This window comes from Microbulbifer discodermiae (genome assembly GCF_040742695.1).
In the GTDB taxonomy this organism is placed as follows: domain Bacteria; phylum Pseudomonadota; class Gammaproteobacteria; order Pseudomonadales; family Cellvibrionaceae; genus Microbulbifer.
Genome location: NZ_JBFLAB010000012.1, coordinates 42,501 through 92,021 on the forward strand (window position 1 = coordinate 42,501; position 49,521 = coordinate 92,021).

Genomic DNA, 49,521 nt, shown 5'->3' on the forward strand with positions numbered 1-49,521 from the left:
AGTGTAGGAGCAGGCGTCATAGCCGCGCTTCTTCAGCGCCATACTCAGGAGCGCGATGGTGACCTGCTCGCCGGTGGAGACGAGCACATCCAGCTCTCTGGGATCGGGTTTTTCCTGGATCTGACTGGCGAGATCAATCAGCCGGTTGGTCTCCCCACTCATGGCGGAGAGCACAATGACCATCTCGTGGCCCTGAGCGCGAAATGCGGCAACCTTGTCGGCGACCACTTCGATACGCTCGATAGAACCCACCGAGGTACCGCCGTATTTCTGCACGAACAAGCTCATAGATTTCTGTGTATCCCGTTACGCCCGCCTGCTGATGCGCGGGTCAAATCTCACCCAAGCCGCGCACTAAATCACTATTGCCGCCCCAAATCAACTCAAAAATTGCTGACCACAGGGGTTTTTTCCATTTTACTTGCGCAGGTGATCCCCTACCCAGGCCGGAAGCCCGGACAACATCCCCGCCAGCGCCGCCACGTCGGTACCGCCGCCCTGCGCCATATCCGCGCGACCGCCGCCCTTGCCACCCAGCTGTGCGGCGGCATAACGCATAAGCTCGCCGGCGGCGATACGATCTGTAAGGTCTTTGGTGACCGCAGCCACCAGCGCCACTTTATGCTCACCCGGTGCGGCCAGCAGCACCACGCCGCTGCCCAGCTTGTTCTTCATCTGATCGGCGATATCCCGCAGGGATTTGGAGTCGGCACCGTCAATAGCGGCGGCCAGCAGCTTGATACCGGCCACCTCCACTACCTGACTGGACAGGTCGGCACCGGCACCACCGGCCAAACTGGTCTTGAGGCGGGACATCTCTTTTTCCAGTTTGCGGTTGTTCGCCAACAGCTGCTCGACTTTCTCCACCAGGGTGTCGGGGTGGGCCTTGAGCAGCGCGGAGATATGTTCGAGGCGCTGCTGTGCCTGGTCGAAGAGGGAAAGTGCGTGGGCACCGGTGAGGGCTTCGATACGCCGCTGCCCCGAGGCGATACCACTCTCACTGACGATTCGCAGCAGACCTATATCACCGGTGCGCCGCACATGGGTACCTCCGCACAGCTCGACGGAAAACGGGGCCCCGTCCTCACGCTGCCCCATGGACAATACCCGAACCCGATCGCCGTACTTTTCGCCAAACAGGGCCATGGCACCCATGGCGCGGGCGGTTTCGATATCCGTTTCCTCCGTGCACACCGGTACATTAGCGCGAATCTGCGTATTTACCAGAGCCTCTATAGCGTGCAGCTGCTTGGTGGTGACCGCCTCCGGGTGCGAAAAGTCGAAGCGTAACCGCTCCGAGTCCACCAGAGACCCCTTTTGGGTCACATGTTCGCCCAGCACTTTGCGCAGCGCCGCGTGCAGCAGATGGGTCGCGGAGTGGTTCAATGCGGTGGCCTGACGCACTTCGGCCGCCACCTGGGCACCGACCCGGTCACCAGTCTGAATCGCCCCCTGCAGTACCTTACCGGTATGCAGGTGGTGGCCACCCTGAAGGGTACAGTCACGCACTTCAAAGCGCCCGGTGGCCGAACTCAGGTAACCGCTGTCGCCTACCTGGCCGCCGGATTCGGCATAAAAAGGAGTGCGATCCAGAATGACAGCGCCCTCTTCGCCCTCCGACAACCGCTCTACCCGCTCGCCGTCTTTGACAATGGCGACCACCCTGCCCTCTGCCTGGGTGGCGTCATAGCCGAGAAATTCAGTGCTGCCCTCCAGGTCCAGCACTTCGGTATAGTCCTGCTTGAACTTGCCGGCCGCACGGGCGCGCTGACGCTGGGCTTCCATGGCGGCTTCGTAGCCGTCCATATCCAGGGACAGACCCCGCTCGCGGGCAATATCCTGGGTCAGGTCGGTGGGGAAACCATAGGTGTCATGCAGGGTGAATACCAGGGCGCCGGGTATCTCGCTGCCTTCGAGGGAGCCCAGGGCGTCCTCCAGCAGGGCCAACCCCTTATCCAGTGTCTTGGCGAACTGCTCTTCCTCTTTGCGCAACGCCCGCTCGATAAACTGCTGCTTCTCGCGCAGCTCCGGGTAGGCGTCACCCATCTGCTCAGCCAGGGCATCCACCAGCCGGTAAAAAAAGATGTCCTTGTGGCCCAGCTTGTGGCCGTGGCGCACGGCGCGGCGGATGATACGGCGCAGCACAAAGCCGCGGCCTTCGTTGGAGGGCATTACGCCATCGGCGATCAGGAAGGCGCAGGAGCGGATGTGATCGGCGATCACCCGCAGAGACTTCTCCTGCAGATCGTCGCAGCCGACTATCCGGCCGGCGGCGCGCAGCAGTGCCTGAAACAGGTCTATGTCGTAGTTGGAGTGCACCCCCTGCATCACGGCCGCGATACGCTCCAGCCCCATGCCGGTATCCACGGAGGGCCTGGGCAGTGGGTGCAACTCGCCATCGGCGGTGCGCTCGTACTGCATGAAGACCAGATTCCAGATCTCGATATAACGGTCGAGATCGTCGTCGTCGGAACCGGGCGGACCGCCGGGCACTGACTCACCATGGTCGTAAAAGATTTCGGAGCTGGGGCCGCAGGGACCTGTGTCACCCATCTGCCAGAAGTTGTCCTCGTCGAGCCGCGAAAAGCGCTCAGGACTGACTCCCACTTCCTTCAGCCAGATGTCCGCAGCCTCATCATCACTGATATGCACGGTCACCCAAAGGCGCTCTTGGGGCAGGTTCAGGACCTTGGTGAGGAAGTCCCAGGCAAAACGAATCGCATCGCGCTTGAAGTAGTCACCAAAGCTGAAATTGCCCAGCATCTCAAAGAAAGTATGGTGGCGGGCCGTGTATCCCACATTCTCCAGGTCATTGTGCTTGCCCCCGGCGCGCACGCAGCGCTGGGAGGTGGCCGCGCGGCTGTAGGGGCGCGCCTCCTGACCCAGAAAGGTGTCCTTGAACTGCACCATACCCGCATTGGTGAACAGCAGGGTCGGATCATTGGCGGGAATCAGGGAGCTGGAAGGCACCAAGGTATGGCCCTGTTCGGCAAAGTAATTCAGAAAGGCGTCGCGAATCTGTGCGCTTTTCATCCGGCATATTTCCAGTTGGTTAGTCAAAATTCGATTGTTCGGTGAGGCGGACACAAAGGCGGTTCAGGGCGCTCGCGCCAGATCCCGCTCGCACATTTCGCGCTGTGCCAACAGGTGGAGATGCAGGTGAAAGACCGTCTGCCCGGCACTGCGGCCGTTATTCACGATCAGGCGGAATCCGTCCAGTTCAAACCGGCGACCCAACTCACCCGCGACCCACATCAGGTGCCCCAGCAGCGGCCGGTCGGCCAGATCCGCTTCGGACAGATTGACCAGGGGTTTTCGCGGAATGATGAGCAGGTGGGTGGGCGCCTGCGGCGCCCTGTCGCGGATGACGATACAAAGGTCGTCCTCGTAGACCCTTTCCGCCGGCACATCACCGGCGATGATACTGCTGAATACACTGGGGGCGGACATGGCAGCTACTTCTTCTTGTCCAGTTTTTCCTCGGCGCTCAGCTGACGCGCCTCAGATTCCAGCATAACGGGAATGCCATCGCGAATCGGATAGGCCAGACCGCTGGCCGTGCAAATCAACTCCTGGGCATCCTCGCGATACTCCAGCGGTGCCTTGCTGACGGGACAGACCAGCAAGCTCAGTAATTTCTTATCCATGCCTCACCCAAACATCGCCTGCCGGCGGCCAAAATGACCGCGTATACTACTACGACTGCGGTGTTTTTTCACTGGCTGCGGGGCCCCGCAGGGCCCGATTCACACACTGGCCAGGGCCTCCGCCTGGGGTTGCAGGGCGGCGAGGTGCTGTCGCAGCAACTCGACGGCATCCGGCTCGCCGCAGGCCTCGTTAAATAACTCATGGTAGGCGCCCGGGAAGACATGGCACCACTTTTGCGCACTGCCGATACGCTCGAATAGGCCCTGGGTAAAGAGCGAGTCCACCAACCGGTCCGACATGGGCAACAGCAACAGACAGGGCACACGAATCTGCCCCAGGCGGGCAATCACAAGATCCCGCTGACGCAGAAAATCTGTGAACCAGCGCAGAGATACCCGGTTGTGTACCAGCTCGTCCTTTCGATAGGCCTCAGCCACCGCCTCGTCCCTGCTGAGCCAACGCGGGTCCACCCGGTTCGGCAGAGTCAACCGGGGCAGCGGTCGCGCCAGCACACTGATCAGGGCCCGCACCAGGTTTCCGGGCTCCTGCAGCCCCCTGAAGGCGGGCGCAGACAGTATCAGACTGTCCACGGATTTGAAGCGCTGGACACAGTCGCAGGCGATGACTCCACCCATGCTGTGGCCCAACAGGTGAATCGGCGTAGCGGGGTTGTCGCGCCTGGCCAGCAGCACAAACTCCTGCAGCTGATCGCCGTAGTGGGCGAACTCATCCACATGTCCGCGCTTGCCGGAGGACTGCCCGTGACCGTAGTGATCCAGGGCATACACACTGTAGCCCGCCCGGTTGAGATCCAGCGCCAGGCGCCGGTAGCGGCCGCTGTGCTCCCCCAGGCCATGGGCAATGACGACAACACCATGGGCGCCCTCCACCCACCAGCGGCGATAGTGAAGCCGCTCGTCTCCACACAGAAATAGCATGTAACACCCCATCTGCCTGTCATTATTGTTAGGGTTCAGGGAACCTCTGATTCATTCGGCACAACCCCAGATATTGCCCCGCTTTAACCAAAGGTCCTCAAATTACGATAGCGGTTTACGCCTGTTCCAGAGTTTGTTGGTACTCCCCCAACACAGCCAGGTGGTTGAGGCGCGCCCGCTTTAGCAGGGCTCTTTGCGCCGCGGCTGCGTGCTGGCGTTTTCCTCCCCAGGCCTTGAGGGCGGGCTCCTGTAGCGCCCGGCCGTAGGAAAAGCTCAACTGCCAGGGTGCCTGCCGCAAACTGTTGAGTGCATTCAGATTGGCCGTCGCCTCCTCCGGCCCCTGGCCCCCGGAAAGAAAATTGATGCTGGGCACCGCCGCGGGCACCGTTCGGCGCAAGCTGCGCAGCGTGTACTCGGCCACCTGCTGCGGCGGTGCACGGGGGCTGTCCCCACCAGGTGTCACCATGCTCGGTTTGAGCAACAGCAACTCCAGTACAACGCCGTGACGACCCAACGCAGCAAAAACCTCGCGCCAGACCGCTTCGTTCACTTCGGCGCTGCGCTCTATGCTGTGGTCCCCGTCCATCAGTACCTCCGGTTCCACTATGGGCACCACGCCACAGGCCTGACACACGGCGGCGTAGCGGGCCAGCATTTCCGCGTTGGCGGTGAGCCCCAGCCGCGTGGGGTTGCAGGGGCCAATAGGGTAGACTTCGCGCCATTTGGCGAATCGCGCCCCCTGCTCCTTGTAGCCGGCCAAACGCTCCGCCAAGCCGTCCAGCCCGTAGGTGATCATGTCCCCCAGGGCGCCGGGCAATGGCCCCTTGCCCTTATCCACCTTGATACCGGGGACTATGCCCCGAACGGCAGCCAGCTGCGGCAGCGGGACACCAGCGTCGTCCCTCTGGCCGAGGGTCTCCTCGAACAGGATGACGCCGCTGACGTAATTTTCCAGCCCCTCGGTGGACAACAGCAGGGAGCGGTAGAAGCGCCGCAGTTCCTCCGTCGACTCGACGCCGATGGAATCAAACCGCTTCGCAATGGTGCCACTGCTCTCATCCGCGGCCAGCACCCCCCGGCTACCATCCACGAGGTCCGCGACTGTCTCCTGCAATTCAGTCCCTGTACTCACCTGACCACCTCCATTAAATATGACTGGATAATCGGTGTTCCCTTCAAAAATTTCGGCAGGCGGCGACCGCTCTGCGCCAGCCACCCATCAGCTCGTCCCGCTGCGCTGACGACATCCCCGGTTCAAAATCCCGCTCAATCTCCAGTGGTCCCTGCGGCAGGGCACCCGCCGGCCATATGCCGGCGCCGATGCCCGCCAGCAGGGCGGCGCCCACAGCGGTGGTTTCTATCTGCTGCGGCCGTGCCACTCGCACCCGGGAGATGTCAGCCTGGAACTGCATCAGGAAATTGTTGGCACTGGCGCCACCGTCGACCCGTAGACAACTGATTTTCACCCCCAGGGCGTCAGCCATCAACTGTGCCAGTTCGTCGCTCTGGTAGGCGATGGACTCCAGTGTGGCGCGCACCAGTTCGGCCCTGCCGGAACCGCGGCTGAGGCCACAGATCATGCCCCGGGCGGACGGGTCCCAGTGGGGGGCGCCCAGCCCGCTGAATGCCGGCACCAGATAAACGCCCTTGGTATCGGCAACCCCTTCCGCAATGGCCTCGGTATCCGCCGCCTGCTGAATCAGGCCCAACCCATCCCGCAACCACTGCACCGCGGACCCAGCATTGAACACTGCGCCTTCCAGAGCATAGGCGGGGGCGCCGGCAGGGTCGCAGGCAATGGTAGTCAGGAGCCCGCGCGGCGCCCGGGGCCTTTCCGCACCCCCGTAGGCGAGCATAAAACAGCCGGTGCCGTAGGTATTCTTGATACTGCCGGGCGAAGTACAGCCCTGGCCGAAGAGCGCCGCCTGCTGGTCGCCGGCAACGCCGCAGATGGGGATCTCCGCACCGAAAAAAACTTCCGCCTCCGTGTGTCCAAACAGTCCTGCCGAGGGCCGGATTTCCGGCAATATGGCGTCGGGACAGCCGAACAGCGCCAGCAAATCCGTATCCCAGCCACGGGCTTCGATATCGTACAGGAGGGTGCGGCTGGCGTTGGTGTGATCGGTGACATGGGCCCGGCCTCCGCTCAGCTTCCAAATCAGCCAGCTGTCGATGGTGCCAAAGCACAGCTCTCCGGCTTCGGCCCGCGCGAGCAGTTCCGGTTGAGCGCGAAAAATCCACTGCAATTTGCTGGCAGAGAAATAAGCGTCGAGCAACAGTCCGGTTTTTTGCCGCAGGTAATCCGACTTGCCCGCCCGCTGCAACTCTGTGCAGATTTCCGCTGAGCGGCGGCACTGCCAGACGATCGCCGGGCAAACCGCCCGGCCGGACTGGCGGTCCCAGAGGACCGTGGTCTCGCGCTGGTTGGTGATGCCGATGGCGGAAACCCCGGTGGCGCCGGCGCCGGCGCACTCCAGTGCTTCAGTGCAGACACGCAGGACCAGGTTCCAGATTTCGCTGGCGTCGTGCTCAACCCAGCCGGGGCGCGGATAGTGTTGGGGGAGCTCGGCATAGGCGCGGCCCAATAGCCCGCCCCGGGTATCGAAGACAAAGGCGGTGGTTCCGGTGGTGCCCTGATCTATGGAGAGAATCACGGCGACTCCTTACTCTTATCTTTGTATCCGGAGTATACCGCCTCGGCGCTAAACTTCCGCCGCCAACGCCCATTGAATGGCGTCGCCCGGAAAACCCCGGTAAGCGAGATAGCGCTGCCGGCGCGAGCACTCTTTCAGCTGCCGCTCCCGGGGTAGAGCGGGGCTGACCGGAACGGGAAATTTGCGCTGTAGAACCTCCACCGCCCGGGCATACCAGTCCACCTCCAGCTGCTCCAGCGCTGTGGCGATGCAATCATCCGCTACGCCCCGCTGCTGCAGTTCGCGGCGAATACGCAGCGGTCCCTGGCCGCGCTGAAGGCGGGAGCGGGCCAGCACCTGGGCAAAGCGCTGGTCGGATTGATAATTGAGTTCTTCGAGCCGCTGAAACAGTAGCTCGAAGTCGGCGACGGGAAAACGATTGGCGAGCTTCTGGCAAAGTTCCTGGCGGGAATGCTCCCGGCGCGACAACAGCTCCAGCGCCGCCTGGAACAGGGCCCGCTCCGGGGAGCTAAGGGAAGACACCTGTTAAAACACTTGTTGCGAGATCTTAACCTTCCGGAGCCTCTACGGCATCCTCGACCGCGGGCACCTGGTCGCCCAGCAATTGCAAACGCAACTGGCCCTCGATCTCATCGCGGAGACTCTGGTTTTCCCGCAGGAATTTGACCGCATTGGCCTTGCCCTGGCCTATCTTGTCCCCTTTATAGCTGTACCAGGCACCGGCCTTGTCCACCAGACCCAGCTTGACCCCGTAGTCGACGATCTCGCCCAGCAGGTTGATGCCCTCTCCATACATGATCTGGAATTCGGTCTGCTTGAAGGGCGGCGCCACCTTGTTCTTGACCACTTTCACACGGGTCTCGTTGCCCACCACTTCGTCGCCCTCCTTGACCGCACCGATGCGGCGAATATCCAGGCGCACGGAGGCGTAGAATTTGAGTGCGTTGCCCCCGGTGGTGGTCTCCGGGGAGCCGAACATCACACCGATCTTCATGCGAATCTGGTTGATGAAGATACAGAGTGTGTTGGTGTTCTTGATATTGCCGGTGAGCTTGCGCAATGCCTGGGACATCAGGCGGGCCTGCAGGCCGACGTGGGAATCGCCCATCTCCCCCTCGATTTCCGCCCGCGGGGTCAGCGCCGCCACCGAGTCGACGATCAACACGTCGACGGCGCCGGAACGCACCAGCATGTCGGCCACTTCCAGGGCCTGCTCGCCGGTATCCGGCTGGGACACGATCAACTCGTCGACATTGACACCGAGTTTTTCGGCATAAATGGGATCCAGGGCATGCTCCGCATCCACGAAAGCACAGGTGCCGCCATTGCGCTGCGCCTCGGCGATCACCTGCAGGGTCAGGGTGGTTTTACCGGAGGATTCCGGGCCGTAGATTTCCACTATGCGCCCGCGCGGCAGACCGCCGATACCCAGGGCCACATCCAGGCCCAGGGAGCCGGTGGAGATGGCCGGGATACGCTCGCGCTCCCTGTCCCCCATCCGCATGACCGTACCTTTGCCGAACTGGCGTTCTATCTGCGTCAGCGCCGCCTTCAGTGCCTTGTCTTTGTTGGAGTCCATGTCCCTTTCCATCCGCTTGATCGTTGTTGGTTGCAGGGAAGCTTAACCAAGGATTACTGTATAAGCAACCAGTAATCAGGATTCCTCCGCGGCGGCCTCCGGAGCGGCTCCCTGCCGTCGTACCAGTGCCAACATCATGGCCAGCGCCTCGGCCACGGTCAGTTCCTGGATCCGGGATCTGTCGCCGTGGAAATGGAAACAGCGGGCGTCGATAGAGACAGGTTCCTGGCCCTGGGAAGAGGCCAGGGCTATCCAGACAGTCCCCACCGGTTTGTCCTCAGTGCCGCCATCGGGGCCGGCGATGCCGCTCACCGCCACTGCGATATTGGCGTCCATCAGTGCCAGCACACCGCTGGCCATCTGCCGGGCGACCTCTTCACTCACCGCTCCCAGCTGTTCCAGGTCCCGCTGGGACACCGACAGCAGATTCTGCTTGATCCGGTTGGCGTAACTGACCACAGAACCATCAAACCACTGGGAGGCTCCCGCCACCGAGGTGATCGCGGCCGCGATGGCGCCACCGGTACAGGATTCGGCGGCGGTGACGCGCCATTGCAGCCTGTCCAGTTCCTCCCCGAGGGCCAGGGCCCGCTCCGCTATCTGCTCCGCCAGCTCAGTATCCAGATTCATCGCCTCCACCTATCCATTGCTCCATGCCAGGTCACCGCCTTGTGCCGCCACCATAAAAAGCTATGGCCCTTTGGCGGTCCCATAGGGCCACCGCCACTGTGGGAAAAAGTCTCCCGATTCGGTACAACCCGGGGAAAATTACCAACTCAGGGAGGATGGCAGTCGCGGGGAGGAAAGCAATTTGGTAAAACGCTGCCAGCGCTGTTCGTCGGTGCTCGCCTCCCGCTGGACGTAATCCCCCACCAGCTGCTTGCCCCAGTTGTAATTAATGACATAGGCGCCGTAGGTGTCGACAAAACGCTGGCGCTGCCGGGCCTTTGCGGGGCTCATCAGGGTGACTTGCTGGAACAGCTCCACCGCCCTGTCGCCATCGATCTCGCCATTGATATATTGGCGGGCGATCTCATTTTCGGCAAACCTGAGTTTTTCCAGCAGCCCCAGCACACGGGCATAGCTGTCCGCATCGGCCGGGTTCAACCCGGCCAGAGGGTAAAGCACTTCTTTTTCAAATCGGGTCTTTTCCCCACCGGGAAACGCCAGTTCGATTCCGTAATTGGCGCTGCCCTCGGCGATCAGCGACTGGGGGCTGAACAGGGGGTACACGCTGAATTCAACCCAGCCGCGCTTGTCCACCAACTCCCGCTCCAGCAGTGCATTGTAGGTGTGATGGCCCGGATAACCCTCGTGACAACCGAGATCAATAGCCCTGTCTATGGTCACCGGCAATTCGGTGTTGATCTGGATCAGACTTTGCGCGCCACCCTGATACCAGTTGTAACCGCTCCAGGGTTTATCGGTTACATAGCTGAGTACGAAATGTTCATCGCGGGGGAGAGACAAATATTTTTTGGTGCGCTCGCGACAGGCTTCGATCGCGGCCCGGAACACCGCCGGCATTTTCTCCGGCGGAATCACGAACCGCTGCCGGAACGCCTCGAGTCGCGCCTGCAATGGCCCGGTACCCGGCAATAATTGATCCAGCTCCGACAGCACCGGCTCGAAGTGGGAATACGGCTGTTTGGGTGGCTGGGTATCGTACAGGGCCGCAGCTTCGCGATCGAAATCCCGCTGACCGCCACCGTCCGCCAGGCTGCGCGCATAGGCCATGACAGCGCGCAGCTGCGTCTTCAGATAGTGCTGCCGGAGCCGTTCCAGACTGTCGTCTGCCGCTTCGCTCTCCGGCAACTGCGCCCACAGTTGCTCCGCCCGCCGGGACAGTTGTTGCGGCGTTGCAGAGCTCGCCGCCGCGGCGTCCTTCCAATCAGCGGGGCCGTAATAGGCATCCACATAGTGGGGATCGTGATTGCCCAGCTCCAGCACCAGGCGCACATAGTCTTCCGCCAGCTGGTCCATATGGATGCCGAAATCCCCGCCACCGACAGCTTCACCCTCTATCTCAGGCACTTTTTCAGCCACTGGGTCCACAGAAGGGACTGGCTCCTTCTGGCCACAGGCAGCAACCGCCAGCAGTAAGGAGACGGTGACCAACACTCTGGTCACACAGCGAAAAAGGTTCATGATTCACCCCCTGGTTATAGGTTCCAAGCAGCCGAAAAATGATGGCTGCAAAAATTCCACACCCGCCGCGCATCGCTGGCCGCCGGAAGCCCGGGCGGGGATAGCGGCTCAGTATTCGCCCGGGCGCTGCTGATCCACTTCCTCTTCCGGGTAGGATTCATCGCCCTCGTCCTCGCAAACCGGCGCCTGGCGCAGGATCAGGAAGCCACCGATACCGGCAATCAGGGACGCCAAGAGCACCCCTGCTTTGGCTTGGACGAGTAGCTCCTCGTTGTCGAAAAAAGCCAACTCGGTAATAAATATCGACATGGTAAACCCTATGCCACCCAGCAGCGCCACACCGACAATATGGTGAAAGCTGGCGCCGCTGGGCAACCTGCCCAGCCCGAGACGCCAGCCCACCCAGGTGGCTCCCACTATGCCCACCAGCTTACCGACCACAAGGCCCGCGATCACCCCCAGGGTCACCGGATTCAGTACCGCCTTGGAGCTGGTAAAGCTGTCGATGGGAATGCCGGCGTTGGCCAGGGCAAAAATGGGCATCACGATAAATGCCACCGGGATATGCAGGCGGGTCTCCATGCGCTGCAGTGGCGACTGGGCAAGATTGACGCCGTTACCCAGTGCCATCACCCTGGCCCGCAGCGCATCGTTGGCAATGATCTTGTCACCCGGGCGGAAGCTGCGGTCAAAACTGCGGATGATGTCTTTGACAAAGGTGCTGAAGGCAACGGGATCGTATTTGGGTTTGGCCGGCAGTGCCATGGCCGTAACCACCCCGGCCAGGGTCGGGTGGATGCCGGTCACATAGAGTTCATACCAGAGCAGGACCCCCACGAAAATATATGCCGGCGAGCGGCATACACCGGCTATCTTGAGCAGCCACAGGATGCCCACCAGCAGGCCAGACGCCACCAGCGCCACTGTGTTGACCGTGTCCGTATACCAGATGGCTATAACCAGGATCGCGCCCAGGTCATCGACAATGGCCAGCGCAACCAAAAAAGTCACCACCGAGCGCGGCACCCGGTTGCCCAGCAGCGCAATGCAGCCCACCGCAAAAGCGATATCGGTGGCCATGGGGATGCCCCAGCCCCGCGCCGCTTCGGTGCCGCCGTTCAGGGCGGCGTAGATGAGTGCCGGGACCAGCATACCGCCGATGGCTGCGAAAACCGGCAGCACCGCCTGCTTGAGTTCCGACAGTTCGCCCACCAGGAATTCCCGTTTCAGTTCCAGGCCCACAAGGAAAAAGAAGATGGCCATGAGGCCGTCATTGATCCAGTGGTGCAACGACAGGGAAAAACGCCAGTCACCGGCCTGGAGCGCTATGGGGCTGTGCAGCAGATGTTTATAGGCATCCTGGAGTGGGGAGTTGGCGATAAACAGCGCGATCATGGCGCAGGTAATCAGCAGCAGGCCACTGCTGCTCTGGCGGTGAATAAACTCTTCAAACGGGGTGACCAGACGGCCAAAGGCATTTTCCAATGGCGCCTCAAACACCTTGCCTTTGCGAATCCTGAACTTACCGAGAACTCTTTTGGCCATCCACTACTCACCTCCTGTTTAAGAATAGAGCTTCTAAGGTAAGGGGCCAGAGGTTAGCATGGCAGTTACTTCAACGACCATGTATTCCCAACCCGATAGACACCAATGAAACGCCTCGATGTTTTGCTGGTACAGCGCCAGCTGGCAAATTCACGCACCCATGCGCGCAAACTGATTGACGCGGGGAGAGTGATGGTGGGTACCGGCGACAACTGGAGCCAGGCCCGGAAAGCCAGCCAGTGCATCGGCGAGAGCGAGGAACTCAGGGTCGAGCCACTGCCTGAGGACAGCTATGTCTCCCGCGCCGGTGTGAAACTGGCGGCCCTGCTCGACCAGACTGGACTGGACCCCTGTGGCTGGAAGGTGCTGGATATCGGCTGCTCCACCGGCGGTTTCAGCGACTGCCTGCTCCAGAGGGGCGCGGCGCTGGTGGTGGGAGTCGACGTGGGTCACGGCCAGCTGGCTCCAAAGCTGCAGCGGGACCCGCGCATGCACCTGTTCGAGGGCGTCAACGCACGCCACCTGAATGCAGAACAGCTGGCGCCTTTCGGCGATGAAGGCTTCGACGCCATCGTCATGGACGTATCCTTCATCTCCCAGACCCTGATCCTGCCGAGGCTGCCGGCGCTGTTGGAGACTGGTGGCCAGTTACTGACACTGATCAAGCCGCAGTTCGAGGTAAACCCCAGGGACATCGGCAAGGGCGGCCTGGTTCGGGACCAGGGCCTCTACCCACAGGTACGCGACCGGATTTGCGCTCTCTGCACATCACTGGGACTGAGTGTCCAGGACTATATCGACAGCCCCATAACCGGTGGCGACGGCAACCGGGAGTTTTTGCTGTGGGCGGTTTACGGTGCCGGTCAGCAGACGGGGCAGGGGTAAGAGGCGTTAAGGAATCTCGGTCACTACCTCGCTGGTGACTGAATTGGCGATAAAACAACGCCGGTGTGCAAGCCGGTGCAACTTCTCCAGCTCATCCCGCGACGGCTGTCTGTCACCGGCAAAGGTCAGCTGTGGCCGCAGCGTCACACGGGTTATGGCCATACCGCCGCCGGCAACCTTTTCCATCACTCCCTGCGCCTCATCCCGGTATTCGTCTACCACCAACCCCCGCCCGGCGGCAATGGAGAGAAAAAACAACATGTGACAACTGGAGATCGCGGCGATGAACGCCTCTTCCGGATCGACGTTTTCCGCCACGGAATAAGGCAGCGGGACTATGTGCGGCGACGACGACGCAGGCACTTCAAGGCCGCCGTCAAAACGCCATGTGTGACCACGACTGTAATTGCCGTCGACGAAGGCCTCGCCGTCGCGCCGCCACAATACAGTGGACAAATACTCGGTCATAGTAACCCCGCAATTGGTCGTTTCCGCCCACCCGGGTGAACCCGGGCCGGTCGGAAACGACGGAGTGCAGGTGGAGGCGGCTTGGCCGCTACTCCGCCTCTAACTGCCGGTCGGTGCGCGCCGCCATGATAAAGTCGTTCTTGTGCAGTCCTTTGGCCTCGTGGCTCCACCAGGTAACGGTGACCTTGCCCCACTCGGTCAACAGCGCCGGGTGATGCCCCACCTCCTCGGCGATGGCGCCGACACGGTTGGTGAAGGCCAGGGCCTGTTTGAAATTGCGAAACTTGAAGACCCGCTCCAACTGCATGATCCCGTCGCGGCTGACCGGCGTCCAGTCGGGAATTTCGCGCATCAACTGGGCGAGTTCTTCATCGCTCACCAGTGGTGCGTCCGCGCGGCAGGCTTCACATTGTTGCTCGGCAAGTTCGGTCATGGCTGAATCCTCGAGAAAGTGACTTATTTATCCGGCAATCCGACGGGTGATCCCTGACCCAGTGGATTGTCGCCCTTGGAAACCTGCGCTATCACGCGGAATCGCTCGCCTTTCAAGGGCCTGCGCCGGCCTCCGCCCCGGCGGCGGCACATTCTTGCACCCCACTAGATGGTCCCCGGGCGATTTGGGCCCCAACTCTACCCGCCGCGATGCGGTGAAACAAGCGCGGCCCACAAAAAGGGATTTTATGTGGCCAGTGCCGTTTTTTATGCAACGCAGCACCAAAAATCCCCCCTGACCTAGGGCCTGTTGACACTAACTGAGATAGTCCCGCTGCCACTGGTTTTGTGGCCTGCAAGGCGGGAATTGCGCTGTGTGGTGGGTCCACATGAGCAATTTCTAACGCCGCAGGGCGCGAAACCAGTGGCAGCCCTCCGGGTTGTGCCGGAAAAGGCACCACTCTTCGTTGCTTGTCGTTCATTTGGAACAACCAAACCTCTCTCCTCTTGCCTCGATTGGCACCTTTTCTGTCACAACAGGGCCAACTCAGTTAGTGTCAACAGGCCCTAAATAACCCGGTCGAACCTGCACATGATCCGCAACGCTGTTTCTGCTAGCTTTACTGGCCAGAGGCCCGGTACAAATGAGGAATGAGATGAAACAGGTAATCCCCCTGCTGCTGGTCGCACTGGCGCTGACTGCTTGCGAGCGCGACCCGGTGGCCAAGCCCAATGGTGAAATGGCGGAAAACGTCAACGGCACTGAAAGCAGTACCGCCAAACTGGAGACAGCGGAGGCCAATCGCGAGTTTCAAGAGCTGGCGGACCAGATGGTGGAGGAGCTGTGGCAGCTGTTTCCCTCCTGGGGAATTAGTGCCGGCTACTACGAGGTGGCGGATCAGATGGAAGTGCCCGACCGGGACTTTCGCGAGCGTGTGGTGACTTTCTCGAATAGCTACCTACGCAAGTTCAGGAACATCGACAGGTCGCAGCTCGACGCCGCCCACAGAAGTGACCTGGCTCTGATCGAAAATTTTCTCGACCGCATGGAGTGGGAGGTCGCGCAGTTCAAACCCCACGAATGGAATCCGGCAGAGTACAACGTCTCCCACCCTTTCGCTCTGATTATCAACACCGAATACGCGCCCCTGGACGAACGACTGCGCACCTTCAGCAAACGCATGGAAAAAGTCCCGGCTTATTACCAGGCGGCGCAGCAATCGCTGCGCAAGCCGGCGGCGCCCCAGCTGCTGCTGGCGATTCAGCAGAATGAAGGCGCCCTCAGTGTGTTCGGCGAGGAACTGGAACAGCAACTCGCGGACAGCGGCCTCAGCGCCGAGGAAAAACAACTCTTCACGCAGCGCCTGGCTGCAACCCGGGACGCCATCCAGGGCTACGTCGACTTCCTGAAAGGCATGCAGGGGGATCTCGACGACTCCGGAGACTACAAGGATTTTCGCATCGGCGAGGACCTGTACGAACAGAAGTTTGCATACGATATCCAGATCGGCATGACGGGCAAGGAACTTTATCAGCGCGCCCTGCAAGAGAAGGACCGGCTGCACGCCAAGATGGCGGAGCTGGCCAGCGAATTGTGGCCAAGGTATTTTCCCGACCAGCCGCGCCCCGAAGACCCCTTGAAAATGACCGCTGAGGTGTTGGATAAGTTGTCGGAAAATCACGCCACCAAGGCCACTTTCAAAGCCGAGGTGGAAAAACAGATCCCGGAGCTGATCGCCTTCGTCAACGAAAAAGACCTGCTCACCCTGGACCCGGACAAACCGCTGGTTGTACGCACCACCCCGCCCTATATGCGCGGCTTTTCCGTGGCCTCAATCAATGCGCCGGGGCCCTACGATAAAACTGCCAACACCTACTACAATGTGATGCCGATCGAGGATTTTTCCGACGAGCAGGCGGAGAGTTTTCTGCGCGAGTACAACAGCTACCTGATGCAGATTCTCAATATTCACGAGGCGATACCCGGCCATTACACACAGCTGGTGTACGCCAACAAATCCCCCAGCCTGATCAAGAGCATCCTGGGCAACGGTGCCATGGTGGAGGGCTGGGCGGTGTACACGGAACGGATGATGCTGGAAGCCGGCTACGGCAATTTTTCACCGGAACTCTGGTTGATGTACTACAAGTGGAACCTGCGCACGGTGATCAATACAATTCTCGACTATGAGATTCAGGTGAAAGGCATCGACGAGCAGCAGGCCATGGACCTGATGGTGCGCCAGGGCTTCCAGCAGAAAGCCGAGGCCATGGGCAAATGGCGCCGCGCAACCCTCAGCCAGGTACAGCTGACCAGTTATTTCGCCGGTTACTCCGACATTCTCGCACTGCGTGACGAAATGAAGAAAAAACTGGGGGACGACTTCGACCTGAAAGAATTCCACGAGGAGTTTCTCAGCTACGGCAATGCCCCCGTGCCCGTCATCCGCGAGTTGATGCTGGCGAAGCTGGAGGAAAAACAGTCTGACGAGTAACCCGGCAATTTATTTAGTTGCCGAATAAAAAATAGGTTACTGAAAAGCCTTCCCTGGCTTTTCCCAGCCGGGGGCTGCGGCACATGTCCGCAAACCCCGGCACTATTGCAATCGGGGACAAACCACAAAAAAAGCCGGACTTGTTGTTACAAGCCCGGCTTTTTACTATCGAGACTCAACGGCTCAAACAGCGCTCTCCTCGATCTTCGCCTTCCAGATCAGCGGCCCCGTGTCGTGAACCGACTCACCCCGGCTGTCTACCGCCACAGTGACGGGCATATCCTCCACCTCGAACTCGTAGATAGCCTCCATACCCAGCTCCGGGAAGGCGACTACCCGAGCGCTCTTGATGGCCTGTGCCACCAGGTAAGCGGCGCCGCCCACAGCCATCAGGTACACCGCCTGGTGATCACGGATTGCCTCGATAGCGGCCGGGCCGCGCTCGGCCTTGCCGATCATACCCAGCAGGCCGGTCTTCTCCAGCATGGTGCGAGTGAACTTGTCCATACGCGTGGCCGTGGTAGGGCCGGCCGGACCCACCACCTCGTCGCGTACCGGGTCCACCGGCCCGACGTAATAAATAAAGCGGCCGGCCAGATCCACCGGCAGTTTTTCCCCTTTGGCAAGGATATCGACCATCTTCTTGTGGGCGGCGTCGCGACCGGTCAGCATCTTGCCGTTCAGCAGCAATGTCTCTCCCGGCTGCCAGCTGAGCACATCGGCGCGGGTGACCTGATCCAGATCGACCCGGCGGGTGCCGCCGCCGGCCTCGCGGGTGACCTGCGGCCAGTCCGCCAGTGAGGGCGGCACCTGTTGTGCCGGCCCGGAGCCATCCAGGACAAAGTGGGTGTGACGGGTGGCGGCACAATTGGGAATGATCGCCACCGCCTTGTTGGCGGCGTGGGTGGGGAAATCCCTGACTTTTACATCCAGAACCGTGGTCAGCCCTCCCAGGCCCTGGGCGCCGATCCCCAGCCTGTTGACCTTGTCGTAGAGTTCCAGGCGCAGTTCTTCGGCGCGGCTGGTGGCGCCGCGCTGCTGCAGTTCCTGGATATCGATGGGGTCCAGGAGGGACTCTTTGGCCAGCAGCATGGCCTTCTCCGCGGTTCCGCCGATACCGATGCCCAGCATACCCGGCGGGCACCAGCCGGCCCCCATTTGCGGCACCATTTTCAGTACCCAGTCCACCACCGAGTCGGAGGGATTCAGCATGGCAAATTTGCTCTTGGCCTCGCTGCCGCCGCCCTTCGCCGCCACATAGACCTCCAGGCTGTCCCCGGGCACGATTTCATAGTGGACCACCGCCGGGGTATTGTCCCCGGTGTTCCTGCGGGCCCCGTCCGGATCCTCCAGAATGGAGGCGCGCAGCAGATTGTCGGCGTTTTTATAGGCCCGGCGCACCCCTTCGTTGACCATGTCTGTGACGCTCATGTCCGCATCCCAGCGGACCTTCATGCCCACCTTCAGTTTTACAGTCACAATCCCCGTATCCTGGCAGATGGGCCTGTGACCCTGGGCGCACATGCGCGAGTTGATCAGTATCTGCGCCATGGCATCCCTGGCCGCCGGATTGGCCTCCCGTTCGTAGGCCTGGTTGAGGGCCTGGATAAAGTCCCGGGGATGGTAGTAGGAAATGAACTGCAGCGCGTCGGCGATGCTGTCGATCAGGTCATCCTGGCGGATAGTGGTCATGGCCGGCTCCGGTTAACGTCTCGAGGCCGGCGATTCTACACGATTTGGCTGCGCCTGCAGGCGCAGCCCCGGCCGTCAGCCGCCGTGACCCAGCGGAAGAAACAGCCGGGAGGGGAGGATTGTGGAGCCGGCGCTCACAGGGAGGAAGCGGTTGAGCCACTGGACTGCAGGTTGCGGATAGCGTCGCGCAACTGCACCAGTTCCTTGTTGACGGAGCGCCGATAGGTATCGATGGATTCAACCGCCTCTTCATTGGCGCCCACCCGGGCGGTCAGATCGCTGCGCACCGATGCCAGCTGGCGCTCCAGCTTGGTCAGCGTATCTTTGGTATCCCGCGCGCTGGCGGTACTGGAGCTGCGCAGCTCGTTGAGGGCGGACTCCACCGCGGCGATCTTGTTGACGCTTGCGGTCAGGCCGTTCAGTTTGCCCGCCAGGGCCGCCGCTTCTTTCCTGGCTGCAGCGGCGTCACTTTTGTTGGCGGCGATGGCTTTGCGGTTGGTGTCGTAGGACACACCCCAGAGCTTGCGGATCTCGGAGCTGTTTTCCTTCACTTTGGCATTAAGTACCTCCACCGAAGCGGTGGATTCCTCGTCCGACAGTTCAAACCGCTTTTCCAGCTCGGCTATGCGCTTGTCCGCATCCACCAGCTCCAGCCGGGTCAACTGCCACTGCTTGTACAGAAACGCCGCCGCGCCAACGCCCGCCAGGGCCAGAATCAGGGCCACGACACCAACAACGGAAACACCGCCACCACTGCCCTCATCCACCCTGTCCGCCTCTGCGGCCATGCGACCGCGGCCAATGGGTTTGTCATCCAGTTGCGGCTCTATGGGGGTTCCGCCGCCCAGCGTCGGCTCTCTGCGTTGCATTGTCGTAACTACCCGATATTTGGATGGGCCGGGTCCGCGGCATAGGCCGCAGGCACAAGGCCGGTTAACAGTCGAAATCAGCGGCATTTATACCAGAAACTGACGAAAAAGTAAGCGGTTTTCATCGGGGCCCGCCGGCGCGCCCGCGGTTGCGGGGGCCCCCTCTCCCGTTCTGTATTCGACCTGGAAGCGGCTTACAGGCTCCGCTAAGACAGTACTGAATTAGGGCCTGTTGACACTAATTCAGAGGTTCCTTAATTCTATCTGCCGACAGGTGTAAACTGTGCGGATTCACCAACCGAGACTTAACGAAGGACGACACCATGGCGCATGCGCTCCCTGAACTCCCCTACCCAATGAATGCCCTGGAACCCCACATCTCCCAGGAAACCCTGGAATATCACTACGGCAAGCACCACAAAACCTACGTCGACAAGCTGAACGGCCTGCTGGAAGGCACCGCCGATGCGGACAAATCCCTGGAAGAAGTCATCAAGTCCTCTTCCGGTGGTGTGTTCAACAACGCCGCACAGGTATGGAACCACACCTTCTACTGGAACTGCCTGAGCCCCAACGGCGGTGGCGAAGCCACTGGTGCGGTGGCCCAGGCTATCGACGCCGCATTCGGTTCCTTTGATAACTTCAAGCAGGAATTCACCACCAGCGCCGTCAACAATTTTGGCTCCGGCTGGACCTGGCTGGTGAAGAAGTCCGATGGCACCGTGGCCATTGTCAACACGTCCAACGCGGCCACCCCCCTGACCGAGGCGGGTCATACACCCCTGCTCACCTGCGACGTTTGGGAACATGCCTACTACATCGACTACCGCAACCTGCGACCAAAATACATGGAAGCGTTTTGGCAACTGGTGAACTGGGATTTCGTCAACCAGAATTTCGCCGCCTAATCACAGGTGCACGAAGCGAGCTCAGGGCCCGCTTCGTGCATCGGCCGCAGGGTAACAACCTCAGCCCGAGGCAAAGCCAAAATAACAACGAGCAGACAATCGGAAACACACATGAACCTGAACAAGACCCTGATTGCCACCGCCATCAGTGCGCTGGTTATAGCGGGCTGCGGAAAGAGCGAAGCCCCCGCGACCGAAGAGCAAGCGGCCAACTCCCATAGCGCCGCACAAAGCGACGAGAACACCGAGGCTAAATCGTCACCACAGGAGGGCGACGCCGCGTCCATCGCCAAAGCCAACGAAATGTTCGAGGCTTTTTTTCAGGAACGCCTGAAGCGCAGCCCGGAGTTCAAGACTTTCCTGGGCATGAAGGAAGACTACGACAAGTGGGATGACCGCTCGCCGGAATTCGCCGCCGAGACCCACAAAATCAACCAGCGCCAGTTAAAAGAGCTGCAGGCCATCGACCCCAGCAAACTCGACGACTCCACCCGTCTGAGCCTGGAGCTGGCCAAGCGCAACCTGGAGCAGGATATAGAGGGTTACAAGTGGCGCCTCTACAACTACCCGGTCAATCAGATGTTCGGTGCCCACTCCAGTGTGCCCTCGCTGCTGATCAACCAGCACAGCATCGCCGATACCAAGCAGGCCGAAGACTACATAGCGCGCCTCAACGCCCTGCCGGCACAATTCGATCAGCTCATCGCCAATCTACAGGAGCGCGCCGACGCGGGCATCATCGCCCCCAAGTTCGTGTTCCCCTATGTCATCAGCGACAGCCGCAATCTGCTCAAGGGCGCCCCCTTTGAGGGCGGTGACGACAGCACCCTGCTGGCGGATTTCAAGGGTAAAGTGAACAAACTGGATATCCCCGACGAGGAAAAGACCGCCCTGATCGACAAGGCGGAAACGGCGCTCACCCAGAGCCTTAAGCCGGCCTACGACAACCTGATCACCTACCTGCAAAAACTGGAGCAGCAGGCCAACACCGACGACGGCGCCTGGAAATTTCCCCAGGGCGACGACTTCTATGCATTTGCCCTGCAGCGCACCACCACCTCTGACCTTGACGCCGACGAAATTCACGAAATCGGTCTCGAGGAAGTGGAGCGTATTCACGGTGAAATGCGCGAGATCATGGAGAAGGTCGGTTTCGAGGGCAGCCTGCAGGAATTCTTTGAATTCATGCGCACCGACGACCAGTTCTACTATCCCAATACCGAAGAGGGCAAGCAGCGCTACCTGCGGGAGGCCACCCAGCTGATCGACACCATGAAGGGCCGCCTGGACGAACTCTTCATCACCAAACCCAAAGCCGATCTGACGGTCAAGGCGGTGGAGCCCTTCCGGGAGAAATCCGCCGGCAAGGCCTTTTATCAGCGCCCCGCACCGGACGGTTCCCGCCCCGGCATCTACTACGCCAACCTGTACGATATGAAGAATATGCCGACCTACCAGATGGAGGCGCTGGCCTACCACGAGGGCATCCCCGGCCACCATATGCAGCTTTCCATCGCGCAGGAGCTGGAGGGTGTGCCCAAGTTCCGCAAGTTCGGCGGCTATACCGCCTACACCGAGGGCTGGGGCCTCTACTCGGAACTGGCGCCGAAAGAGATGGGCTTCTATTCAGACCCCTACTCCGACTTCGGCCGCCTGGCGATGGAGTTGTGGCGCGCCGGACGCCTGGTAGTGGACACGGGAATTCACGACAAACAGTGGACCCGGGAGGAGGCCATCGACTGGTTGGCGGAAAACACCCCCAACCCTCAGGGAGATGTGGTAAAGGCCATAGAGCGCTATATCGTCATGCCATCCCAGGCAACTGCCTACAAAATCGGCATGCTGAAGATTGTGGAACTGCGTGAAAAAGCCAAAGAAGCCCTGGGCGACCAGTTTGATATCCGCGCTTTCCACGACACCATTCTGGCCAACGGCCCTGTGCCACTGGATGTGCTGGAGCAGCTGGTGGACGAGTGGATCGTCCAGGTCAAATCCCAGCAGTAAATCCGCCCGAGCGTGGCGCATCTTTGTCGCACATTAACCCGGCAACTTATTGAGTTGCCGGGTTAATAATGACCCAGCCGCGCAAGCACCCCCACAGCCGTCACTCATTCATGTCCCACCGGGGAAACAAAGCTTACCGGCTTCAACGCCAGCAGTGAACAGCTGACCTTCTGCAAAATATTTTCCGCCGTATTTCCCATGATAAAACCGGGGATACCAGTGCGCGCCACAGTGCCCATCACCAGGAGATCGAAGTGCCGCTCATCCACCAACAGCGGAATGAAACGGTCGGGTCGCGCGATGGTGTGGTGGATCTCCAGATCACCGCCGATGCCTGACGCCTTGATCAGCACATCCAGTTTGGCCCTGTGCCGGGACCCCGCGGCTTCCACCGCCTTGTCCAGTTCCTCATCGGAAATACCGATGGGGAATCTGTGACGGAGATAGGCGTCGACATCATAGTCCCAACAGGAAACGATGTGCAGGGTGCCACTGCCATCGTCCGCGAGCGCCCGGGACAGGCGCAACAGGCGAATGGCAAGGTCGTAGGCGTCGCTGTTTTCGCACTCGGGATCGATGGCCACCAGCACCCGGGCCTCTCTGTCGGCGTGTTTGCTGGGCCGGCTCAGCCATACGGGGCAGGGGCACTTGCGCAACAGCTCCATGTCCATGGCCATGAAGCCTTTGAGCCGCTCCTTTCCCTCCACACTTTTCACCACCATATCAAAACCATCACCCAGGACCTGCTGGATGATCCGCTCGGCCGGTGTGCTGCCGCAATTTACCTCAATCTCCACCGACAGCTGATTGGCATCCAATCCAAGTTTTTCGCAGGCGGTAGCGAGCGATTGCTGTACTGCGGACACCAGGCCCTTTTCGTAAACCTGGCCGTATTCGCGCAAATCCTTCGGCAGGCGGGGACAAACTGCAAATACCTTCAACGTGGCAGAACAGGCCCGCGCGACACTCAGTGCCTGTTGCAAACCGTCGCTCTCATCTTCGAGGCCGTGACTGACAAACAAAATATGGCGGAAATTGTGCATAACTAGGGCCTGGCACCGGATAAAAAGACCTATAAAGTCTTATACGGAAAGTGGGTCTCCAGCATCACAGTTTAGCTGCTGCAAGCAGACCAACACGGCGGGGTGGATCCCGGAGCGGAGGCACCGCAGCGACAAGCAACCGGCAGTGGCCAATGACTTCGACATCGGAATTACACGCGCATCTGATGGGAATCGACACCCACGAGGAGCCGATCGCCTATCTGAGCAGCGACTGCGATATCTGCCGTGCCGAGGGCTTCGCCGCCAATACCCGACTGCGCATCCAGGCCGGAGAGAGGAGCCTGATCGCCACCCTCAACACTGTCAGCCCGGCGATACTGGCTGCGGACAAAATCGGCTTTTCCGACAGTGCCTGGGCCTACCTGGGCCTGCGCCGGGGGCAGAGGCTACAGGTGAGCCACGCGCCACTGGTCCCCTCGCTGAGCGCCCTGCACAAAAAAATCTATGGCCACCGACTCGACCCGGAAGAGATCAACGGCATTATTCGCGACATCAAACACCGGCTCTACTCGGACATAGAGATCTCCAGTTTTCTCACCGCCAACGCGGCCGGCAAACCGTCCGTGGCGGAAATCACTGCGCTTACCCACGCCATGGTGAACTGCGGCAACCGACTGCACTGGCCGGAAGGACGCAAAATCTACGACAAACACTGTATCGGCGGCCTGCCGGGCAACCGCACCACCCCCATTGTCGTCGCCATTGCCAGCGCCGCCGGCCTCACCATCCCAAAAACCTCCTCCCGCGCAATTACCTCGCCGGCCGGTACTGCGGACACCATGGAGGTGCTCACCCAAGTGGACCTCACCCTGGAGCAGTTGCGCGCCGTCGTCACAGAGACCGGCGCCTGCCTCGCCGCCGGCGGCGAAGTTGGGCTCAGTCCCACAGATGACCTGCTGATTCGCATCGAGCGCGCCCTCAGCCTGGACAGCCCCGGACAACTGGTGGCCTCAGTGCTGTCGAAGAAAGTCGCCGCCGGGTCGACCCACGTCCTTATCGATATGCCCGTGGGACCGACAGCCAAGTTGCGCAATCAACTGGAGGCGGAGCAACTGGCGACACTGTTTTACCGGGTCGCCGAACCGCTGCAAATCAAGCTGTGCTGCGTCCTGACCGACGGCAGCCAGGCCATCGGTTACGGGGTGGGGCCGGTGCAGGAGGCGCGGGATATTCTCGCGGTACTGCGCAACGAGCCGGATGCGCCGGAGGACCTGCGCGAACGCAGCCTCTACCTGAGCGCGCAGCTGCTGTCCATGACGGGCGAAGCGCCCTACGAACAGGCGCGGGATCAGGCCCGGGAAATACTGGCTTCGGGTCTGGCATGGCAACAGTTTCAGAGTATCTGCGCCGCCCAGGGAGGATTGAAAGAATTTGCCGAGGGCGCCTACCAGTCCGAACTACGGGCACAGTGCCAGGGGCCGTTAATCTCCATGGACAACCGCCGCCTGGCACGGCTGGCCAAGCTGGCCGGCGCCCCCTCATCACCGGAGGCAGGTCTGCACCTGCGGGTCAAAACCGGAAACCTGGTGGCGCCCGGCCAGCCGCTGGCAACCCTGTATGCGGCAACCCCGGGCGAACTCGCCTATGCGCGGGAATACTTCCACCACAACTCGGATATATTCGCCATCGGCCGGCCGCCGTGACCTGGATGGTGTTCCTATGTGGGGTTCCTATGTGGGGTTCCGATATAGGTCGCGAAGGCTACCCGGGGCAGCGGGCCGCAGGGCAACAGGCCTGCTGTAACAACCGCCGGCATGCCACAGGCCGTTTGCGATCAGATGTTCAACACCTGTTTGACAAAGGGAATGGTGATCTTGCGCTTGGCCATCAGGGAAGCCCTGTCCAGCTTTTCCAGGCAGGCAAACAGGGCGCGGCTGTCGCGCGGCGCGCGGTGGAGAATATACTGCGCCACTTCCTCAGGGAGATCGAAACCCCGTCGGCGGCTGCGCTCACACAGAGCAGCCAGCTTGTCCCCATCGTCCAGCGCGCGCAACTGAAAAACCAGGCCCCACTGCAACCGCGAACGCAGATCCGCCAGTTGGAGTTCCAGGCCGCGGGGCGGTTTGCGCGACCCCAGCAACAGCTGGGCTCCGGCATCCCGGACCCGGTTGTAGAGATGAAAAATGGCCGTCTGCCAGTGGGGGTGGGCCTCCAGCAGGTGCACGTCATCGAAGCACACCAGTTCCAGCTGTTCGAGTCCCTCCAGAATAATTGCAGGGTCCAGGGAAAGCAGTTCGGCCAGCGGTAGATATTGAAAACTGCGCCGGAGGGATTCCGCCTGCTGGCAGACCGATTGCAGCAGATGACTGACGCCACTTCCCTCTTCGCCCCACAAATAAAGCACCTGCTCCGGGAACTCGCCACCGGCGAACTGACGCAGCGCCGTGACTATCTGGCGGTTTTCATCCGCCGGTGACAGATAAAAATTGTCAAAAGTGGCGTCATCCCGCAGAGATACTCCCAGGGTCAGCTGCTGTGGCACGCAGCCTTTCATAGCAATCTCATCGCCAGCGGTAGTGCAGCGGATTTTCGCTACTGCCCAGGGGAGCCCGGTAACCGACCAGGTCTATGGGATCCGCCTCATCCTCGGCGGTCAATCTGTGATTCAACGCCAGTGCGTCGCGCAGGCTCCTCATACTGACCGAAACGGTCAGGGCAAAACGCAGGCGATCACCGTCAACGGCAATCAATTCGGCGCTACTGGCCTGGGCGAGCCCCTGTAAATAGGCACTGGCGGCCGTGTACTTGGCAAAACTGTCCACACCGGACAACTCTAGTACCACATCACTCTTGTGACCGGCGCCTCCGGTCTGTACCGCATAACGCTCCGCCAGCAGGTCGGCGGCACCGCCGATCCCCTGTCGCGCCGCCTCCTCCAGGGAGGCGCCCTGGGTGTCATAGGCATAGCTTCGGCCGCCGTGAATCAGCAACCAGTCCCCCTGCCAGCGCTGCTCCGAAACCTCCAGCAGGCGCCCCATCAGGGTCGCATCGGATCCGTAGCGCAGGCTGGCGCTCTGCGCCGTCCGCTCATCCTGTGCCCACAGGTTGCCGACCGGCAGATTGCGCCGATCACTCTGGTCCATAGCGGGAAACTCCACCGGAAGCCCGCGCTCCACCGCCGCCGCCTCCAGTGCCGCATACAGCTCCGGCGCATCCTGTTCACCCAGGGCACTGCGGCCCTGGCGAATGGTGTCCACCGCCAGCCACACCAGGGTGTCCGGGCGGTTGTTGGGCCAGGTAGGCAGTTGCAGTTCGCGCACCTGGGTGGAGATTGCGCTGGGATCAAAGGACAGATGCACATAGAGCTGATTGTCTTCCACTTCGTAGCGATAGCTCTGCACATACTGTTGCGCACGCGCCAGCAGAGGTTGCAACTGGCTGCTGGCGCCCACTTTCGCCTCACCGGTCACCCGCACGAAAACCCGCGCCAGCCCGCGCGCGCTGGCTTCAGCCCGGTCCGAGGCACCCCTGCTGGGCACCGCCTCCACCACCTGATACAGGTCGGCAATCACCCCTGCCTGTGCAGGCAGCACAGGCAACAGCAGTACCCAGGCCAAAATACCCACCGCCGGCCTGCACCTGAGCAGCTTTTTCATGAGTTGTCTCTCCGCAACATCTCGTCCGCGTCAGCCCGGACCGGAATGGATCACGCAGCGCCAGGGGCGCGGGCCGGAACCAGAAGCGGTCTATTGTATCAGTGTCGGTTTTTTCTCCCAGTCCCGAGTTCGCACATTCGCTGGGTTTTCCACTAGAATACGCGCCTTTCCCGTGCCCACTGCAGGATCAACCATGAGCGATTCCAAGCCTCAGCCCCTCAGTTACAAGGACGCCGGTGTCGATATCGACGCGGGCAATGCCCTGGTGGAACGCATCAAGGATGTCACCAAGCGCACCAACCGCCCGGAGGTACTGGGCGGTCTGGGCGGTTTCGGCGCACTGTGCGAACTGCCCAGCGGTTACCGGGAGCCGGTCCTGGTGTCCGGCACCGATGGTGTGGGAACAAAACTGCGCCTGGCGATGGACCTGGATATCCACGACAGTATCGGCATTGACCTGGTGGCCATGTGTGTCAATGACCTGGTGGTTGCCGGCGCGGAACCCCTGTTCTTTCTCGATTACTATGCTACCGGCAAGCTCAACGTGGATGTGGCGGCACAGGTGGTGACCGGTATCGGCCGCGGGTGCGAGATGGCCGGTTGCGCCCTGGTGGGCGGGGAAACCGCCGAGATGCCGGGCATGTACGAGGGTGATGACTATGACCTGGCCGGCTTCTGCGTCGGCGTGGTGGAGAAATCGGCGATTATCGACGGCAGCCGGGTAAAAACCGGCGACAAACTGATCGGCCTCGCCTCCAGTGGTCCCCACTCCAACGGCTATTCACTGATCCGCAAGGTGCTGGAGATTAGTGGCGCCGATCTGCAACAGGATATAGGCGGTAAATCCCTCGCCGAAGCCCTGATGGCGCCGACCCGAATCTATGTAAAAAACCTGCTGCAACTGGGCAAAAAGGTGCAGCTCAACGCATTGAGCCATATTACCGGCGGCGGCCTGTTGGAAAACCTGCCGCGGGTTCTGCCCGAAAATGCCCGCGCGCATATAGACACCGACAGCTGGACCATCCCTGAGGTGTTCCGCTGGTTGCGCGAGGCCGGCAACATCGATCAGCGCGAAATGTACCGTACCTTCAACTGCGGTGTGGGCATGGTGATCTGCGTTCCCGCCGATGAGGCCGATGAGGCCCTAACCGCCCTGAGGGAAATGGGTGAGGAAGCCTTTGTCATGGGCGCTGTGGAAGACAGGGACGGGGGCGAAGCCGTGACTCTGGCGGGGCTCTGATGGCGGCGGCAAAATGCAGGGTGGTGGTCCTGATTTCCGGCAGTGGCACCAACCTACAGTCACTGATTGATCAGGCGGCTGTCGACGGGGCCGACTATGAGGTGTGTGCCGTTGTCAGCAACAAAGCCGATGCCTTCGGCCTGGTTCGCGCCCGCGAGGCGGGGATCAACACCGCGCAGATCGACCACCGCGAGTTCGCCGACCGCCGCGCCTTTGACAGGGCACTGATGCAGGAAATCGACCGCCACACACCGGAGCTGGTGGTGCTGGCGGGCTTTATGCGCATACTCAGTGCGGATTTTGTCCAACACTACCGCGGCCGGCTGCTGAATATCCACCCGTCTCTGTTACCCAGGTATCCGGGGCTGCACACCCATCAGCGGGCATTGGCATCCGGTGACAGGGAACACGGAGCCACGGTGCATTTCGTCACCGAGGAGCTGGATGGCGGCCCCTGTATAGTGCAGGCAGCGCTGCCGATCAACACCGGCGACACAGCGGAAATCCTCGCCGAGCGCGTTCAGGCACAGGAACATGTCATCTATCCACTGGCTGTGTGCTGGTTCGCCCAGGGCCGACTGCGTATGGTTGGCGACAGTGCGCAACTGGACGGCGAACCGCTGCCCCGCAGCGGCAAACGCCTGGGTGGCGGCCAGTCCCTAAACTATTAGACCGGCACTTTATTGAGTTGCGAGGCTAATAGTGCACTTTTGACACCGGTGGGAGTCACAGAGAATACTGGCTGCACATTTTGTAACGGAGCCGACGATTAGTCCCGCCGCGCAGCCTTCGGCGCACGCCGGGCAGAGACACCTGGAGGTCAAATGCCGCTTCGCCTGCTCACCGCACTGCTGTTCATCTCCGCCCTGCCCGCCCTGGGCGCGGAGCTGCGCCCCTTTAACGCCGTCTACCAGGCCAGCTACAACGGGCTGGGGGTGGAGGCGACACGGAAACTCACCGGCAGGGACAACAACTGGCGCCTGGATTTCAATGCCGACTCTATCTTCGCCGGCATCGATGAATACTCCCGCTTCGTCCTACACGGCGACCAGCTCCGCCCGTTGCACTACGAATACAAGAAATCCGGTCTCGGCAGAGGGCGGGAGATAGCGCTGAATTTCGAGGCCGAACAGCGCCGGGTGGTCAACCTCACAAATCCCAAACGCTCACTGGAGGAAGTGCCTCAGGATGTTCAGGACAAATTAAGCTATCAGTTGCAACTGGCTCTGGATATCGCAGCAGGTAAAGAAAAGCTGGAGTACCGGGTAGCCGATGGCAGAAAGATCCGCGCATACAAGTTTTCCGTTGTGGGCACAGAGACGCTGCAAACCCCCATGGGCCAGGTAGAGACCATCAAGGTACAGCGCCTTCGCGAAGGCGATGCGCAAAGAGAAACCGTCATCTGGTTTGCCCCGGCCTGGAATTACGCCCTGGTCAAACTCTGGCAACAGGAGGAGGATGGCAAAAGCTACCAGATTGCCTTGACCGAATTAACCATCGACGGAAAAAACCTCGATCCCACCGACAGCACGCCTACAGATTCGTAACCAATAAAAAAAATCACGTCACGTCATGGATTTTTCAGGTGATACTCTTTATAAAGTCGCCTGTTTCCTCATGTGCAAAATTTTAGCGCTGCTAGACTTCTCACATCAGGGAATAAGTTGCGAAAAATGAGAGCTTTTTGCATGGCTCTCTGAGCTGTGCAGGGTCCATCCACTTCGCTCCGTCGTGCAATTGGTAATCAGCAATACAGAGTGGGATCTCATGAAAAAGAATCTTGTGAGCCGCGCGGCCCTGGCTGCCGCGATCAGTGCCGCTTCCAGTGGCAGCATGGCTGCCGGTTTTTATCTGCAGGAAACAAGTGGCGTCGGCCTCGGGCGCGCCTTCGCCGCGGAAAACACCATTGGCGATAACGCCTCCATCCTCGCGCGAAACCCGGCGGGCTCGGCGCTGTTCGACACCATCACCCTTTCCGGTGGCCTGACCTATATCGACCCGGAAATCGACGTCGCCGGGGATATCACCTATTTATTTCCCGACGGCAGCGGCGGCCTCGGCAGCCAGACCTTTTTCGACACCGCCAAAGACTACGCCTCCGACGCCTTCGTTCCCAACGGCTATATCGCCGTACCCATAGATCCCTGCTGGTCCGTTGGCCTGGCACTGTTTTCCAACTACGGCCTGGAGACCGATTTCTCCTCCGGCTGGCTGGCGACCAATATCAACGACAAATCCGAACTGCTGACGGTGAACATAGCCCCCTCGGTGGCCTACAAATTCAATGAGCAGTTCAGTGTCGGAGTGGCGGCAAACTTTGTTTACGCCGACGCCAAGCTCACCACCAAGGTACCGGCCAATTTCCCAATAGTGCCGGCCTTATCCAACGACTCCATTCTCCGCTACGATGATGCCGACGACTGGGACGTGAGCTGGAGTTTGGGCGCCCTGTGGGACATTGACGAACGCACCCGGCTTGGCATTTCCTACCACGCTGAAATTGATCCGGATTTGTCCGGCGACTTGAGCTCGGATTTTCTGCCCACCGCCGTTATCCCGACACTGCCGCTTTTTGACGACGCCCGTGCCAACGCGCCCCTGGACCTGCCGGATACCCTGGAGCTGGGTCTCTACCACCGCTTCAATGACCAGTGGGGCTTCGCCGCAGGGCTCACCTGGACTGACTGGGACGACTTCGAGACACTGGAAGCTTTCGTCCCCTCCGCCCGTACCGGCACTGATTTCGAACCCTTCAACCCGCTGGTATTTCGGGAGGAAAATTTTGAAAGCGGTTTTCGCTACAGTATCGCGGCGGAATACTATCCCTGTGACCAGGTCACCTGGCGGATCGGCTACGCCTACGACGAAAGCGCAGCCCGGGACGGCCTGAACCGCGCGGAAACCGCGGAAACCGGCTTCCCTGTCACCTGGCGCAGTCTCGCTATTCCGGACACTGACCGCCAGTGGGTTACATTTGGCGGCACCTATGAATACGACCAGCACTGGAGTTTCGACGGCGGCCTCGCCTACCTGTGGGGCGACGACGAAACCATACAGGAATTTACCAGTATTCCGGTGCCCACCGTCTTCGACGGTCAAACCACCAACACCGAAGCCTGGCTATTGGGCGGATCGGTAAACTACAAGTTTTAAACCCGCCGGTTTGGCAACCGCATAAAAAAGGTCGGCTATGCCGACCTTTTTTACATCCCGCGGAAACTCAACGCCCTTTCGAAGCGCCAAACGGGACAAACGGCTCCTCACCGTCAGGCATTACTCCCAACCGCACTGGCGACCCTGGTTCTGCTCATCCAGATAGGCCATCAGCGGCTGGAAATAATCGATGATGGCGGAAGCATCCAGCTCGCGCTGACCGGTCAGAGCCTCCATCGCGTCCGGCCAGGGCTTGCTGGCACCCATGGCCAGCATATTCCGCAGCTTCTCCCCGGCGGCGTCATTGCCGTAAATGGAGCAGCGATGCAGGGGCCCGGTTTCACCGGCAGCGTCGCACAGGGCGCGGTGGAACTGGAACTGCTGGATACGCGCGAGGAAGTAACGCGCATAGGGGGTATTGCCCGGAATATGATACTTGGCACCGGGATCAAAGTCGGCTTCACTGCGTTGCACCGGCGCCTCGACACCCTGGTACTCCTCCCGCAGTTGCCACCACGCCTTGTTGTAGCCCTCCGGCTCCACCTCGCCGGAAAAGACCTTCCAGCGCCATTTATCCACCATCAGGCCAAAGGGCAGGAACGCGATCTTATCCAGCGCCTGGCGCATCAGGAAACCGATGTCCTTGCTCTCGTCCGGCTCATCGTCCATCAGGTCGATTTGCTGCAGGTATTTGGGTGTGATGGACAGCGCTATGGCATCACCCACCGCCTCGTGGAAACCGTCATTGGCACCTTCCTTGTAGAGGAAAGGCTGGTCCTTGTAGATACGCTGGTAGAAATTGTGCCCCAGCTCGTGGTGGATGGTGATGAAATCATCCGCGGTTTTCTGGATGCACATCTTGATGCGGATATCGTCCTGCCCGTCCATATTCCAGGCGCTGGCGTGACAGACTACGTCCCGGTCCCGGGGCTGGGTGAACTGGGAGCGCTGCCAAAAAGTCTCCGGCAGCGGCTTGAAGCCCAGCGAGGTGAAAAAGCGCTCACCCACCTTCACCATGTCCTTTTCGTCCATACCGGACTCGACCACCAGTTCGGTGAGGTCGTAGGGAGCCTCCATATCCTCATCTTTGACCACGTCGTAGATGTTGCCCCACTCCTGGGCCCACATATTGCCGAGCAGGTGCGCGGGGATTTTGCCGTTGGGAGGCACCACCTCGTCCCCGTAGCGCTCGTTCAGCCTGGCGCGCACATGGCAGTGGAGAGCCTCATACAGGGGCTTTACCTTGTTCCACTGGACATCCATATCCGCCGCAAAGGCGTCCGGATCCATATCGTACTTGGAACGCCACATTTCGCTCAGATTGTCGTAGCCCAATTCCTGGGCGCCCGCATTGGCGATTTCCACCTGGCGCTGGTAGAGGGGCTTCATGGGCGGGGAGACCTCCCGCCAGCCAACCCAGAGTTCCTTCAACAGCTCCGGATCGCGGCTCTCCGCCATCAGGCGCCCCATTTCCGTCAATGTGTAACACTTTTCCGAGTCACCCTCGCCACTGCAGAATTTACCGGCGCCGTACATACCCTGTAGTTTGGAGCCTATCTGCGCCAGTTCGGCGGTCAGCTGCGGGTCTTTCGGCGCCGGCAGCACCAGCCCCTGCTTTAACATGGTCAGCTGCCGGCGGGTCTCCGCATCCAGGTCCAATCCATCAAACCTGGCCGCCTCGTTGGCCAGCTCGACCGCCATGGTGGTAAAGCGCTCCGAGGCCAGTGCCTCCACATACTGGGAATCGGTATTGATATAGGTGGACGCCAGCCAGCTAGCATGGCTCAATTCCTCGGCCATTTTCTCCAGGCGCCCCTGGGCATCCTGCAGAAACGCCTTGGCGTCCTCAGCGGTGACTTCGCCTCCCGCCGTCTCATCCACCGCCGCAACGACTTCCACGGATGACTGGGAGACCGGCTCGTCGGCCGGCTTCTTGTCGCAACCGGCGAATGCCGCGGCGGCTGCGATCACTAGGGCAATTTTTCTCATCGGACCCCTCTATATTATTTATTTGGATTCGGACAAAGGTGCAGCCGTTTATAACATAACCGCGCCGGCCAAAGAGACCGCGAGCCCGCAGGCCCGGGAACAACAATATAATATTCCCCCAGCCCTGGGTATTTTGGTGGAAAATCCCGCTACCGCCCAAACAGGCTGTGAAGACGGGGATGCTGAAGCGACATTCAATAAAGAGAGGAGGGAATCGTATCAGCGGGGAGATGGAGGCAGCCCAACCAGCACACCTTCGGCACATGACATCACTGCTACCGTTGCTCCCTTCCGGGCCTGGCGGGGTTCACAGCTGATCATTGCGAAGGGACCGGAGGGGCCGCCACTGCGCGCTTTGGCATCTCTGGAGTGGATGCCAAAGAGGGCGCGATTATAGAGATTCAAAGGCGCGAGTTCCAGCCCTGTTGGACTATAATGCGCGCGCAGTTTTCCCCACAAAGGCCACACCATGCACCTGTTCGTCGACAACCTGATCAATGTGGATTTCAGCTACCTTGATCACCAGCGCGGTTTGGTCGGCGAAACCTGGCTGGCACACACCGCCCTTCACGGCGCCCTGGACCAGCAGGGCATGGTGTGTGATTTCGGCATAGTAAAGAAAACCCTGCGCCACTGGCTCGACGAGCGGCTGGATCACCGCCTGCTGGTCCCCCTGGGTTCCCCGCACCTGCAACTGGAACAACGGGCCCAGCAGGTCAGCCTCCAGTGGCAGCTTGACAGCGGCGGCCATATCGCCGTCAGCGGTCCCCCGCAGGCGTTTGCCCTGGTGGATGCACCTGCGATCGAAGCGTCCAGTGTCGCCGCCTGGTGCGTGCGGCAACTGGCCGACGCCTTTCCCACCAGCGTCGAACGCCTGCAACTGAGTTTTAGCAGCGAAGCCATCAGCGACGCCTATTACCACTACAGCCACGGATTGAAAAAGCACGGGGGCAACTGCCAGCGCATCGCCCACGGCCACCGGTCGCGCATCCAGATCTATATCGACGGCCGGCGCCGCCGGGATTGGGAAAAGCGCTGGGCGGATCGCTGGCGCGACATCTATTTGGGCACCCGCGAAGACCTGCTGCCACACACCGGTGGCACAATGCTCCAGTTCGCCTACCGCGCTGGACAGGGTGATTTTTCTCTCGCCCTGCCAGCGGACCGCTGCGAACTGGTGGACTGCGATACCACCGTCGAACAGCTGGCCCAGCACATCGCCACTCAGATCGCCACCGAGGAACCGGGACACGAAGTTATGGTGCGTGCCTATGAAGGGCTCGGCAAAGGGGCCGTGGCCACCGCCACAATCTAACCCCCTTTTTTGCGCTTATCGCTGCGGCGGCTACTCAGATCAACACCCTCAACGCACCCACTGCCGCGGCCAGTGGCACCAGCAGCCATAGAGGCAGACGCAGCCATTTGAGGCACACGAAGAAAACCGCCAGCGAAAGCAGATCCTCCACCCCGCGAATGGCTGCCGGCCACACCGGATTAATCAGCGCCGCCAGCAGCAGGCCCACCGCCGCCGCGCCCACCCCCGCGATCGCCGCTGCCGCCAACCGCCAGGACTGCAGTGCCCCCCAGTGCGGCATAACCCCCAGCAACAGCAGCCACCCGGGCAGGAAAATGGCTATTGTCGCCACAACCGCACCAGCCACAGGCGCGCCATCCTGTATTCCGAGTAGAGTTCCCAAATAAGTGGCCAGTGTAAACATGGGGCCGGGCACTGCCTGGGCCAGACTGTAGCCAAACAAAAAATCCTCGGTGGGTAGCTGATGCACCAGCGGCTGCTGTTCCAGCAGCGGCAACACCACATGGCCACCGCCGAATACCAGCGCACCGGCGCGATAGAAGCTGTCGAACAGCTCCCCTCCCACCAGCCCCCAACCCAGCAGCGCCGAGAGCAGCAACAGCCCGAACAGGATCAGAGCGAGACTGGCCAAACGGCCACTGCCCGGCCGGGCCAGCACCTCCGAGGACGGCATCGGCACCCGCCCGCGCAACCACAGAGCGCCGCACAGCGCCGCCGCAGCTATCGCGACTATCTGCGACCAGGGCGACCGCCACAGGAGCACCAGCGCTGCCACCGACAGCGTAATCGCCAGGCGCGGCAGGCCCCGGCTCAGCTTTTGCCCCATCTGCCACAGGGCATCCATCACCACCGCCACCGCAAATACCTTCAGGCCGTGCATAACGCCCGCCAGCCAGCTGCTTTCCGGCCAGCGCATCAGCCACAGAGCCGCCGCCAGCATCAGTATCGCCGACGGCAGGGTAAAACCTGCGAAGGCCGCCAGCGAGCCGGCAATTCCCGCCCGCTGATATCCCAGCGCCATGCCCAGTTGCGAGCTGGAGGGGCCCGGCAAAAAGTGGCACAGGGCAACCAGGCCGGCGAAACCCTTGTCGCTCAACTGCCGCCGGCGCTCCACAAACTCCCGCTGAAAATAGCCAATATGGGCCACTGGCCCTCCGAAGCTGTGGCAGCCAAGGCGCAAAAAATCAGTAAAAATTCGCCCGCACTCGCGCGCATATGAGCCCTTTGCCCCGTCCGTCGTCCGCACCACCTGAAACCCTCCAGCTGCTTTTCACCGCACAGCCAGCTCGACTGCCGGGCTATTGACCTGGCAATCCAATAGATGATCCCTCATCAATTGGATTGTCGCCCATGAAAATCTGTGCAATTGCGCGGAATCGCTGGCTTTTCAAGGGCTTGCGCCGGCCTCCGCGCGGCGGCGGTACATCCTTGTACCGCACTAGCCCGGCAACTTGTTTAGTTGTCGGGCTAGAGTAAACAGGCCCTAATAATATCAATGCCAAACAGCCACTATAATAGGCGCCTGCACTTTCGCGAGTATGACAAATTGAACCTCATCCTTCTGCAACCAGATGACTTTTTCGCCCCGGACCGGGTCTGCCTGCGGGGACGCCGGCAGCAGCATATTCAGCAGGTCCATCGCGCCAACTCCGGCGACCGGTTGCGGGTGGGCCTGGAAGACGGGGAAATCGGTACCGGTGAGGTTGTTTCACTGGGCACCGATACCGTTGAACTGAAGGTGGCACTTGACTCCCCGCCCCCCGCTGCCCTGCCCCTGACACTGGTACTGGCCCTGCCGCGGCCAAAAGTACTCAAGCGGGTACTCCAGCAGGTCACCGCCATGGGGGTCAAAAAGCTCTATCTGGTCAACGCCTACCGGGTGGAGAAATCCTACTGGCAGACGCCCTGGCTCAGTACCGACAAGATAGGCGAGCAGTGCCGGCTCGGCCTGGAGCAGGCAGTGGACACACAGATGCCCCATATAGAAACCCGCAAGCGCTTCAAGCCATTTGTGGAGGATGAATTGCCCGGGATTGCCGCCGCCACAGAAAAGCTGGTGGCCCACCCGGTGGCCGCGCGACCCTGCCCCGTGGATAGTCCCCGGCCCACCACCTTAGCGGTGGGTCCGGAGGGAGGATTTATTCCCTACGAAGTGGAGAAACTGGCGGAAGCCGGTTTCAGCGCCGTTCACCTGGGTCCCCGTATATTGCGCGTAGAAACAGCTCTGCCGGTTCTGCTCGGCCGCCTGCTGCCCGCCCGCGGTTAAGTGCAGCCTGACTTCCAACAGGTTGTTGGAAAAGGCATACTGCCTGTTTCAAAACACGAAAAGCGAAAAATGTGATTTTCACTTTTCTCCCAAAAGCAACGATTTAGGCGTCGCCGATTTTGCCGGAACATCCATATTCCGGTATCAGGCGTCGAAATTCTTCGAACTTCAACAACCTGTTAAGCTTATTTGCGGCTACGGCGGCCATGATCTCTATATTAGTTTCCGGCGAGAGGATGGTTCCTGGGGCTCCGCCATCAATATGGGCAGTGAGATCAACTCCGACAAACCGGATTTCTTTGCCAGTGTCACCCCCGATGGAAAGTACATACTCTTCAACAGAACCATAGATCGCGATATTCACAATACGGATATTTACTGGATAGACGCAAAAATTATTGATAGGTTGAGGCAGGAAAAATAACGGATTCTTGCCCCCAACAGGGATGTTTGAGTCACAGATCAAACTTGTGACTACCGGGTTGGTCGCAGGGGGGAGCATGGGCCGAAACAGCCACCTGGCAGACCAAGCCGTCAAGGTAAAGCACCCATAAAGCGGTCGCCAAGCCCTACCCGCCACCCGATGGGAACCCCCGCTTGAATTGCGAGTTGAAGGCTGGCATAAATAGTGGAAAGCTGGTTCGACACCGGTCGGGATTGCACAAGCAAGTGATTTCAAGTAATCGCGTGGGATTGCAACGGCGACTCTCCCATCGGCAATATTCCATTGGGTAGCCGGGTCAATAACAGCAGCCATTGACTCTCTCCCAACAGCCGGGTTGCCATGAAAAAAACCACCATCGCTCTACTGTTATTGTCCCTGACATTTCTCAACCAGTCCGCACTGGCGGCCATGTCGCTCGACAAGATTATCCTGTATCTGGACGATACCCCCGACGCGCGACAGGACATAGTGGTCACCAACCCCGATCCCGAAACCCTGTATTTGCGCACGGAAATCTTTCGCGTGGACAACCCCGGTCAGCCAGACGAACGCCGTGTGCGGGTGGTGGACCCGAAGGAATTTAAACTGCTGGTCAGCCCTTCCAAAGCGGTATTGGCCAGTGGAGAGCGCAAACGCTTCCGCTTGATGTCCCTGGAGCGCGGGCTGGAACAGGAAAAGGTCTATCGCGTGACCTTCAGGCCAGTGGTCGGCGATATCAAAACCGAACGCACCGCATTGAAGATTCTGGTCGCCTATCAGGCCCTGGTATTTGTACAGCCCAAGGACGGGCAGTACCAACTGGAGCTGGAAGACAGCGACGGCGGCTGGGTCATTAAAAATACCGGCAATATCAATGTGGAGATCACTGATCTGAAACACTGTACCGATACCGGTGAATGCCACTCCATCGAGGGAGGCGGCCGCCTGTATGCCGGAGCCGGCAAGGTCCTGGATTCCAATATCAGCGGTGGTTTTCTGGAACTGCTAGCACGGGGGCGCGAAACCCGTAAACTGCAGCTGCCATTAAAATAATCAGACCCGGACACATTCCGCCCGGGCATGCTGCCAGTGCGACTTCGGACTATTCCAGCTCCACGGTGAGTGTCACAGTATCCGTGTAGCTGTTTCCGTTGGCGGTCTCCAGCTGGCTGCGGGGCACCCGCACAGTGATGCGCAGATTCTCCTCACTGTAGCCGGCGCAGTCCTCCTCCCCGTGACCGCGCCAGCGGGTGTTGGACACTACGCCTTCCCGCAGAGTCTCGGAAAACCCGTCCGCAATACTCATCACCGCAATCTCGTAACTCAGGTCGTCCACACCGCGCAGGATAAATTCGCCGTTGCCGTTCTGGCTGTCCGCAGTAATACGGAACAGCGCCGAACCTCCGGCCGGAAAGACCCCGAACAAAAATGGCGTGCCGTAAACGCAAATGTCCTGGCTGGACTCCACCGCATCAATCCCGCCTGCGGTCAGGTCCATATCTGCCAACCCCGAAACCCGAATTTCAGCATCCCGCCACAGTTCAATGGAAAAACTCACCGCCGTCATCCGTGTCGTGGGTCTACTGCCGTCACAGGGGAAAGCCCCACCAAAATCGCTCAACCCACACTGATCGATTGAGAGAGAGAATTCCGCGCTATAAAACTGGCACCGCAGCCGCGCGGTGGGCGGCAGCTCCACGCGAATCGACGCCGGCACCTGCCCCCCCAGAGCGCCACCGGAAAACAGCACGCCGCTGTCCCGATCCGGGCGTAATTCCTCGCTGGCGCCCATGCTGGCATAAGTGAGCGTAATCGGAAGGTTCCTGCCGCCAGAGCACCAGGACCCGCGCAGCACAAAGCCACCGGCCCTGGTTGGCCCGGCTACCCTCACCGAATAGGGAGTGGCCTGGGTGCAAACCGGGTCGAACCAGTCCGGGGAACAACTGCGGATACCAAAAGTAATCTCGCCCTGCGCCACAGTATTACTCTGGTATTTGAGACGGTTGGCCGTGTCCTGCAGATGGCAGACACCGACCAGGCGTTCATCGTAACCCGCCTGTGAGGGGTCAGTCGGCGGCCCGGCGCCATTGTCACAGGGACGGGCATTGGACGAGTCGGCAGCCGCCGGTAGTATAGCGACCGGCAACACCAGACATAGAATCACAGTTATCGAAACGCTAATGCCGGACATAGTGTTTTTGTGTGTGCTCGCAATTTGCCTTGTCCCAGTCGATGTCCCCCAGGTTCAGCCAGTGTTTACCACTTGTGTGCTCCCGCACCGGGGCCAGGCACTTCTCCCAACTTATCTCCATTGACCGGATTGACTGTGGATCCCGGTGTATTTCGATCTGGAATACACCAAATTCGTCGGTAACCGCGCTACTGCCGGCAAGGGTTATTTCTGTATTCGCCGCCGGTTTTCCAGCGCGGATCAGGCGGCCCAGCACCAGCGTCACCGGAATAACCCGGTAGGCTGCCACCGCGACATTTCCCGGATAGAGGGTGATCCTATCCTGCATTTCCCGGTAATCGTGAAACCCGCCCGCCATGGGCCGCAACTGGATGTCATAACTTCTGAACGAGGGCAGATTGATCACCGAGCGACCGCCGCCCCTGGCGTAGCCGCGACGCAGCCCGTCCACCAGTACCTCAAACGGCTGGTCGTCGCTGCCGGCGATACTCACCAGCACCGCACTGTTGGTGGCGCTCTCACCACCCCAGGCAAAGGCATCGCCAGTGGCGATAAAACTGGTGGACAAGCTGCCCAGATAGTTCAGCGAATCCCGACTGCCGCCAGCGCGATAGTCCAGCGTCGAACTGAGCTGGCCGCGGCGGCCGGCAATACGGGTGTGGCTGCCCAGGCGGTAACCCTCAGAACCTGTCTCGCCGGAAAACTGCTGCTCCATTTCCAGCGCCCAGCGATCCCCATCGCGCCAACTAGACCGGAATCCCACGCGGTTTTGCTGCCCACCAACCCGGTCACTGTTGGTACGTGCCCTGGTGGTATGGCTCCAGTGGTCACCGCGGAAACGGAACTCGAATGCGGCGCCGGTAAAATACTGTCCGTCGGCATCGCTGTGAGTCAGTGTCATCTCCCCCTGCCAGCGGCGGCTGCGGAAAAAATCCCGGCGGTATTCCAGCGTGGTGAGCCGGTTGGCACCACCGATCTCCGAGTCGAAAATCACCTGCGGCTCAAGGAAAGTGCCGCGGCTGCGTTGCGCATAGCGCAGGGACACGCGGCCGCCGGCCAAAAAGCCGCTGACCTGGGCGTTGCGCTGCCGGTAGCCGGGTCCCAACAGGGAAAATTCCCGCCCCAAACTCTCCCCGGAACCGGATTGCAAACGCGTTTCCGCAACGCTGAAGTTGAACAGACTTGTGTTCAGCTGCGCAAGCAGCCGGTGGCCATTGCGACCATCGTCGCCGCGCACCAGGCTCGGGGACAATTCCAGAAACTCCCCCACCCAGCGCCCGCCAATTTCAAACAGGCTTTGCTCTCCCATGACGGCGACACTGGCAAATAGTCCTGTGTCGTCAAACAGTCGACGCGCCGCGCCCACCTGAAAAAAATAATCATCCTGCGGTTGCGGCAACAACCCATCACGCAGACCCTGTGCCGGTCGGCCAGCCTGCACTGACCAGCGCCACTCCCCGGGAGGGGGCAGCAGTGAATCCTTGGAGAAAAACTGCCGGTAGCGGGCGAGCGGTCGGCCAAACTCGTCAAAACTCCTGATTTCCACCTCGTAGCTACCGCCCGGCAGAGCCGAAGTATCCAGCAGCCGATTGCCCGCTTCCAGCAGTTCGCTGTACAGCAGGCGGTTGTCCCTGTGGATTTCCACCCGTCCGCGCACAGGCATGTTGATGTCCAGCAGTGTACCCTGGCGATAGCGGTCATCGGTCCGGCTGTTGTTGGAGCTGAGGTATTCGACACCGTACAGGTAGGGGGAAGCCGCAAAGCTGGAAAAGTCCCCCCGGGGCTGGATCAATCCCGCCGAGTAGGCCCGGCCGCGATAATCGCGACCCCAATAGAGTTGCGCAACCTGACTGTCGCCCCCATCCGTCGCCGACCACTGACCGTAAAGGGCACTCTCGCCGAAACTCAGGATCGACTGGCCGAACAGAGAGATACTTCGCGCATCCTCCAGGTCGCCCACCCGCACCCCCGACCAGGTAGCGGTCAAACCCTGCACCAGCGAAACATCGCTGGTAGAGTCGGGCAGGAATGGATTTTCAATCGCCGCCTTCTGCGGCAGCAGTTCCGGGGCCAGAAACAAATCGACCCGAAACCGGCTGGCGTCATAGATAAGCGCCAGGTGCTCGGGGACCACAACTCCGCAATCCCGCTGCTGGGGCGAGTAACACACCCGGTGGGAGTTGCGTGCCTGGGCCTCCCGCAGCAATTCCAGCACCCTCTCTGGGTACAGTGTGGGGGGCAGCAACTGCAGGACAGTATTCGGGTCCGAAAAACGCAGAGTATAGGGGTCCACTTCCACCATGGCCGAACCGATGGCGCGGCCGCCGTAGTAAAGATCCGCAACCAGCCGCTGCGTTTCCGTCAGATCGGCAAAACCCTCCGGGACCCCGGTGCTCACCATAAAGGCTTCGCTGGCTGCCAGCCCCTTATTGCCCAGGGTGACAAGGACCACCGCAAGCAGTATCTGCCTAGTCGCGCGATTCATGATTGTGGGCGCCAGGGCGCCCCCGGAGAAACGGCGGAATGACCCGCTTACAGCGCGGTTACAGTCACGGTCAGGGTATCGCTATAGGAGGTCTCGTTGGCCGACTCCCAGACTGCCGCGTCCACAGTCACAAATACACGCGCATTGTCACTCTGGCAGTCCAGGTTGCCATTGCGCGCAAAGCTGCCGGTAATATCGCCGTTGACATCCGCACCGGTACCGGTGGAATTGGCAACATTATCGATAAACGCCGCAGTGTAAGGCAGGTTTTGACTGGTTCCGTTCAGCTGGAAGGGATCACTGCCGACACCGCCACTGGAGCCGTTCTGGCTGGACAGGTTCACGCTGTAGCTAGCGAAGCCGATACCACCCACACAAATATCTTCCGTGCCCACAATCGGGGCACCAAGCGTAGCGGCGGTTGTATCCAACAACATATTGTTGAAGTTCTTCACAATGATCTGGGTTGGGACATTGAGTGTGATATCGAAGTCACCACTGGAGCTACTGCTACCCGCCACACCGTCGTTAGCGGCAGATGTGCTCACAGAGGTCATAGCGGCCATAGCCGCGGTGAGAGAACAAATGAGTATTCTTTTCATAGCGGACCTTCCTGGTACCAAAGTTATCGTTATTCCCCCGGCAACCAAATAGACCCTTTGGGCCAGTCTGGCTTTCGCTCTTGAAGCACCGTGCAACCGCCATCTGCTTTGTTCAAGCATTCAGGCCGGCCAGTGTTGGCATCCCCGACCCCAATCTCACCAACAGGCGCGGTAGCTTGGCGGTTCCGGTAGTAGCCAGGCCGGAATCGCCCGACGCCGGGTAGTGTTTGTTGTTGTCGCAGCGCCTTGCGCAGCTTGCATCAATGATACGGGTTTTGTGATCTATGTCACTTATTTTATGTGCGCCAATTCTCACTAAAGTAGAAGCACCCAGGCCGGCCCGGGCAGAAAACCCTCTTTCCGGCCTCCCTGTGCCCGGCTCCCCACTGGCGATATAATCCCGCCCATTGACTCAGACCCCATATGTATCCAACCAGGTTGACAATGTCCGTGAGAACCAGAATCGCCCCCTCCCCCACCGGTGATCCCCATGTGGGCACCGCTTACATCGCCCTCTTCAACCAGTGCTTCGCCCGCGCCCAGGGCGGCAAGTTTGTGCTGCGCATTGAGGATACCGACCAGCAGCGCAGCACCGCCGAATCTGAACAGGCCATCCTCGACAGCCTCCGCTGGCTGGGCCTCAATTGGGATGAGGGCCCCGACGTCGGCGGTCCCCATGGACCCTACCGCCAGAGTGAGCGCGGTGAAATCTACCAGAAATACTGCGCCCAGCTGGTGGACAAGGGCCATGCATTCCACTGCTATCGCACCGCCGCTGAGCTGGAGCAGCTGCGCGAACAACTGCGAGAGGCCGGCCGCACCGCACTGAAACCCAGCGACCTGGCCCTGCCGGCAGAAGAGGTGGAAAGGCGCCGCGCCGCAGGTGAACCCTATGTGGTGCGAATGCAGGTTCCCGAGTCCGGCACCTGTGTGGTGGAGGATTTGCTCCGCGGCGCGATCGAGATTGACTGGGCCCAGGTAGACGCACAGATACTGCTCAAATCAGACGGTATGCCCACCTACCACCTGGCCAACGTGGTGGACGACCACCTGATGGAAATCACCCATGTACTGCGCGGTGAGGAATGGATAAATTCAGCGCCAAAGCACCAGCTGCTATACGAGTATTTCGGCTGGGATATGCCCGTCCTCTGCCACCTGCCACTGCTGCGGAATCCGGACAAGACCAAGCTGTCCAAGCGCAAGAATCCAACCTCTATCCTCTACTATCAGCGCGCAGGCTTTATGCCCGAAGCGCTGCTGAACTACCTCGGCCGTATGGGCTGGTCCATGCCGGACGAGAGCGAGAAGTTCTCTCTCCAGCAGATGTTGGCGCACTTCGACATTCACCGGGTATCCCTGGGGGGACCCGTCTTCGACGTGGAAAAACTGTGCTGGCTGAACGGCCTGTGGATTCGTGAGCTGGAAGACGAGCAACTGGCGGACCGGTTGCAGCAGTGGCTGCTGAACCGCAACAACCTGCTCAAGGTACTGCCCTATGCGAAAGAGCGCATGGAGACTTTCTCCGACTTCGCCCCCCTGGTGGGCTTTCTCGCCGCCGGCCAGCTGCCGCTGACAGAGGCCAGTTTTGCTGACAATAAACTCGCCCTGGAAGACCAGAAGAAGCTGCTCCAGTTCGCCCTGTGGCGTTTGGAGGGCCTGCGGAACTGGGATAGGGACAATATCTTCCAGGCGGTGAAATCCCTGGCTACAGCCATGGATATCAAACTCAGGGATTTTAACGCCCCCCTCTTTGTGGCCATTAGCGGGACCACTGCGTCATTTTCGGTCATGGATGCCATGGTATTGCTGGGGTCCGACCTCACCCGGGCCCGCCTGCGCCACGCGGTGGAAGTCCTGGGCGGCGCGGGAAAGAAGGTGCTGAAGCGCTGGGAGAAGGAGTACGCCTCCCTGGCCTGAACCCGGCGCCCCCCCTCCTGTTCGGCGCCGGTCCAGGAGGGCCGGCCGATTCCATGGTATGACCGTAACTAGTTGATTAAAAAGTTATTTTTCCCCTTGACAGAGGACAGCGCCCTGTTAGAATGCGCCCCGCTCGCGACGGAAAGCAGGCATCAAGGGGCTATAGCTCAGCTGGGAGAGCGCAACACTGGCAGTGTTGAGGTCAGCGGTTCGATCCCGCTTAGCTCCACCAAATTTTCCTTGTTTATCAAGGACTTGCTGGGAGAGGGTTGTCAGTTTCAACCTAGCGCACAAAAACTCCCAAGCATTGAAAAAGGACCCTCTGGGTCCTTTTTATTTGCCCGCCACTAAAACTCCCCATCGATAACTTTCTCATCCAAATAGATCCCAACTTCTTCGTAATCAATCCCGTGTCCAGCCTGGTAGTGCCGGGTCACCTTCTCGTCCGTATATGCCATCAGGCGTTGCACATCTTTGATGTCGTAGCCCATACGTTTAAAGCGGTCCGAGGCTGGGCTACGGACCTCGTGAAAGGTTTGAGCCATCTTTATGAGCTGCTGAGTATCGCGCTGAAAGATCGTTTATCGGCATCAGCCTGAAGCACAAGGGTATACATGGCAGCCGATTCATACACCTGGATGATCTTGAACCCGCGCTAGGCGAGCGCACCAGGCCTAGAGTCTGGCGCCACTAAAGAACCTTTCTGAGCTGTATAAAATTTATCGAGCAAACTGATTTGAGTAATATTTTTGGACAACTGGCACCAGATTGCCTCTGGCACAGGAATCGGGATAATAGCGGTAATGGGTACTACAACCTATAAGTTAGGTATATAGGTCATCGATATGCTTAGGATTAAATCAACGCGTTCAGGCAGAGAGTTAGCCTTCACCAAATATGATGGCGAGAATTTCTCGATCGAACTCAAGGGTGGTATCAGTGCAACTATTAGGGTATACGGTTATGCTCCTCATTCTCATGACTTATCTCACTGGTTCTCAGAGCTTGGCAAGCAAATTCATCCCTGGGATGGAGAGCTCGTTTGGGAGTCACTAGAAGGTGAGTTCAAAATCAAAGCTATCTGCGATTTTCAAGGTCACGTATATTTTCAGGTTTCATTAAGACCGCCTCCCGGAACATTTGAAGAGTCATTTATTTCAGTGGGCCTCCAATCTGAGTTGGGCCAACTTGGTAATATTGCCAGTGAAGCTAGGCGGTTCTTTGATCCATCAAATACCTAACCAAAACAAGTAGGTTGAATGAATAGCTTAGGCTTTGCACATATTGTGCGGCTATTCAGGCTTTTAGTCTCGAACAATATGCGCACAATATTTGTCGCCCTTATTGTGGACATTAAATTAAATCATGGTTGCCTATCGTGAAATATTACTATTTCCCCTGCATCTTCCTTGTATCGGTTATAGGTTATTTTACGCCATTTTATTTTGAAATTTCTCCCTCAACACCAATGGCCTATGGGTATGCTTTTGTTGGACTGATTTGGGTTGTACTTTTTAGTACACTATGGGCTTTCTCAATTATTTATCCAGCATGGGCTTACTACAAATCAAAATTAAACAGGAATATTATATATTGCAGTGCATCAATCTGGGTTATATACATGGTTTGGTTAGGGTTTGCGGCTCATGGTTATTTGGTTACGGTTTAGCACTCTACTAGCAGTGCTGATACTACAAATCATGTCTGCCCAGGCAGGTGAGCTCAAACCATTTTCCAGCGACGGTTGCAGCGCATTCCCTGATGGCACGTTTGAACAAAATGATTTGTGGCTCGCATGCTGCCAAGAGCATGATTTTGCTTATTGGAAAGGTGGCACCTATCAAGAACGACTTAGATCGGATGAAAAACTAGAAACTTGTGTTTCTAAAGTTGGTGAGCCAAAAATTGCTCTGCTTATGCTTACTGGGGTTAGGGTCGGAGGCTCACCGTTATTCCCTACGCAATTTAGGTGGGGTTATGGATGGCCATACCCTAGGTTTTACGGTGAGCACACCAAACAAGAATTAGAGCAAATAGAGCACTTAACAAGTAAAAGTATGGGGAACCGAAAACCAGCACCGTCGCTTTAGGCATATGCGTTAGGCATAGCCATTCACTAGCGAGCGAGGTATAAGTCCCTTTTGATAAGAATTATGGAGAATTTACTTAGATTTGCTTCCAAGGATGAATTCAGGATAATAGTGATTAGTATATAAGTGCCAAGAACAAAGATGAGCAATTTAAATTACCAACCTCCAAAATCCACCTTAATCGAGGTTAACACTCAGACCTCAACTGTGGGAAAATGGTTGGCTCTAATTGGATCAATAACTCTTTTGTCTCTACCAATTGGAATTACCTCGACCATAATTTCAATGTATCACCTTTTTCAGGAAAGAACCGTACAAGGGGCAGGGAGCTCAGAGTTCATTGCAAGCGGCATGTCTGATGCCCTAGTCTCCACAATACTGGGATTAATCTTTTCTTTGCCTGGCGCAATTCTTTTGTGTATCTCCATTGTGTTTTTTAGGCATCGTCGGCCATGGGTTTTTAGCAGGCTGTTGAAAAATCAGGGAATTCTTCAACAGCGCCACTTTCAGTTTTCAAAAATAGGATAAAACAAAGATATCCTATCGGTTTTGATGTTGGATTCTCGGTATCTTTGGGCCATTTCCGCCTCATCAGGCGGACCCTCCCTGCAGATTCACCATCCGCGTCAGGTTCCAGCCGATAAACGTCATGTTGAACACAGCGTTGACGCGCGCCAGACCTCGCACTTTGATTTGACGGATCAGACCCACCGTCTTACCCCAACCAAACCCTTCTTCGATACGCTTTCTCACTTTCATACTGGCAGCGTACCCCTCGTGCCGGCTGGTACGGCTGTCGATGGCCGAGCCACCGCGACGTTTATCGTTACGCGCCACATGTGGGGTTACATTCATACCGCGGCAGGAATCGACAAACTCCCGGGTATCGTAGTTCTTGTCAGCACCTATTGTCTTGCGACGAGAGCCCGGTAGCTCTGCCAGTAGGTCGACAGCGGTGTCTCTTTCGCCGCGCCCGGTAGCCAGGCTGGTGCGCGCCTTTACCATCAAGCCATTGCGGTTCTCCATCAGGGTGTGACCAAGGTAAGCCAGCTTTGCTTCACTACCTTTTGACTTCTTGAAACTGCGGGCATCCGGATCGGTCTTTGACTCATGGGTGTCATTCAGGCGCTTTTCTCCGTGAAAATCGACCTCTTGATTGCGCCCACCGCCTGTGGAATCTGAATCATCTTCATCCTTTGGCCGAAAGCTTTTCTGCGAGGCCCAGGCCTGTATCAGTGTGCCATCCACACTAAAATGCTCTTCACTGAGCAGGTTGCGTTTACGCGCTATGGCGACGACTTCTTCGAACAGTGCTGGGATAACGTCGTGCTCCAGAAGGCGATCCCGGTTCTTACTAAAAGTAGAGTGATTCCAAACCACATCATCCACCGTCAGACCGACAAACCAACGAAATAGCAGGTTGTAGCTCATTTGTTCCATCAGTTGCCGCTCGCTGCGGATGGTATACAGAACCTGCAACAACTGTGCGCGCAAAAGGCGCTCAGGCGGAATAGATTCCCGCCCCCGCTCAGAATAGGCGCCACAAAGCAGCCAATCGATGCGCCGAAGCGCCTCGTTAAACAGCGATCGGATTGAACGTAACGGATGGTTTTTGGGCACGAAGCTCTCGAGGTGTACCGTTGTAAAAAGAGCTTCTTGAGTGATATCAGCGCCACGCATGTCGGAGTAAGACCTAGTTTTTATCGTACGAAAATTTTATCAAAGCCGCTGATGATGCGGGACAATTTCAACAGCCTGCTAGCTTATCTAGCGAGGCTGTCTTGGATGATACGCCACACATTCGCTCGTCTTCAATAAGGTTCCCCCTGAAGCCGGGCCCTACTGGCCACCCCCGCCCCTGGCGCCGGGGTGTCCTGTGGCGTAGCGCGACCATTGGTGTGGTGCTTTACTTCAGCCGCGCACCGCCCTGGCAGCGCGACCTCTGCCCGGATTTATCGTTTCCTTTTCCCCAAGGACCGCGCCTGCGGCGAGAGTAACGGTGCAAAGCTAATCGCTTTGATAACGCCTTTCCGCCCCAAGCGATTTAAGGAGCCCATAAAGATGGCCGTATTCCCCTGTCGATTGTCTGAGCCACTACAATTGGAAAGCTTTTATACCATTACGCCCGTAGCCATCCACGACGATATCGTGGAGTTGGACATTGCGCCATGCGAAGTTGGTCGCCCCCTTTGGCTCAAGCGCTTATTTGAGCTGCAGGAGCAAGCCTGGGAGCTGGCGGACCACCAGGCCATGTACCCCTCCTCCCATACACCAGCCCCAGCCCCACCGAAATCGACCAAAGGAAAGCGATCTTGATCTCAAAAGCGGGGCATCTCGAAATGACGGGCGCTCAGAGCCATACCGCCAGTGCTTGTCTCCTCCTCACAATGAGGGGAAGTAAACGCAGTCAATACAGTGTACCCCTCTCCACCGGTGCCCTTGTCATTGGGCAAGACTTGATCGTTGGGAAGGGATACCGCAGCATTGGCCCTTAACAGGCTATTGAAAACAGTGTTTTTCAGCAGCCTGCTGTCCCGAACAGGGATGTTCGGGCCACAAATCAAGCATGTAACTGCTGGTTTTGTCTTGGAGGATTTGTGGACATCCGCCGCATACTCTGGCGTTATGCCAATGGATATATCAATGCCAATTTTAAAAAGCGTAAAAAGGTTTATATTTCTTGGTCCTGTCTTTTTTATCACTACCGTAAGTGCAGGCGATAACAAGGCCCCGGATTTCGAACAATACCCGGCAGAACAGCATTTAGAGCAAGAACCACTAGCAGGCTGTTGATTTTGTCGCCTGAGAACATTGGGTTAGATACAATACGGAAAACGATAACCCACAGAGGATTTTGGTTCAGTGCGCGGTATGGATGTTTTTCAGGAGTCTCTTTTCACAACAGTGCAGTTGGAATCGTT

43 protein-coding genes, 1 tRNA gene and 1 other RNA gene (1 of these 45 cut by a window edge) are annotated in these 49,521 nt (G+C 59.2%); 17 read left to right on the top strand and 28 right to left on the bottom strand.

The window, feature by feature from the left end; genetic code table 11:
- The 12 genes from AB1S50_RS06430 to nhaA all read right to left on the bottom strand — a co-directional run.
- A protein-coding gene (locus tag AB1S50_RS06430) for an aspartate kinase (protein ID WP_367149693.1) crosses the window boundary here: on the bottom strand, positions 1 to 288 show its start. The gene continues 951 nt to the left of window position 1, outside the view; only the first 288 of its 1,239 coding nucleotides appear in the window; its start codon is at positions 286 to 288; the stop codon falls past the left edge of the window.
- Between the two features lie 129 nt (positions 289 to 417).
- Entirely contained in the window at positions 418 to 3,033 is a 2,616-nt protein-coding gene (gene alaS, locus AB1S50_RS06435; RefSeq protein WP_367149694.1) for an alanine--tRNA ligase, read from the bottom strand.
- A gap of 63 nt (positions 3,034 to 3,096) precedes the next feature.
- Positions 3,097 to 3,450 (bottom strand): histidine triad nucleotide-binding protein, encoded by a 354-nt coding sequence (locus tag AB1S50_RS06440; protein WP_367149695.1) that lies wholly within the window; start codon positions 3,448 to 3,450, stop codon positions 3,097 to 3,099.
- Between the two features lie 5 nt (positions 3,451 to 3,455).
- Positions 3,456 to 3,647, bottom strand: coding sequence for a Trm112 family protein (locus tag AB1S50_RS06445; RefSeq protein ID WP_367149696.1), 192 nt, complete (start codon positions 3,645 to 3,647; stop codon positions 3,456 to 3,458).
- Between the two features lie 99 nt (positions 3,648 to 3,746).
- Positions 3,747 to 4,586 carry an alpha/beta hydrolase gene (locus AB1S50_RS06450; RefSeq protein WP_367149697.1) on the bottom strand — a complete coding sequence of 280 codons (840 nt, stop codon included), beginning with the start codon at positions 4,584 to 4,586 and terminating at the stop codon, positions 3,747 to 3,749.
- A 115-nt stretch (positions 4,587 to 4,701) separates the two neighbouring features.
- Positions 4,702 to 5,718 carry a class I fructose-bisphosphate aldolase gene (locus AB1S50_RS06455; protein ID WP_367149698.1) on the bottom strand — a complete coding sequence of 339 codons (1,017 nt, stop codon included), beginning with the start codon at positions 5,716 to 5,718 and terminating at the stop codon, positions 4,702 to 4,704.
- Between the two features lie 43 nt (positions 5,719 to 5,761).
- Positions 5,762 to 7,240: a glycerol kinase GlpK gene (gene glpK, locus AB1S50_RS06460; protein ID WP_367149699.1), complete on the bottom strand. Its 1,479-nt coding sequence runs from the start codon at positions 7,238 to 7,240 to the stop codon at positions 5,762 to 5,764.
- Positions 7,241 to 7,288: 48 nt separating this feature from the next.
- Positions 7,289 to 7,762 carry a regulatory protein RecX gene (locus tag AB1S50_RS06465; RefSeq protein WP_367149700.1) on the bottom strand — a complete coding sequence of 158 codons (474 nt, stop codon included), beginning with the start codon at positions 7,760 to 7,762 and terminating at the stop codon, positions 7,289 to 7,291.
- 25 nt (positions 7,763 to 7,787) lie between these two features.
- Positions 7,788 to 8,819, bottom strand: a complete 1,032-nt coding sequence (gene recA / locus AB1S50_RS06470) for a recombinase RecA (protein ID WP_367149701.1) — start codon at positions 8,817 to 8,819, stop codon at positions 7,788 to 7,790.
- A 75-nt stretch (positions 8,820 to 8,894) separates the two neighbouring features.
- On the bottom strand, positions 8,895 to 9,449 hold the full coding sequence (locus AB1S50_RS06475; protein WP_367149702.1) for a CinA family protein: 555 nt from the start codon (positions 9,447 to 9,449) through the stop codon (positions 8,895 to 8,897).
- 138 nt (positions 9,450 to 9,587) lie between these two features.
- Positions 9,588 to 10,967, bottom strand: coding sequence for a hypothetical protein (locus tag AB1S50_RS06480; RefSeq protein WP_367149703.1), 1,380 nt, complete (start codon positions 10,965 to 10,967; stop codon positions 9,588 to 9,590).
- Between the two features lie 108 nt (positions 10,968 to 11,075).
- Positions 11,076 to 12,512 carry a Na+/H+ antiporter NhaA gene (nhaA, locus tag AB1S50_RS06485; RefSeq protein WP_367149704.1) on the bottom strand — a complete coding sequence of 479 codons (1,437 nt, stop codon included), beginning with the start codon at positions 12,510 to 12,512 and terminating at the stop codon, positions 11,076 to 11,078.
- 105 nt (positions 12,513 to 12,617) lie between these two features.
- On the opposite strand from nhaA, the gene AB1S50_RS06490 reads away from it, so the two are divergent.
- Positions 12,618 to 13,397, top strand: coding sequence for a TlyA family RNA methyltransferase (locus AB1S50_RS06490; protein WP_367149705.1), 780 nt, complete (start codon positions 12,618 to 12,620; stop codon positions 13,395 to 13,397).
- Positions 13,398 to 13,403: 6 nt separating this feature from the next.
- Here AB1S50_RS06490 and AB1S50_RS06495 read toward each other — a convergent pair whose 3' ends face one another.
- Together AB1S50_RS06495 and AB1S50_RS06500 are read right to left on the bottom strand one after the other, a co-directional pair.
- On the bottom strand, positions 13,404 to 13,865 hold the full coding sequence (locus AB1S50_RS06495) for an OsmC family protein (protein WP_367149706.1): 462 nt from the start codon (positions 13,863 to 13,865) through the stop codon (positions 13,404 to 13,406).
- A gap of 88 nt (positions 13,866 to 13,953) precedes the next feature.
- Positions 13,954 to 14,298 carry a 4a-hydroxytetrahydrobiopterin dehydratase gene (locus tag AB1S50_RS06500; RefSeq protein ID WP_367149707.1) on the bottom strand — a complete coding sequence of 115 codons (345 nt, stop codon included), beginning with the start codon at positions 14,296 to 14,298 and terminating at the stop codon, positions 13,954 to 13,956.
- Positions 14,299 to 14,953: 655 nt separating this feature from the next.
- On the opposite strand from AB1S50_RS06500, the gene AB1S50_RS06505 reads away from it, so the two are divergent.
- Positions 14,954 to 16,792, top strand: coding sequence for a DUF885 domain-containing protein (locus AB1S50_RS06505; RefSeq protein WP_367149708.1), 1,839 nt, complete (start codon positions 14,954 to 14,956; stop codon positions 16,790 to 16,792).
- A gap of 183 nt (positions 16,793 to 16,975) precedes the next feature.
- On the opposite strand, the gene AB1S50_RS06510 is transcribed toward AB1S50_RS06505, so the two are convergent.
- Positions 16,976 to 18,484 carry a fumarate hydratase gene (locus AB1S50_RS06510; RefSeq protein WP_367149709.1) on the bottom strand — a complete coding sequence of 503 codons (1,509 nt, stop codon included), beginning with the start codon at positions 18,482 to 18,484 and terminating at the stop codon, positions 16,976 to 16,978.
- Positions 18,485 to 18,618: 134 nt separating this feature from the next.
- The gene (locus tag AB1S50_RS06515) at positions 18,619 to 19,353 is read right to left on the bottom strand and encodes a hypothetical protein (protein ID WP_367149710.1); all 735 of its coding nucleotides are present in this window, start codon (positions 19,351 to 19,353) and stop codon (positions 18,619 to 18,621) included.
- A gap of 323 nt (positions 19,354 to 19,676) precedes the next feature.
- Between AB1S50_RS06515 and AB1S50_RS06520 the strand changes: the two genes are divergently transcribed.
- Together AB1S50_RS06520 and AB1S50_RS06525 are read left to right on the top strand one after the other, a co-directional pair.
- Positions 19,677 to 20,261, top strand: a complete 585-nt coding sequence (locus tag AB1S50_RS06520; RefSeq protein ID WP_367149711.1) for a superoxide dismutase — start codon at positions 19,677 to 19,679, stop codon at positions 20,259 to 20,261.
- 111 nt (positions 20,262 to 20,372) lie between these two features.
- Positions 20,373 to 22,265: a DUF885 domain-containing protein gene (locus AB1S50_RS06525; RefSeq protein ID WP_367149712.1), complete on the top strand. Its 1,893-nt coding sequence runs from the start codon at positions 20,373 to 20,375 to the stop codon at positions 22,263 to 22,265.
- Between the two features lie 104 nt (positions 22,266 to 22,369).
- On the opposite strand, the gene AB1S50_RS06530 is transcribed toward AB1S50_RS06525, so the two are convergent.
- On the bottom strand, positions 22,370 to 23,308 hold the full coding sequence (locus AB1S50_RS06530) for a universal stress protein (protein ID WP_367149713.1): 939 nt from the start codon (positions 23,306 to 23,308) through the stop codon (positions 22,370 to 22,372).
- A gap of 152 nt (positions 23,309 to 23,460) precedes the next feature.
- On the opposite strand from AB1S50_RS06530, the gene AB1S50_RS06535 reads away from it, so the two are divergent.
- Complete coding sequence (locus AB1S50_RS06535; RefSeq protein ID WP_367149714.1) at positions 23,461 to 24,972, top strand: thymidine phosphorylase family protein; 1,512 nt, start codon at positions 23,461 to 23,463, stop codon at positions 24,970 to 24,972.
- Between the two features lie 131 nt (positions 24,973 to 25,103).
- On the opposite strand, the gene hda is transcribed toward AB1S50_RS06535, so the two are convergent.
- Entirely contained in the window at positions 25,104 to 25,823 is a 720-nt protein-coding gene (gene hda / locus AB1S50_RS06540) for a DnaA regulatory inactivator Hda (protein ID WP_367149715.1), read from the bottom strand.
- Positions 25,824 to 25,830: 7 nt separating this feature from the next.
- A complete protein-coding gene (locus tag AB1S50_RS06545; protein ID WP_367149716.1) occupies positions 25,831 to 26,925 on the bottom strand; it encodes a DUF2066 domain-containing protein in 1,095 nt (364 codons plus the stop codon).
- 193 nt (positions 26,926 to 27,118) lie between these two features.
- Here AB1S50_RS06545 and purM point away from each other — a divergent pair, with 193 nt between their 5' ends.
- From purM to AB1S50_RS06565, 4 genes are all read left to right on the top strand, one after another.
- The gene (purM, locus tag AB1S50_RS06550; RefSeq protein ID WP_367149717.1) at positions 27,119 to 28,165 is read left to right on the top strand and encodes a phosphoribosylformylglycinamidine cyclo-ligase; all 1,047 of its coding nucleotides are present in this window, start codon (positions 27,119 to 27,121) and stop codon (positions 28,163 to 28,165) included.
- Positions 28,165 to 28,836, top strand: a complete 672-nt coding sequence (purN, locus tag AB1S50_RS06555; RefSeq protein WP_367149719.1) for a phosphoribosylglycinamide formyltransferase — start codon at positions 28,165 to 28,167, stop codon at positions 28,834 to 28,836. Before purM ends, purN begins: the two co-directional genes overlap by 1 nt.
- A 153-nt stretch (positions 28,837 to 28,989) precedes the next feature.
- Positions 28,990 to 29,712: a DUF3108 domain-containing protein gene (locus AB1S50_RS06560; protein ID WP_367149720.1), complete on the top strand. Its 723-nt coding sequence runs from the start codon at positions 28,990 to 28,992 to the stop codon at positions 29,710 to 29,712.
- A gap of 220 nt (positions 29,713 to 29,932) precedes the next feature.
- Positions 29,933 to 31,318, top strand: a complete 1,386-nt coding sequence (locus AB1S50_RS06565; RefSeq protein ID WP_367149722.1) for an OmpP1/FadL family transporter — start codon at positions 29,933 to 29,935, stop codon at positions 31,316 to 31,318.
- A 120-nt stretch (positions 31,319 to 31,438) separates the two neighbouring features.
- Here AB1S50_RS06565 and AB1S50_RS06570 read toward each other — a convergent pair whose 3' ends face one another.
- Positions 31,439 to 33,307, bottom strand: coding sequence for a M2 family metallopeptidase (locus tag AB1S50_RS06570; RefSeq protein ID WP_367149724.1), 1,869 nt, complete (start codon positions 33,305 to 33,307; stop codon positions 31,439 to 31,441).
- Positions 33,308 to 33,547: 240 nt separating this feature from the next.
- An RNA gene (ffs, locus tag AB1S50_RS06575) (signal recognition particle sRNA small type) lies at positions 33,548 to 33,644 on the bottom strand.
- 132 nt (positions 33,645 to 33,776) lie between these two features.
- Here ffs and AB1S50_RS06580 point away from each other — a divergent pair.
- On the top strand, positions 33,777 to 34,622 hold the full coding sequence (locus tag AB1S50_RS06580; RefSeq protein WP_367149725.1) for a 6-carboxytetrahydropterin synthase: 846 nt from the start codon (positions 33,777 to 33,779) through the stop codon (positions 34,620 to 34,622).
- Between the two features lie 34 nt (positions 34,623 to 34,656).
- Here AB1S50_RS06580 and chrA read toward each other — a convergent pair whose 3' ends face one another.
- Positions 34,657 to 35,871: a chromate efflux transporter gene (gene chrA / locus AB1S50_RS06585; protein ID WP_367149726.1), complete on the bottom strand. Its 1,215-nt coding sequence runs from the start codon at positions 35,869 to 35,871 to the stop codon at positions 34,657 to 34,659.
- A gap of 297 nt (positions 35,872 to 36,168) precedes the next feature.
- Between chrA and AB1S50_RS06590 the strand changes: the two genes are divergently transcribed.
- Positions 36,169 to 36,888, top strand: a complete 720-nt coding sequence (locus tag AB1S50_RS06590; RefSeq protein WP_367149727.1) for a 16S rRNA (uracil(1498)-N(3))-methyltransferase — start codon at positions 36,169 to 36,171, stop codon at positions 36,886 to 36,888.
- Between the two features lie 103 nt (positions 36,889 to 36,991).
- Here AB1S50_RS06590 and AB1S50_RS06595 read toward each other — a convergent pair whose 3' ends face one another.
- Positions 36,992 to 37,645: a hypothetical protein gene (locus tag AB1S50_RS06595; protein WP_367149728.1), complete on the bottom strand. Its 654-nt coding sequence runs from the start codon at positions 37,643 to 37,645 to the stop codon at positions 36,992 to 36,994.
- A gap of 27 nt (positions 37,646 to 37,672) precedes the next feature.
- Between AB1S50_RS06595 and AB1S50_RS06600 the strand changes: the two genes are divergently transcribed.
- A complete protein-coding gene (locus tag AB1S50_RS06600; protein WP_367149729.1) occupies positions 37,673 to 38,365 on the top strand; it encodes a hypothetical protein in 693 nt (230 codons plus the stop codon).
- A 49-nt stretch (positions 38,366 to 38,414) separates the two neighbouring features.
- Here AB1S50_RS06600 and AB1S50_RS06605 read toward each other — a convergent pair whose 3' ends face one another.
- Genes AB1S50_RS06605 through AB1S50_RS06615 form a run of 3 tightly spaced genes read right to left on the bottom strand, consistent with a single transcriptional unit; the run spans position 38,415 to position 42,590 of the window.
- Entirely contained in the window at positions 38,415 to 39,503 is a 1,089-nt protein-coding gene (locus AB1S50_RS06605) for a hypothetical protein (protein WP_367149730.1), read from the bottom strand.
- Complete coding sequence (locus AB1S50_RS06610) at positions 39,490 to 41,988, bottom strand: TcfC E-set like domain-containing protein (RefSeq protein WP_367149731.1); 2,499 nt, start codon at positions 41,986 to 41,988, stop codon at positions 39,490 to 39,492. Before AB1S50_RS06610 ends, AB1S50_RS06605 begins: the two co-directional genes overlap by 14 nt.
- A 47-nt stretch (positions 41,989 to 42,035) precedes the next feature.
- Positions 42,036 to 42,590, bottom strand: a complete 555-nt coding sequence (locus AB1S50_RS06615; protein ID WP_367149732.1) for a hypothetical protein — start codon at positions 42,588 to 42,590, stop codon at positions 42,036 to 42,038.
- Positions 42,591 to 43,034: 444 nt separating this feature from the next.
- Between AB1S50_RS06615 and gltX the strand changes: the two genes are divergently transcribed.
- A complete protein-coding gene (gene gltX / locus AB1S50_RS06620) occupies positions 43,035 to 44,510 on the top strand; it encodes a glutamate--tRNA ligase (RefSeq protein ID WP_367149733.1) in 1,476 nt (491 codons plus the stop codon).
- Positions 44,511 to 44,666: 156 nt separating this feature from the next.
- Positions 44,667 to 44,742: transfer RNA gene (locus tag AB1S50_RS06625), tRNA-Ala, on the top strand.
- 115 nt (positions 44,743 to 44,857) lie between these two features.
- Here AB1S50_RS06625 and AB1S50_RS06630 read toward each other — a convergent pair.
- The gene (locus AB1S50_RS06630; protein ID WP_367149734.1) at positions 44,858 to 45,055 is read right to left on the bottom strand and encodes a site-specific integrase; all 198 of its coding nucleotides are present in this window, start codon (positions 45,053 to 45,055) and stop codon (positions 44,858 to 44,860) included.
- A gap of 300 nt (positions 45,056 to 45,355) precedes the next feature.
- Here AB1S50_RS06630 and AB1S50_RS06635 point away from each other — a divergent pair, with 300 nt between their 5' ends.
- Complete coding sequence (locus tag AB1S50_RS06635) at positions 45,356 to 45,751, top strand: DUF6228 family protein (RefSeq protein WP_367149735.1); 396 nt, start codon at positions 45,356 to 45,358, stop codon at positions 45,749 to 45,751.
- Between the two features lie 990 nt (positions 45,752 to 46,741).
- Positions 46,742 to 47,128 carry a MotA/TolQ/ExbB proton channel family protein gene (locus AB1S50_RS06640; RefSeq protein ID WP_367149736.1) on the top strand — a complete coding sequence of 129 codons (387 nt, stop codon included), beginning with the start codon at positions 46,742 to 46,744 and terminating at the stop codon, positions 47,126 to 47,128.
- Positions 47,129 to 47,191: 63 nt separating this feature from the next.
- Here the strand turns inward: AB1S50_RS06640 and AB1S50_RS06645 are convergent, their stop codons facing one another.
- On the bottom strand, positions 47,192 to 48,280 hold the full coding sequence (locus tag AB1S50_RS06645; RefSeq protein WP_367149737.1) for an IS5 family transposase: 1,089 nt from the start codon (positions 48,278 to 48,280) through the stop codon (positions 47,192 to 47,194).
- A 783-nt stretch (positions 48,281 to 49,063) separates the two neighbouring features.
- On the opposite strand from AB1S50_RS06645, the gene AB1S50_RS06650 reads away from it, so the two are divergent.
- Entirely contained in the window at positions 49,064 to 49,393 is a 330-nt protein-coding gene (locus tag AB1S50_RS06650; RefSeq protein ID WP_367149738.1) for a hypothetical protein, read from the top strand.
- Positions 49,394 to 49,521: the final 128 nt, after the last annotated feature.

What these genes read in the sequence shown, in the direction of transcription:
- AB1S50_RS06500 (WP_367149707.1), bottom strand. Translation starts at nt 14,298, where the DNA reads ATGACCGAACTTGCCGAGCAACAATGTGAAGCCTGCCGCGCGGACGCA.
- nhaA (WP_367149704.1), bottom strand. Translation starts at nt 12,512, where the DNA reads ATGGCCAAAAGAGTTCTCGGTAAGTTCAGGATTCGCAAAGGCAAGGTG.
- AB1S50_RS06565 (WP_367149722.1), top strand. Translation starts at nt 29,933, where the DNA reads ATGAAAAAGAATCTTGTGAGCCGCGCGGCCCTGGCTGCCGCGATCAGT.
- AB1S50_RS06445 (WP_367149696.1), bottom strand. Translation starts at nt 3,647, where the DNA reads ATGGATAAGAAATTACTGAGCTTGCTGGTCTGTCCCGTCAGCAAGGCA.
- purM (WP_367149717.1), top strand. Translation starts at nt 27,119, where the DNA reads ATGAGCGATTCCAAGCCTCAGCCCCTCAGTTACAAGGACGCCGGTGTC.
- AB1S50_RS06525 (WP_367149712.1), top strand. Translation starts at nt 20,373, where the DNA reads ATGAACCTGAACAAGACCCTGATTGCCACCGCCATCAGTGCGCTGGTT.
- AB1S50_RS06610 (WP_367149731.1), bottom strand. Translation starts at nt 41,988, where the DNA reads ATGAATCGCGCGACTAGGCAGATACTGCTTGCGGTGGTCCTTGTCACC.
- AB1S50_RS06605 (WP_367149730.1), bottom strand. Translation starts at nt 39,503, where the DNA reads ATGTCCGGCATTAGCGTTTCGATAACTGTGATTCTATGTCTGGTGTTG.
- AB1S50_RS06535 (WP_367149714.1), top strand. Translation starts at nt 23,461, where the DNA reads ATGACTTCGACATCGGAATTACACGCGCATCTGATGGGAATCGACACC.
- AB1S50_RS06490 (WP_367149705.1), top strand. Translation starts at nt 12,618, where the DNA reads ATGAAACGCCTCGATGTTTTGCTGGTACAGCGCCAGCTGGCAAATTCA.
- AB1S50_RS06480 (WP_367149703.1), bottom strand. Translation starts at nt 10,967, where the DNA reads ATGAACCTTTTTCGCTGTGTGACCAGAGTGTTGGTCACCGTCTCCTTA.
- purN (WP_367149719.1), top strand. Translation starts at nt 28,165, where the DNA reads ATGGCGGCGGCAAAATGCAGGGTGGTGGTCCTGATTTCCGGCAGTGGC.
- alaS (WP_367149694.1), bottom strand. Translation starts at nt 3,033, where the DNA reads ATGAAAAGCGCACAGATTCGCGACGCCTTTCTGAATTACTTTGCCGAA.
- AB1S50_RS06505 (WP_367149708.1), top strand. Translation starts at nt 14,954, where the DNA reads ATGAAACAGGTAATCCCCCTGCTGCTGGTCGCACTGGCGCTGACTGCT.
- AB1S50_RS06645 (WP_367149737.1), bottom strand. Translation starts at nt 48,280, where the DNA reads ATGCGTGGCGCTGATATCACTCAAGAAGCTCTTTTTACAACGGTACAC.
- AB1S50_RS06545 (WP_367149716.1), bottom strand. Translation starts at nt 26,925, where the DNA reads ATGAAAAAGCTGCTCAGGTGCAGGCCGGCGGTGGGTATTTTGGCCTGG.
- AB1S50_RS06495 (WP_367149706.1), bottom strand. Translation starts at nt 13,865, where the DNA reads ATGACCGAGTATTTGTCCACTGTATTGTGGCGGCGCGACGGCGAGGCC.
- AB1S50_RS06450 (WP_367149697.1), bottom strand. Translation starts at nt 4,586, where the DNA reads ATGCTATTTCTGTGTGGAGACGAGCGGCTTCACTATCGCCGCTGGTGG.
- gltX (WP_367149733.1), top strand. Translation starts at nt 43,035, where the DNA reads ATGTCCGTGAGAACCAGAATCGCCCCCTCCCCCACCGGTGATCCCCAT.
- AB1S50_RS06595 (WP_367149728.1), bottom strand. Translation starts at nt 37,645, where the DNA reads ATGGCTGCTGTTATTGACCCGGCTACCCAATGGAATATTGCCGATGGG.
- hda (WP_367149715.1), bottom strand. Translation starts at nt 25,823, where the DNA reads ATGAAAGGCTGCGTGCCACAGCAGCTGACCCTGGGAGTATCTCTGCGG.
- AB1S50_RS06615 (WP_367149732.1), bottom strand. Translation starts at nt 42,590, where the DNA reads ATGAAAAGAATACTCATTTGTTCTCTCACCGCGGCTATGGCCGCTATG.
- AB1S50_RS06510 (WP_367149709.1), bottom strand. Translation starts at nt 18,484, where the DNA reads ATGACCACTATCCGCCAGGATGACCTGATCGACAGCATCGCCGACGCG.
- recA (WP_367149701.1), bottom strand. Translation starts at nt 8,819, where the DNA reads ATGGACTCCAACAAAGACAAGGCACTGAAGGCGGCGCTGACGCAGATA.
- AB1S50_RS06440 (WP_367149695.1), bottom strand. Translation starts at nt 3,450, where the DNA reads ATGTCCGCCCCCAGTGTATTCAGCAGTATCATCGCCGGTGATGTGCCG.
- AB1S50_RS06630 (WP_367149734.1), bottom strand. Translation starts at nt 45,055, where the DNA reads ATGGCTCAAACCTTTCACGAGGTCCGTAGCCCAGCCTCGGACCGCTTT.
- AB1S50_RS06515 (WP_367149710.1), bottom strand. Translation starts at nt 19,353, where the DNA reads ATGCAACGCAGAGAGCCGACGCTGGGCGGCGGAACCCCCATAGAGCCG.
- AB1S50_RS06475 (WP_367149702.1), bottom strand. Translation starts at nt 9,449, where the DNA reads ATGAATCTGGATACTGAGCTGGCGGAGCAGATAGCGGAGCGGGCCCTG.
- AB1S50_RS06560 (WP_367149720.1), top strand. Translation starts at nt 28,990, where the DNA reads ATGCCGCTTCGCCTGCTCACCGCACTGCTGTTCATCTCCGCCCTGCCC.
- AB1S50_RS06570 (WP_367149724.1), bottom strand. Translation starts at nt 33,307, where the DNA reads ATGAGAAAAATTGCCCTAGTGATCGCAGCCGCCGCGGCATTCGCCGGT.
- AB1S50_RS06640 (WP_367149736.1), top strand. Translation starts at nt 46,742, where the DNA reads ATGAGCAATTTAAATTACCAACCTCCAAAATCCACCTTAATCGAGGTT.
- AB1S50_RS06600 (WP_367149729.1), top strand. Translation starts at nt 37,673, where the DNA reads ATGAAAAAAACCACCATCGCTCTACTGTTATTGTCCCTGACATTTCTC.
- AB1S50_RS06580 (WP_367149725.1), top strand. Translation starts at nt 33,777, where the DNA reads ATGCACCTGTTCGTCGACAACCTGATCAATGTGGATTTCAGCTACCTT.
- AB1S50_RS06520 (WP_367149711.1), top strand. Translation starts at nt 19,677, where the DNA reads ATGGCGCATGCGCTCCCTGAACTCCCCTACCCAATGAATGCCCTGGAA.
- AB1S50_RS06635 (WP_367149735.1), top strand. Translation starts at nt 45,356, where the DNA reads ATGCTTAGGATTAAATCAACGCGTTCAGGCAGAGAGTTAGCCTTCACC.
- AB1S50_RS06530 (WP_367149713.1), bottom strand. Translation starts at nt 23,308, where the DNA reads ATGCACAATTTCCGCCATATTTTGTTTGTCAGTCACGGCCTCGAAGAT.